The sequence below is a fragment of the Polaribacter sp. Asnod6-C07 genome (assembly GCF_045063625.1).
In the GTDB taxonomy this organism is placed as follows: domain Bacteria; phylum Bacteroidota; class Bacteroidia; order Flavobacteriales; family Flavobacteriaceae; genus Polaribacter; species Polaribacter vadi_A.
Window position 1 is genome coordinate 2,652,488 of record NZ_JBEFOF010000005.1, and the last position, 57,671, is coordinate 2,710,158.

The following is a 57,671-nucleotide window of genomic DNA, read 5'->3' on the forward strand; positions in this document are numbered from 1 at the left end:
AGATGTTTTGCCTCCACAAACTTTTGATGCTGTAAATTTGGTAATTGGTGATATTATTAACAATCAATATGGAGGTTTACTTTCCTTCGGATTTTTACTATCTATTTTTCTGATGACCAATGGAATTAACGCCATTTTTGGAGGTTTTGAACACTCTTATCATATAACAGAATTCAGGAGTGTTTTTAGCTCATATTTTGTGGCTTTAGGTGTCTCTTTGTTAATTTCAATTTTCTTAATATCAACTGTAATTTTGGTAATATTATACCAGTTTGCATTAACTAAGATTGATGAAATTGGTTGGCTAAATACCTCAGACTTAAACCTATTTTATTATGGAAGAGGTTTACTGTTTGTTTTGATGATTTTTATAATTGTTTCACTACTCTTTAGGTATGGAACAAAACAAGGAAAAGAAATTCGGTTTTTCTCTGCAGGCGCTGTTTTAACTACAGTTGTATCAATTTTTACTTTTTATTTATTCGGAATTTACGTTTTAAAATTTGCACAATACAATCAGTTATATGGTTCTATTGGTACACTTTTAATTTTGATGCTTTTTGTTTGGTTAAATTCCATTATTTTGTTGTTGGGTTTTGAGTTAAATGCCTCTTTACACAAGTTAAAAAGGATAAATAAAACCTTTATATCACGTAATAAATTATAAGTTTTTCACGATATTTGCGCTCTTAAATTTACAATTACAAAATCATAATTACGAATTTTTAGGTTTTAGTGATTTGCTCATTAATAAAAATACGTAATTCATAATTATTTATATGAAACCAAGCATTCCAAAAGGAACTAGAGATTTTTCGCCAACAGAAGTTGCCAATCGTACTTACATAATGAACACGATTAAAACTGCTTTTGAAACTTTCGGATTTCAACCAATTGAAACTCCAAGTTTTGAGAATTCATCAACTTTAATGGGGAAATATGGAGAAGAAGGAGATCGCCTGATTTTTAAAATTTTAAATTCTGGGGATTTTCTTAAAAAAGCAGATGAAAAATTATTGTCAGAAAAAGAAAGTACAAAAGTAACTGCGCAAATTTCTGAAAAAGCATTAAGATACGATCTTACTGTACCTTTTGCAAGATATGTTGTACAACATCAAAACGAAATTACATTTCCTTTTAAAAGATATCAAGTACAACCAGTTTGGAGAGCAGATAGACCACAAAAAGGACGTTTTAGAGAATTTTTTCAATGTGATGCAGATGTTGTTGGGAGTAAATCTTTATGGCAAGAAGTTGAGTTTATTAAGTTATATGATACTGTTTTTAGTAAGTTAGGTTTAGAAAAAACGACCATTAAAATCAATAATAGAAAAATACTTTCTGGTATTGCAGAAGTTATTGGCGCGCAAGATAAGTTAATCGATTTTACTGTAGCTTTAGACAAGTTAGATAAAATTGGTCAAGAAAAAGTAGAAACAGAAATGTTGGCTAAAGGTATTACTCAAGAAGCGATTCAAAAAGTGCAACCTTTATTTTCTTTTGATGGTACAAATGAAGAGAATTTAGATGCTTTAGCAGCAATGTTACAATCATCAGAAGAAGGAATAAAAGGAGTAGAAGAGTTATGTTTTGTTATAAATTCAGTTTCTGAATTAGGTTTAGCATCTGCTAATTTAGAAGTAGATGTAACTTTAGCAAGAGGATTAAATTATTACACAGGAGCAATTTTTGAAGTGTCTGCTCCAGAAGGTGTAAAAATGGGTTCTATTGGTGGTGGAGGAAGATATGATGATTTAACAGGAATATTTGGTTTAAAAGATGTTTCTGGAGTTGGTATATCTTTTGGATTGGATAGAATTTACCTAGTTTTAGAAGAGTTAGGTTTGTTTAAATCTGTTGATTTGCCAAAACCAAAAGTGTTGTTCATCAATTTTGGAGATGCAGAAGCTTTGTATTCTATGAAAGCAATTGCTGAGTTAAGAAAGCAAAATATAAAATCAGAATTATATCCTGATGCTGCAAAAATGAAAAAACAGATGAATTACGCTAACAAACGCGAAATTGAATTTGTTGTTTTGGTAGGTTCTCAAGAAGTAGAAAAACAAGAGTATACGTTAAAGAATATGGTTTCTGGTGAGCAAACAAAATGTTCTTTATCAGAATTAATAGAAAAAATAAAATAGCTTTTATAAGTTATAAGTGAGGTTTATAGCATCAATTTAACTTCTAATTTTTAAACTTAGTTTCTATCAGTTTAAGTTGTAGTTATCAAGAGTTATTATGTTATAACGATAATTGATGTAAAATTGATTAAAATACGTTGCAAACACGTAAATTTGCACTTTAATATAGATTGAAATGTTTGAATTAAGCAGCAAAATGAATGACGAAAGAATAAAAGAAATTGGTGAGAATCACATTGGTACATCAGCAAAAACGCCTTTAAGAGCAGATGCTTTTGATATTACTAATGAAGAAAAAATCAATAGAATTCAAGAAAGTGTTAAAGATATTTTAAACACTTTAGGTATGGATTTAACAGACGATAGTTTACAAGGTACACCAAAAAGAGTGGCAAAAGCTTTTGTAAATGAGATATTTATGGGCTTAGATCCTAAAAATATGCCAAAACCATCTACGTTTGATAATAACTACAATTATGGTGAAATGTTAGTAGAAAAAAACATTGTTGTGTATTCTACTTGCGAGCATCATTTATTACCAATTATTGGTAGAGCGCACGTTGCTTATATTTCTGATGGTAAAGTTATTGGTTTATCTAAAATGAATAGAATTGTAGAGTATTTTTCTAAAAGACCACAAGTACAAGAGCGTTTAACAATGCAAGTTGTACAAGCAATGCAAGAAGCATTAGGTACAGATAATGTAGCTTGTGTAATTGATGCAAAACATTTATGTGTAAATTCTAGAGGGATAAAAGATATAGAAAGCTCTACAGTTACTGCAGAATTTGGAGGTAAATTTAAAGAAAGTGAAACCAAAAGAGAATTTTTAGATTACCTAAAAATGAACACAGATTTCGATTGATTTATCAGTTATAAGAATTCATAAAATTATAAAATATAAAAATCCGTTTAGAATTTTCTAAACGGATTTTTTTTGCTCTATTTTATTACTTGTATGGCTATTGTATAGCTTTTTTTTATTACCCTTTATACTTGTATTTTTTGATTTTCATTAAAAAATACCTTTTAAATTAAGGTATCTACAATTTTATCCTTTCTTTTTTATAATTCATTTTATTTTATAGATAATTCATTTTTGTAGTGTTTTTGTATTGTTGTGTTTCTGTATTTGCAATCTTAATAAAGATAGTTTTACATAAAACTCAAAAATATGTATATAAAATTAAGAATTAAATTATTAAAGTTGTTTTTGTTTGTATTTACTACAACTTTATTTTCTCAAACCACACAAGTAGGTAGTGGTAGCTACACAACATCATTTCCAGGTACAGATATTGCTGGTAGAAATGGTTTTCCTTCTGGTTCTCCTCAATTAACTGGTAATGCTTTAGGCAAACCAGTACCCACAAATGATTGGTGGTCTAAGTTAGTAAAAGAAAACCATGCAGATAATTTGTTTAATTATCCTATGACAATGAAAACCATAAATACGGGTTTAATTGTTACATATATACCTTCTGGTGTTATTGGTGATTCTGCTCCTATAGAAGTTGGGTTACAAGGTTTATCAACAGACAAAGCAACTGTTTCAGACTATTCAGATTGGACAGTTACTATGAATTGGAAAGATGGTGATAACGAATTAAATGTTACTTCTGGTATTGGAATGCCATTTTTGTATTATGAAAAAGATGCTGATGACGTTGTTCAGATTAAAGTAAATTCTGGATCTACTACAATAAATAATGAACTTTTAATTATTGAAAATGCATCAGATGGTCAAGATTTTGTTTTCTATGCACCAACAGGTAGTTCTTGGTTGCAATCTGGTACTACTTTTACATCTACATTAAATGGAAAAACTTATTGGTCAATGGCTATGTTGCCACAAAACACAAGTAATGTAAGTGCAGTAGCTCAAGATTTAAAAAAATATGCTTTTGTTTTTCCAACAAATACAACTACTGCTTGGTCTTATAATGAAAGTAATTCAAAATTAGCAACTACATTTTCTGTAACTTCAGATGTTAAAGAAGGTACTGAAACTAATATGTTACTGGGTTTATTGCCTCATCAATGGTATAATACAAGTTCTAATTCGCCAGTACCAAGTACGTATTCGTACAATTCTGTTAGGGGAGAATTAAAAATGTTAGAAGGTAATAGTTTTACTGTAGAAAATACATTTAAAGGTATTTTGCCAACTATACCTTATTTGGCAAATTACAGTACAGGTTTTAGTCCTGCAGAATTAGATGCTAAAATTTCTCAAATAGAGAATGATGGTTTAGCAACTTGGACAGATTCTTATAATGAAGGTCAGATGTTAAATCGTTTGGTGCAGACTGCTAGAATTGCAGATCAAACAGGTAATATATCTGCAAGAGATAAAATGATTGCTACTGTTAAAGAGCGTTTAGAAGATTGGTTAAGTTTCGAATCTGGTGAAAAAGCATTTTTGTTTTATTATAATGATACTTGGTCTGCAATGTTAGGTTACCCTTCAGGTCATGGACAAGACACAAATATTAACGATCATCATTTTCATTGGGGTTATTTTATCCATGCAGCTGCATTTATGGAACAGTTTGAACCTGGTTGGTCTGTGAAATGGGGAGGAATGATAAATACATTAATAAGTGATGCTGCTTCTTTTGATAGAAATGATACAAAATTCCCTTTTTTAAGAAACTTAAGTCCTTATGCTGGTCATAGCTGGGCTAATGGGTTTGCTAGTTTTCCTCAAGGTAATGATCAAGAGTCTACATCAGAAAGTATGCAGTTTGCTTCTTCTTTAATTCACTGGGGAACAATTACTGAGAATGATGAAATTAGAGATTTAGGAATTTATATTTACACAACAGAACAAACAGCTGTAGAAGAATATTGGTTTGATGTTTATGATAGAAATTTTGCTAGTAATCAACAATTTAGTTTGGTTTCTAGAGTTTGGGGTAATTCTTATGATAATGGTACTTTTTGGACATCTGATATTGCAGCTTCTTATGGTATAGAATTGTACCCTATACATGGTGGCTCTTTTTACTTAGGTCACAATCAAGAATATGCACAAAAATTATGGACAGAGATTTCACAAAACACAGGTATTTTAAGTAAAGAAGACAATGATAATTTATGGCATGATACCTATTGGAAATATTTATCCATGTCTAATCCTCAAGAAGCAGTAAATCTTTATAATGCTTACCCAGAAAGAAATTTAAAATTTGGTATTTCTGATGCACAAACCTATCACTGGTTACATTCAGTAAATGCTTTAGGAGTAGTAGACGTATCAATTACAGCTGATTATCCTATTGCTTCTGCTTTTAAACAAAATGGAGAAAACACTTATGTAGCTCACAATTATTCTGATTCAGAAATAATAGTCACTTTTTCAGATGGTTTTCAATTAACTGTGCCTGCAAACCAGATGAGAACAAGTAAAGATGTTAATGTTTCTGGTGTTTTAACTTCAGATTTTAAACAAGCTTTCCCTAATGGAAGTGTAAACTTATCAGTAACAGTTTCTGAAAATTCGGTTACAAAAGTCGAGTTTTTTGATGGTGAAATTTCAATTGGTGAAGACACAACTGCTCCTTTTGAGTTTAAAGCACAAAACTTAACATTAGGGGTACATGGTTTTTATGCAAAAGTTTTTGTGGGGAATGAGTTTAATGTAACAAATAATGTAGAAGTTCAAGTTGGTGAACAAGTTTCTTATATTGGAAGTCCACATATAATTCCTGGTGAAATTGAGGCTGGTTTTTATGATAAATTTGAAGGGGGAATTGGGCAAAATATAGCCTATGTAGATACTTCTATTGGTAATAATGGAGATTTTAGAGCAGAAGAAAATATTGATGCTGCTATTGTAAATGGAGAAGGCGCAACTGTGGGTTGGAATGGAGCAGGAGAGTGGATGGAGTATACTGTAGACGTGCAAACTGCAGGAGTTTACGATTTAAGTTTTAGATATGCTTCTGGTAACGAAAATGGTGGTGGACCATTTTATTTTGAAGTTGATGGCAATAAAATAAGTCCTGATATTTCTGTTGATTATACATCAGATTGGGATGTTTGGCAAACCAAAAATGTAACAGATATTCAACTGACTAAAGGTGAAAATATTTTACGTTTGTTTATTGAAAATGGTGAGTTTAATTTAGGAAAAATGACCTTTACTTATAAAGAGGCTTTATCATTTGTGCCTCCAATTGCAGATGCAGGAGTAAATGTTTCTGTAGTATTACCAAGTACAACTGCAATTTTAGATGGTTCTGCCAGTAATGATTCTGAAGGAGAAATAATTACATATAATTGGGAGCAAATTTATGGACCATCTTCTATTTCTTTTAATGATAAAACAATAGCATCACCTAATATTTCTAATTTAGTTGAAGGTGTATATAAATGTAAATTAACAGTTAACGATGGCACTTATTCAGCAAATGATGAGGTATTAGTTTTGGTTTCAAGTGGAGGTAATATAAAACCTACAATATCAATAACTTCTCCTAGTAATAATACATCTTTTAAAGAAGGTGAAGATATTACAATCTCTGTAACTGCAACAGATTTAGATGGTACAGTTACTTTAGTCGAATTTTTTAATGGAACTACAAAATTAGGAGAAGACACTTCAGCTCCTTTTAGTTTTAGTTGGATGGAAGCAAGTATTGGAACTCATAAAATTACAGCAATTGCTACAGATAATTTAGGAGCACAAACAACATCCGAAGAAATTAGTGTTGATGTATCTGATGAAAAATCTTGTACAGAAATATCTACAGAAGCACAACAAGGAGCATTTTCTGAAGGTTATGAAGTTACTTTTGAAACAATTGGTACAAGTGTAACCATAACTTTTAAATTATTAGATACTGATAAAGTAGGTGTAGTTGCATATTTATGGCAGCAAACACCATTTATCGAATCTGAATTTGATCAAACAGATGGTTTAAGTTTTTCTAAAACAATTAGTGGTTTAACATTAGGAGAAACTATAACTTATGGATGTAAGTTTGCATATTCAGGTGGTTTGTCTGCAACAAAATATTTCGATTATGTTGTTGGTAACAGTTGTAATGGAAGCTCTTCTGATACTATTGCTCCTGAAAATTTTACAGCATCTTTAGGCGCAATCACTGGAAATTCTGTAGAAATTTTATTAAATGCAACCGACAATTCTGGTAAAGTTGTTTATGAAGTTACTTATAATAACAATACAGTTTCTGAAAATGGCGATTCTGGAGTTCAAAAATCTATTATTATTACAGGTTTAAATCCTGAAACTTTATATTCTTTTAGTATTGCAGCAAAAGACCTTTCAGGTAATGAAGCAGTAAATAATTCTATACAATTACAAGCTACAACTACCTCAGATACTAATTCAGAATGTGCAGGGACTTCTAATGAATCTGTAGAAGGTTCTTTTTCATTAGGTTATAATTATGAGTTTACTACAAACGGAACAGATGTAACTTTTACTTTTGAGTTATTAGATGATGAAAAAGTTGGGGTTGTAGCATTTTTGTGGCAACAATCTCCGTTTTCAGAAACTCAAATGGATTTAGTTTCTGGTAAAAAATTCACCAAAACATTAGGTGGGTTTTCAAATGGACAAACTATAAATTATGCCTGTAAGTTTGCATTTGCTGGTGGTTTAGCTGTTACTAAATATTTTTCTTACACAGTTGGTAATGTATGTACTTTAAATACAGAAAATAATGTGTTAGCAGAATCTTTAGAGTTTTATCCAAATCCGGTAAAAAGCATCTTAAATGTAAAAGCTATAAAACTGGATATTTCTAAGATCGAAATCTATTCAGTATTAGGTAAAAAAATGAAAGTGTTTACTACCAATCTTACTAAAATTGATGTAGAAGATTTGTCAAGTGGTTTGTATTTGATAAAAGTTTTTGCTGATGATTTAAGTTATACTACAAAATTTATTAAAGAATAAAGTTTAGTAATTATTTAATGAAAAAAACCGTTTAGAGATTCTCTAAACGGTTTTTTGTCTTTTATTATTTCTGTTTAATTTGGTATCAGTTTTTCTTTTAGTTAATGAAAATAATTACGTGTAAATAACTTTAAACCTATGTGTTTACATGAATTACAAATCAACTTTTAAAAAATAATTTTATTTTTTTGCGACACTTTTAAAATTTTTCCGTTCTTAAAGTGTAAACAAGCTTAACCAACCTTTTGAATACTAAACAACTCATAAAACAATGCCAACTGAATAATTATTCAGCACAATTACAAGTGTATAATGCTTATAAAAATATGATGTTTGGTGCTGCTGTTAGAATTTTAAAGAGTAAAGAAGAAGCAGAAGATGTTGTACAAGATTGTTTTATAAAAGGTTTTAAAAAGATACATCAACTTAAAGAAGATGCTAATTTAGGAGCTTGGTTAAAAAGAATTGTGGTTAACAAATCTTTAGATGTTATTAAAGAGAAAAAAAAGATTGTTTGGGTTGATGAAATTTTGACTTTAGAAAATGAAGTAGCAGAAGAAAATGAAGTTACAGATGCTGTTTCTATCGATTTTGTAAAGAATTGTATACATCAACTTAAAGAAAAATACAGTATTATTTTAACGCTCTATTTAATTGAAGATTATAACCATAGAGAAATTGGTGAGCTTTTAAATATTAAAGAAAGCACAGTCAGAAATCAATATAAAAGAGGAAAACAACAACTTTTATTATTGATAAAAAATAAAAAAGGATGAAACTTAAAGATTATATACAAGAACATAAAAATGATTTTACTAATGAAACAATGTCTAAAAATGCAGATGTTTCTTTTGAAAAATTATTAAAACAAGAATTGCATCAACCTAAAAAACAAAAAGTTATTTCTATAAAATTTATTTCTATAGCTGCTAGTGTTGTAATTGTTTTTTCTGTTGGATTTTGGTATTTAAATCAAGAAAAAATAGATATAGCACAACAACAGTTAATGGCAAGTTTAGATGCAGAATCTGCAGGAGAACGTTTAGAAGGCGTTTATGCTTTTAATGATGAGTATAAAAAAGAAGATAGAAGAATCATTAATAGATTGATAGAAATTATACATAAAGATGAAAATGCAAATGTAAAAATTGCAACAATAGATGCGCTTTTACAGTTTCCATCTAACGAAAAAATTAGAACAAATTTAATCCAGGCATTAGAAAAAGAAAACAAGCCTTTGGTACAAATAAAATTAATTAAAGCTTTAAGTATTTTAAGAGAAAATCGCGCAAATAAACCTCTTGAAAGAATTATAAATGATGAAAAAACTTACCCAATAGTTAAAAATAATGCAACATTAGCTATGGTAGAAATTAAAAAATAAAACAATGAAAACAATAAAAATAGTATTCATTTTCGCTTTGTCAATTCACTTTTTAAAGACAAATGCCCAAGAGAAAACAATAAAATTCAGCAAAGGAACTTTAAAAATTTGTTCTTCTAAAAATTTTCAAATTGAAGGTTATGATGGAACTGAAGTTGTTATAAAAAGTTTGCACATTAAAAGAAATTCTATAAATACTGTTAGTTATAATATTAGTAATTCTGGTTATCCAGGAACTTATGCTATGCAATCTAATAGTAAAGCGAATAACAGTCTTTCTATTTCTAGAAATAATGCTAGAAATTTAGCAAGGGTTAATGGGTTTCAATCCACAACTAGAAATTCAAATGATTCTGTTATAAAGAACAATATTTTCTTTTTTAATAATGATGGTAATAGAAAAAAAGGTTTGAAGAAGTTAGGTAAGAAAAATGAAAATTCAGACTTAGGTATTTATTTTATTATCGAAAAAAATGGTGATGAATTAGTTTTTAAAGACAATAATGAAGAGCAATTAGTTATGTTGAGTAATGAAAGTTATGTGATAAAAATTCCGAATTCTATTAAATTAAATTGGCAAACCAACAATTGCAAAGATGTAGATACTAATAGAGGACAGCATCGATTTTTTAACTCAAAACCATCTAGTTTATCAAATTTTAATGGAGAAGTAGAAATTTCATCAACCTTAAATAATACAAAGCTAAAAGATGTTACTGGGCCAGTTTCTATAAATACAATTGGAGGTAATGTTACTATTGAGTTTGATAAAAAGACACCTAAAAAACTGTATTCTATTTACACAAATAATGGTTTTATAGACATCACTTTGCCAGAGAATTCTGATATAATTGTGGACGCAGATGCAAATTCAATTTTTAGCGATATTGATTTTAACGTGTTAGAAGAATCTACTAAAGATAATATGCAACAAATGAAATTAAAACTCAAAAAAGGAAATGTAAAAATGAAATTGAATGCAGGGTTTGGAAACGTTTATTTAAGGAAAAAATAATTAAAAAAAAATAAAATATTTAAGACATGAAAAGAACTCTTATTTTATTGACGCTATTAATACTAATATTAGATTCTTGTTCAGAAAAATCAGCCTTAACTTTAAAAGATGTGATTACAAAGTTTAATGAGAAAGCAAAAACTATAGATATTATATCTTACCAAATAAGAAAGATAGACACATTTCCAAGTGGTATTTGGGATAAGAAAGGATTCGCACTAATAGAAAAAAAAGCCAATGATTCTATTTTTGGATTTTCTTATTATGCTAAAAATAAATTCCATAATGCTATTTCTATATATAATGAATATAATCATTTTAATATAAAAAGTGATAAAAATGAGTTTAGACAAGAAAAAGCTGGAAATTATATTTTAGGGAGTCCTGGAGGACAAATGGTTTACAAAGATATTTTTGAGTTAGATGATATTAAACCTAATCAAAAATTAAAAGAAACAGATAATTCTTATATCATAATATACAAATTAAAAGATATTGAAAAATATAATATTATTAATAGAAATAAAGAAATTGAAATTGATAAAAAAACTTTTACCATAAAACGAGTTCATAGTTATAGTTTTTCTGAAATCGATAATCATAAAAAAACTTCTACTTATTTATTTTCTGATATAGTAACTAATAATTCTGTTAATGATAATGTAGAAAATCATCTAGCAGAATTAGCTAGTTTAGATCAAGTTCTTCCTGAAAAAAAATCCCCCAATAAACTTTTAAAAAAAGACTTGCCAAGAATTGAGTTAACTAATTTGTTGTCAAATAAATTAGAAACTTTAAGTTCTAATAAATTAACTTTAATAGATTTTTGGGAGGTTTGGTGTGGCTATTGTATAAAATCTTTTCCAGAAGTAGAAAAGCTGAATAATAAATATAAAGATTTACAAGTTATTGGTATTGTTTCAGAAAATAAAAATCAAGCAAAAAGATTAATTGATAAAAAAGAGGTAACATTTACCAATCTTATAGGAACCAAAGATTTATTAAAACAATTTAGTGTAACAAGTTTTCCAAGATATTTTTTAATCGATAAAAACGGAATTATACAAAAAGAATATCATGGTTTTTCTGATGAAATTGAAAAAGATATTAAAGAAATGATTTAAGTAATAAATTTAAATAGAAATGAAATCCCGATTTGAAATTTCAAATCAGGATTTTTATTTTCTTATCACTTCGAGTTATTTTTTTTAAGAAGATTATTTATTCACCAAAACATATTCTCCTTTTTCAATTAAAGGAATTGCTTGCTTGTATTTTACTTCTTTTTGCTCACCATTCATTACATTTTTAATAGTAACTCTTTCGTTTCTACCAATTTTAGGTTGTTCTCTAACCACAGTTTCAACAGGTTCTTGTTGTTGCTGTCTAGAATTTTGAATAGCTTGTTCAGTTGTGTTTTGCACATCAGCTTTGCTGGTATTTAACTGCTCTCTTTTTTCTTGACGAGCTTCAGAAATCTGATTTGATTGTTGAGGTAATTCCCCTTTAAATAAGAATGATAAAACTTCTTTATTTATTTCATCTACAGTTCTTTTAAACAATTCAAAAGCCTCGAACTTATAAATTAATAAAGGATCTTTTTGTTCATAAGAAGCATTTTGCACAGATTGTTTTAACTCATCCATTTTGCGTAAATGCTCTTTCCAGTTTTCATCAATAATAGCTAATGTAATGTTTTTCTCAAAATCTGTAATTAAAGATTTACCATCACTTTCATAAGCTTCTTTTAAGTTGGTAACAACCTGTAAAGATTTAATTCCGTCTGTAAAAGGAACTACAATTCGCTCATATCTATCACCTTCATTTTCAAAAACATCTTTAATAACAGGAAAAGCTAAAACAGCATTTCTTTCAATTTTTGCTTTGTAATGTTCTGTAACAATGTCGTATAATTTGTCTGTTAATTCTTTTTCAGACAATTTATTAAACTCATCTTCAGAAAATGGAGAAGTCATAGAAGAGAATTTGATCAATTCAAACTCAAAATTCTGAAAATCTTTAGCGCCTTTATTTGCAAGTATAATAGATTCGCAAGTATCATAAATCATATTTGCAATATCTACTTGTAAGCGTTTACCATCTAAAGCATTTCTTCTTCTTTTGTAAACAAACTCACGCTGAGAGTTCATAATATCATCATATTCTAATAAACGTTTTCTGATACCAAAGTTGTTTTCTTCTACTTTTTTCTGAGCTCTTTCAATAGATTTTGTAATCATAGAATGTTGAATAACTTCACCTTCTTGTAAGCCCATTCTATCCATCATTTTGGCAATTCTTTCAGAACCAAAAAGACGCATTAAGTTATCATCTAAAGCTACATAAAACTGAGTAGAACCAACATCACCTTGTCTTCCTGCACGTCCTCTTAACTGTCTGTCTACTCTTCGTGAATCGTGTCTTTCTGTACCCACAATTGCTAAACCTCCAGCTTCTTTTACTTCTTTAGATAGTTTAATATCTGTTCCACGACCAGCCATATTTGTTGCAATAGTTACAACACCAGGTTTACCAGCTTCTGCAACAACATCAGCCTCACGTTTGTGTAATTTTGCATTTAATATATTATGAGGAATTTTACGCATTTGTAACATTCTACCTAATAATTCTGATATTTCTACGGATGTTGTACCAACTAAAACAGGTCTTTTTTGTTCTACTAATTTTACAACATCTTCTATAACTGCATTGTATTTTTCACGCGCAGTTTTGTAAACTAAATCTTCTTTATCATCTCTTTGAATAGGTCTGTTTGTAGGTATTTCTACAACATCTAATTTGTAGATTTCCCATAACTCACCTGCTTCTGTAATCGCAGTTCCTGTCATACCAGAAAGTTTACGATACATTCTAAAGTAATTCTGTAAAGTTACAGTTGCAAAAGTTTGTGTAGCATCTTCAATTTTACAATTTTCTTTTGCTTCAATTGCTTGGTGTAATCCGTCAGAATAACGACGACCGTCCATAATACGACCTGTTTGTTCATCAACAATCATTACTTTATTGTCCATAACAACATACTCAACATCTTTTTCAAAAACAGTGTATGCTTTTAAAAGTTGATTCATTGTATGAATACGCTCACTTTTTATGCTAAAGTCTTTATACAGTTCTTCTTTTTGCGAAGCTTTTTCTTCTTTAGTTATTTCAGAATTATCAATTTGACCAATTTCTACACCAATATCTGGTAATACAAAGAAAGTATCGTTGTTTGTTTTTTCTGATAAATGACCAATACCTTTATCAGTTAAATCAATTTGATTATTTTTTTCTTCTACAACAAACCATAAATCTTCATCTACTTCTGGCATCAACTTGTTGTTGTCTGCCATATATGTGTTTTCAGTTTTTTGTAAAATTTGTTTGATACCTTCTTGAGATAAAAACTTAATTAAGGCTTTATTTTTAGGTAAACCTCTGTAAACTCTTAATAATAAGAAACCACCTTCTTTTTCGTTACCTTCTGCTAACAATTTTTTAGCTTCTGCTAAAACACCAACTAAGTGCTTTTTTTGTAAAGCAACAATATCTGCAACTAATGGTTTTAAATCGTTAAATTCGTGTCTGTCTCCTTGTGGTACAGGTCCAGAAATAATTAAAGGAGTTCTTGCATCATCAATTAAAACAGAATCTACTTCATCAATAATAGCGTAATTTGGTGCTCTTTGTACTAAATCGTCTTTAGAGCTAGCCATATTATCACGTAAATAATCGAAACCAAATTCGTTATTTGTACCATAAGTAATGTCTGCATTGTAGGCTTTTCTACGTGCATCTGAGTTTGGCTGATGAAAATCTATACAATCTGTAGACAAACCATGGAATTCGAAAATAGGAGCCATCCAAGCTCTATCACGTTTTGCTAAATAATCATTTACTGTAACAACGTGAACTCCATTACCTGTTAAGGCATTTAAGTAAACTGGTAAAGTAGAAACTAGTGTTTTACCTTCTCCAGTCATCATTTCTGCAATTTTACCTTGGTGTAAAACAGAACCACCAATTAATTGTACATCATAATGAATCATATCCCAAGTAACAGGTTTACCTGCTGCATCCCAAGAATTTGCCCAGTAAGCTTTATCGTCTTCTAAAGTAATATGTTCGTTTGCTGCAGATAATTCTCTATCAAAAGGTGTTGCTGTAACTTCTACTTCTTCATTTTCTACAAAACGTTTTGCAGTTTCTTTAATTACTGCAAAAGCTTCTGGCATAATCTCAGCTAAAGTAGCTTCAGAAATAGTATAAGCTTCATCTTTTAAACTATCAATTTCTGTATAAATGTCTTCTTGTCTATCAATATCTGCGTCTTTAGCTTCTTGCTCTAATGCAGAAATTTTATCATCCAATTCTTTTGTAGCAGTCTTTAACTTATCTTTGAATTCTTGTGTTTTTGCACGTAATTCATCGTGTGAAAGTTTAGAAAGTGCTGCTTCAAATTTCTTTACATTTTCTACAATTGGTTGTAAAATTTTTAAATCTTTTTGCTGTTTATCACCTACAAAAAGTTTAATTACTGAATCTAAAATACCCATTTATTTATATGTTTTTTAGTTATTTAGCATAACTATGTTTGTTTTGTTAAATTTTAATTTTATCAATCAGAAAAGTATTTTCTTTTTTATAAGAAAACAAAAAAAAAGCCTCTTTAGAGACTTTTTATATTGTTTTGCATTATTTAGTATTCATCCTCATTCCAAAGATAATCATCTTCTGTGGGATAATCTGGCCAAATTTCTATGATAGAGTCATAAGCATCACCTTCATCTTCAATGTCCTGTAAGTTTTCTACAACTTCTAAAGGAGCTCCTGTTCTAATTGCGTAATCTATTAACTCATCTTTGGTTGCTGGCCAAGGTGCGTCTGCTAAATAAGATGCTAATTCTAATGTCCAATACATTTCTTACTGTTTAATTTTGTGCAAAAATAATTTTTTTGCGGAATTATGCAAGTCTTTTTTAAGAAATATACAATGAAGTTATTGTTAATTTTTATTTAACACTGTAAATCAATACTTTGTGTTTTTTATAAAAGTTAAAAATCCTTCAATAATCGATAAAAAAAGAACTTAGTTATTGTTTAGTAGGAATCCATTTAATTTCCTCTACTGCTAAGTCTAAAGACAATTTTCGTGCCAACACAAAAAGGTAGTCAGAAAGTCGGTTTAAGTATTTTAAGATGTCATTATTAATGTTTTCTTGGTCGTTTAACTCTACAGAAAGGCGTTCTGCACGTCTGCAAACACATCTTGCAACGTGACAGAATGACACAGCTTGATGACCACCAGGTAAAATAAAATGCGTCATTTGAGGAAGTACAGCATCCATCTTATCAATTTCATTTTCTAAAAACTGAATGGAATTTTCATTAACTTTAGGTATATTTAAGCGCTCTTTACCAGATTTTAAAGTTTCTTTTTCTGGTGGAGTAGCCAACATTGCACCTAAAGTAAATAACTCATTCTGTATTTTTAGCAAAGAATTTTTAATTTCTTCACTAATTTCTTGGTCTTTTATTAAGCCAATATAAGAGTTTAGTTCATCTACAGTACCATAACTTTCTATGCGCAAATTGTATTTTTTTACTCTAGAACCGCCAAAAAGAGCAGTGGTTCCTGCATCACCAGTTTTTGTATATATTTTCATTAAAAATGAGTTTCGAAATTGAAAAGTGTAAAGTTACAAAGTTTAAGCTTTAAAAAAATATTAAACTCTAATTCTAAAATCTTCTTTAGCTTGTTCTTTTCTGATGAATATTAACCCCCAATAAAATAGATTAATACTTACAGTTAAATCATTTTTTTTGATGATGTTTTGCCACTCTTGTTCTGTTTTTTTTGTTTGATAAATGCCATCAACAAGAATAATGTGTTTCGAGGTTAAATTTTTAAGGTCTATATTTTTTAAGTATGTTGAATTTTTGATATATAATATTTTATAATTTTCTGATTTTTCGATAAAACTAGAAATATCAAAAGAAATTTTATTAATTTTAAAATAAATCAGAATTTTAGAAAGTATTTTTCTTTGCTTTTTTGTTAGGCTTTTTAGTTCTGAATATTTATCAAAATTAATAGTTTTATTTATTTTTTGATATAAGCCTTTGGTAACAAAATCAAACACAAAAGGAGAATGAACTCCATGCTGATTTGTTGATTTTAATAAAAATTTGAGATAAGAATTTGATATAGAAAACATTTAAAAATTGAATCTTTTTTAAGAGTATATATTTTATATAAAATGATTAAATTCGTGAAACAAACATACATAATTCTATTTTAATGATTCCAGAAAATGAATACGCTCCTTACTACAAACAATACGTTAAAATGATTGAGAGTAATGGGAAATCTCTGTTAGATAATTTATATGATTCTCAAAAGGATTTTGAAAACACATTAAGATATATTAATAAAGAAAAAGGAGATTTTGCTTATGCAGAAGGTAAATGGACCTTGAAAGAATTGATACAACATGTTATAGATACTGAACGTGTTTTTTGTTATAGAGCCTTGTGTTTTGCAAGAAATGATAAAACAGAATTGCCAGGTTTTGATCAAGATTTATTTGCGGATCATTCTAAAGCGAATCAAAGAGAATATTATGATATTTTAGATGAGATGGATGCTTTAAGAATTAGTACTATTCATCTTTTTGAGAGTTTTTCTGATAAAGATTTACTGAAAATAGGTATTGGTTCTGGTAACAAGATGTCTGTTAGAGCATTAGGTTTTATTTTTTCTGGACATCAAACACATCATTTAAATATAGTTAAAGAAAGATATTTGTAAGTTTGCAGAAATAATTTGATATAATGACTTTACCAAAATTTTTATTGGCAGATAATAGTGAGTTTCCTGAAGATATTTTTGTTTTACATACAGAGTTTCCGCGTTTTATGATAAATCTTAAAGATGATGAAGTAGAATGGTTCGAAGATTTAACAGGAGAAAATGAAGAAGATATTGCTACTGAGTTAGCAGACTTAATGGATAAAGCTGGTGAGTTTTACGATGCTGAAATGAAGTTATACGAATAAAAAAATGCCTAAATTAGTATTTAAACTAATATTAGGCACCAACTAACCAACCAGTTGTTTTATTTTTAAGCTTTTAATTTTACAGGTATTCTGTAAATCTCACCTTTTTTTGTTCCTTTTACAGAGATTTTTTTATAGTTTAATTTATTTTTTACAAAAGAACTAAACTCAGTAACTTCAGAATCTACAGAAACAATAATAACTTCATTTTCGTTGTTTATCATAAAAGAGATTTCTGCAGATGTTGTGTCTTCAAGTTCTACTTGAATTTCATTACCTAACATAGAAACGATCTCTGTTCTTAATATGTTAGAAATTTTTGCTTTTTCTTTTGCTGTTTCAGTTTTTTTCTCAGTTGCTGTTGCAGAAAAAGTAGTTGCTAAAGTAATTGCAATAATGGCGATAATAGATTTTAAATTTTTCATTTTAAGTGTGTTAAGTTAAACGATATATTGAAAAGACGCTCAATCTTTAAAAACGTTTCACCAAAAAAATGACTTTAATAATTTCTTAACATATTTTAAATGTTCTTAACAGATTTTAACTAAAATATTATGGATTCTATTAAATTGATAAATGAATTGAAGTATGTTGTTTTAAATAGATGGTCTATTTATATTTCCAAATTTTCTTGATTTTGTTTTTATCTCTTGTTATTTTGGTACCTAATAAACTTTCCCATAAAAATAAACCTGATATCTTTTCAATTTTACTTGTAGGAACTTGAAAGGTTTCTAAATCTTCATCTGTGGCTTCATTAGGTATAATAAAAGACCAAATATGTAAAGTACCTCTATGGTTTTCTGTAAGTATAGATTTAAAGTAGGAGTGTGGTATAGGTAAAGTTACACCTTCTGCCTTTTTAGAATCTATTACTTTAACTTCTGTATCAAACAAAAATAGTGGACCAGAAATAACATAAGTTTCTAAAATGTTTTTTTGACTATCTAAAACTCTAACAGCATTTTCTAAACGTTTCCAGATACCTTTATTAAAAGAAGGTACTTGAGGTGTCATATTGGATAACAGAAAAGTTTCACTATTTTGAACCTGAGTTTCAAATTGATTAGCACTGGCTACTAAATGACCTCTGTTAAAACCAGAATTTAAATAGTCTGCTAAATCTGCCCTAAACATTTCAGGAATTCTGTAATCTGGTCTAAAATTATCTATTCTTTCAATATCAGTTCTGTCTTTATCTATAATTTCTAAAGCCCATTTTGCTTGCCTAAAATAATAGGAGTAACCTAAAACATAATGACGATTAAAGAGAATTTGATCTGCAGCAGGTAATCCATATCTAGTTTCGCGTTTTAAATTAGATTGTGTAATCATAGCTAAAGTTTTAATAATTAGTTAGATGACCAATATAATTTTAAAAATCGAAATTTAAAATAGGAAAAACCTTATTTCTTTGCTTTTTCTACCAATTCTAGTTTTTCAAGTGAAGTTTTGGTGGTAAAAATTCCGTAATTGATAGTTACACTTTTCTTATCAATCCTATCAATAGTACCCACAGAATTAGAATCTATAATTCTAACTCTATCATTTATTTTATAAATGTATTCAGATTTTTCTTTAGCAATTTTAGCGGCTTCAATCTTTTTTTCTTTTCTAACTTCAACAACTTTTTCTAAAACCTCTTTTTCTACCTTTTTTATAGTTTCTTGTATTTGTTTGGCAACAACTTTTGCTTTTTGCTTTTGCGCTTTTGTTTTAGGTTTAATAGGGTTTTTCTTTACATGCCTTACTTTTTCATCTGCCACCCACTTGTTAAAGTTGACATTCAATTCCTTTTTATTATTGGTTTGAAAGTATTTGTTTAACAATTCATTAGTTTTTCTACCCAATGAAAGCATTTTCTGATTTTGATCATAAAGTTCTTGAAAACCAGATAATTTATCTTGAATTCGTTGTTCTTTTTCTTGTAAGCTATCTAAATGCTCTTGACCTTTAGATTTTTGTTTCTCTAGATTATCAGAATTTTTTTGTAGTCTATTTCTTTCTTTTTGTAGTTTAGAGATGGTTTTGTCTAAACGCACTTTTTCAGTTTCTACTCTTTTTTTAGCTTTGTTAATTAAGCTATAAGGTATTCCGTTTTTCTGAGCTACTTCAAAAGTAAAAGAACTACCTGCTTGACCAATAAATAAACGATATAAAGGTTCTAAAGTACGTTCATCAAACTGCATATTTGCATTGGTAACATTCTCTAATTCGTTGGCTAAGACTTTTAAATTTGAATAGTGAGTTGTTATAATTCCGAATGCTTTTTTATGATAAAATTCTTCTAAGAAAATTTCTGCTAAAGCTCCACCCAATTCTGGGTCTGAACCTGTACCAAATTCATCAATTAAAAACAAAGTGTTCTCATTACACTTACGTAAAAAATAACGCATGTTTTTAAGTCGATAACTATAGGTGCTTAATTGGTTTTCAATGGATTGGTTGTCTCCAATATCAGTTAAAACAGTGTCAAAAATATAGGTTTCACTGCGTTCATCCACAGGAATTAAAATTCCACTTTGCACCATAATTTGCAACAAGCCAATAGTTTTTAAGGTGATACTTTTTCCACCAGCATTAGGACCCGAAATTACTATTATTTGTTGCTTTTTATCTAATTTTATAGTTTGTGCAACAGTGTTTATTTTTTGTTCTTTATTTTTTTTCCATAAAACAGGATGATAAGCATTCTTAAAAAATATCTTTTTATTGTTAGATATTTTTGGAAGAATTGCATCCATTTCTAGTGCATATTTTGCTTTTGCACCAATGGCATCAGTATGAATTAAAAACTGAATATATTCATTTAACAATGTAACACAAGGACGAATTGTAGTGGCTAAAGCACGCAATATTTTTACAACTTCTTGTTTTTCTTCGTAAACTAAATTCTGATATTCTCTACTATAAGAAAGTGTTGCTTGTGGTGCAATATAAACGATATTACCAGATTTAGAAGACCCTAATAAACTACCTGCAACTTTTCTTCTGTGCATTGCAGAAACAGCTAAAACCCTTTGATTATCTACAACTGTTTCTTTAATGTCATCTAAATGACCAGCAGCTATTGCTTTAGATAATGCTGATGTAAAACTAGCACCGATTTTACCACGAACATTATTAATATCTCTTCTAATTTGTTTTAAAGAAGGTGATGCATTGTTTTTAACTTCACCAGAAATATCTATAATTTTCTTTATTTCATCATCTACAAAAGTGGTGAATTCTATTTCTTGAGAAAGCTCGTAAAAGGTTGGGAACTGAATTTGAAATTTCTTAAAAAACTTAATCAATTCATTTACGGTAAGTGAAGTTGTAGCTATTTTTAAAAAAGCATCAGTTTCTATAAAGCTATTTTCTATGGCTAAACGCTTTACATTTTCTATAATATTATCAAATCCGTGATTAGGAACTCTGTTTTCACTTTCAAAAGAAGATAAATACTCATCTACTAAATGCAGTTCTTTAAAGAGTTCTTTACGATGCTGAATTGGTTTAGTTTCAAAGATCTTTTCTTTACCTAAACTAGAAATACAAAATTCTGAAATGTGTTGTAAAACCGTAGAAAATTCTAAATCTTGAAGTGTTTTCTCTGAAATGTTCGTTCTCAATATTGTATTTTTGAATTCTTTTTTGAGTGATTATTATCACTAATAACAACAAAAATAGGAACTATGGAAGTAAAAATAGCTGATTCTTGGAAAAATATCTTACAACCAGAATTTGATAAACCTTATTTTAAAGAATTGACCGATTTTGTGAAATCTGAATATGAAAATTATACTTGTTATCCGAAGGCAAAAGATATTTTTGCAGCTTTTGATTTTTGTTCGTTAAACGATTTAAAAGTTGTTATTATTGGTCAAGATCCTTATCATGGCCCAAATCAGGCAAATGGTTTGTGTTTTTCTGTTAAAGAGGATGTTAAACATCCCCCTTCTTTAGTAAATATTTTTAAAGAAATTTCTTCGGATTTGAATCAAGAATATCCACAAAGTGGAAATTTAGAAAAATGGGCAAAGCAAGGTGTTTTGTTACTAAATGCAACACTTACAGTTAGGGCGCATGAAGCTGGTAGTCATCAAAAAAAAGGATGGGAAACTTTTACAGATGTAGTTATCAAACAAATATCCGAAGAAAAAGAAAACATCGTTTTTTTACTTTGGGGTGGTTTTGCTAAGAAAAAAATGAAATTAATTAACAAAAAGAAACATCAAATATTAACATCAGGTCATCCATCACCATTAAGTGCAAATAGAGGTTATTGGTTTAGTAACCAGCATTTTTCTAAAACAAACGAAATTTTAGACAGTATAAATAAGTCTAAAATACAATGGTAGATATAAGTGTTTCGTTATAATAAGGCAATAAGATAGCTTCTAAAATATCTTCTGTTGTATCTTCGTAATTTACGTCTATTAGATTCTCTGCCTGAATCCACTTTGCAATTTTTGTAATTCTTTTTTTGCTTAATTTCTTTAAAACTGGTACACCCATTTCTTTTAAAGCAAGTGCATTGCATTTTTGCTCATACTGGTTTTTCATAGGTATTACCATCAATTTTTTTCTTAAAAATAAAGCTTCTGATGGTGTTTCGAATCCTGCACCACAAAGTACACCACTAGAAGAAGCCATACTTTTTATAAAATCGAATTCGTTAACAGGATAAATGGTTATGTTTTTTCTAAATATTAAACTCGTAGTTTCTTTAGAAAAAATGTGCCATTTTACAATTGGTATTTGAGATAATATTTTTACAATTTTATCATGATTATAAGATGGCAGATATACTGTAAAATGCCCTTTATCTGTAATTTTTTTGCTACGAATTTTTTTTCTTATTATGGGTGTAAATGTAGTATTACTATATGTTTTAAAATGAAAACCAAATTTTGAATTAGCAGGTGCATAATATTTTAAAATAAGTTTTTCTATAAAATGTTTACTGTATTTTGGTGCTGCTTTATCTGATACTGCATTTTGATGACTTAAAGAAACAATGTTTACATTATTAACTTTTGCAGCCCAAGCAGAAACTGGCTCAAAATCGTTTAAAACTAAATCGTATTGTTTAATTGGTAATTCTTTAATTTCTTTAAAAAAACGAGACAATTTCATTTTTTTATAACTAGCCCAAAAATCGATACCTCCTTTATTACCAAAAGTATAATTTAAACCATGTATTTTATATTTTATTGGGTGGCCTAATTCTAAATTATTCTCATTACCACTAATTAGAATATCTAAATCGCCTTTTTCTTGTAAAATAGGAATAATTTCTTTGGCTCTAGTTATATGTCCATTTCCTGTACCTTGTATTGCATATAGTATTTTCATAATAAAAATAATTTATGTTTTTCTAATATCAAATTCTCTTAACAACTCATTAAAAAGTATGTTGTGTTCTTTTTCTTTGTTTTTCTTTTTTTCTTTTTTGGTTTCGTTTACCTCAAAACCTTTTGCAACATCGTCTTTAGCATATTCGTATAAAGACCATTCTTTTTTATTGTATTCTAGAGCTGTTAAATTTTCTATCCAATCACCAGAATTTAAATAAATAGTTTTTCCTTTTTGATTTTTAATTTTTCTGATTTCTGGTTGATGTATGTGCCCACAAACCACATAATCGTAGTTGTTGTCAATAGCAATATCAGAAGCAGTTTTCTCAAAATCATTTATAAATTTTACAGCGCTTTTTACACTGTTTTTTATTTTTTTAGAGAGCGATAATTTTCCATAACCAAAAAGCTGACTAACCCAATTCATAAAAGTGTTTAAAACAATTAGCAAATCGTAACCTTTGCCACCTAATTTAGCCAACCATTTAGAGTGTTTCATTGTTACATCAAAAACATCACCATGAAAAATCCAAGCTTTTTTACCATCTAGATTTAAGATTATTTTATTTAAAATCTTAAAATTTCCTAGTTGAAAACCTTTGAATTTTCTTAGCATTTCATCATGATTACCTGTAATGTAATATACTTTGGTGTCTTTAGATAAAAGTGATGTTAGATGTTTTATAACATTCATATGCGATTTAGGAAAAAATCGTTTTTTAAATTGCCATATATCTATGATGTCTCCATTTAGAATTAGCGTTTCTGGCTGAATGGTTTTTAAGTAATTTAATACTTCTTTTGCTCTGCAACCATAGGTTCCTAAATGAATATCAGAAATTACAACTAGTTCTACTTTACGCTTTTTAGTTTTTTTCATTTTAAATAGTTAATTACAGAAGCTAGATCAACTATTTTTAGATTAGATAATAAGTTTGTAACTTGATATTTACTATACATAAAAATCTATTTTGCTCTTGTTTTAACAAAAATAGAAGTCCAATGTGTTTTTAGGGTAAATTTAAAATGAATAAAAAGTAAGTTTAACCTTATTAAAAAGTTTGTAGAATGTTAATAAAATATTAACTATTAAGGTTTTAGTAAGTGGTTAAGGAGGTGAATCCACTTTTAAAAGTGGATTTTATTGAATTTAAAAATTAAGAAACAAGTAAAATTTAACTTAAATCTACTTGTTGTAATGTTGTTGGATTTGTTGTGTTAAGCTCTGCTAATCCGCAAGAACTAGAAGTACTTCTACAAGATGAAAAACAAATAATTCCTAAAATACAAATTACAATAAATACTGCTTTTTTCATTTATTTACTTTTTATGATTTAAATGTACATATTTTTTATGAATTTTCCTGAATTTTTCTTCTTTTCAATAACGTTAAATTGAACCATTTTATTTTGAATGCGGGTAATTAAATTTTTTGTTATTGGTTTGCCTGCATTCCATTCAGTTATTTTTAACCACTGCTTAATGTCATTTAACTGCTGTTCGTATCTGTCTGCTAGAGTTTTATCTATGTCTTTAATCTTCTTAAAACCTTTAGTTTGGTTATTTATGATGTCTAAAACTTTTTTTACTTCGTTAAAGTTATTTTCTAAAACTTCGTTTCTAACAGCAACTACAAAACAAGGCCAAGGAGTAGGGCAATCGTCTATTCTTCTAAATGTGCCATTATCTACTAAAGGTTTTGTTGTAAAATGTTCCCACATAAAATAATCTGCTTCGCCATTTGTAAGTGAATCAATACCACCTTGTAAATTTTTAATTACTTTAAATTTTAATTTAGTAACATCCCAACCTTGGTTGTACGCATTTACAATTGCCATTAAATGTGATCCAGAACCAAACCTGCTAATTGCAATTGTGGCATGTTCTAAATCTTCTATTTTTTTAAATGATGATTTTGCGCCTACATGAATACCCCAAATTAAAGGAGTTTTTACAAATGTCTGTACAATTTTGGAAGGATTACCATCTGCAATATCTTTAATAATACCTTCTGTTAATACTATAGCAATATCTACAGAGCCATCTCTTAAAGCTTTGCACATTTGCCCTGTACCACCAGGATAATCTTGCCAACGTAAATTAATATTATGTTTATTGTATTCTTTATTTTTTAGAGTAATGTACCAAGGATAATTAAAATGCTCTGGTACACCACCAACTTTTAAGTTAGTCATTTAATCTACTAATTTTTCTAATGTATATTTTATTAAATCAGCAACAATTTCTTTTGGATTTGTACTAAACGTACCATTTGCTCTATTTGCAATAATTGCATTCATAGAAACTGCATTATGACCTAATAATTTCGATAATCCATAAATGGCAGAAGTTTCCATTTCTAGATTGGTTATTCTATTACCATTAAAAGAAAAGCTATCTATTTTGTTATTTAAATCTGCGTCTTGTAAAGCTAATCTTAACACTCTACCTTGTGGTGCGTAAAAACCACCTGCAGTAGCTGTAATACCATTATAAACTTTTTTTGATGCTATTTTTGATGCTAATTCACCAGCGTTAGCAATTAATAAAGGATACGATTTTTTAGAGCTCCAATTGGTGTGTTTTACAAAAGCGTCTTCAATTTCTGGGTGCGAAATCTCATCAATTTGGTAAGCATGTAGCATTCCATTTAAATCTAAAGCATAAGAGCTTAGTAAAAAAGAATCTACAGGAATGTCTTTTTGTAAAGAGCCAGAAGTACCAATTCTAATAATATTTAAGGCAGTATGTTCTTTTTTAATTTCTCTAGTTTCTAAATCAATATTTACTAAAGCATCTAATTCGTTTAGAACAATATCTATATTATCAGGACCAATTCCTGTAGAAATTACAGAAATTTTCTTGTTTTTATAGTAACCTGTTGTTGTTTTAAATTCTCTTTTTTGTGTGGTAAACTCTATAGAATCGAAATGTTGTGTTACTTTATCAACTCTATCTTGGTCACCAACAAAAATTATATTTTTTGCAATATGTTCTTTTCTTAAATTTAAATGATAAATACTCCCATCAGGATTTAAGATAAGTTCAGAAGGTTTAATAGGCATTTAAGATGTAATTTGTAACAGCTTGTTAGATTGATTATGGTATAAGAAGCTGTATTTTTTTGAACCCCCAAGATAAGAAATATCATTTCTTAATTGGCCATAATAATTAATTTCATTGTCTAATACTTCTTTTCCTTTTTTGGTTAATCGAACAGGATTAAAAGAATGAAATAGTTTTCTTAATTCATTAATTTTATTTTCGTATTGTAAATCACCAAAACCATAAACTTCACCATCATTTAAAAGTTGACTTATTAATTCTTTTTTAGATGTTGGTTTTTGATTTAATGCAGTTTCTAGAATTGTGTTTTCAACTTTGTTTAATCCATTTTCTATTGAAGGAAAACGTAATAAATGCGCTTCTATAGCAGAAGCTAAATATTGAAAAGGAGACATTGGGTTAAATTTATATACAGTTTCTAAACGAAGAGGGGAGTCTGAACAGTATAATTGCCAAATGTAATCTGCATATTCAACATCATCTTGTGTAAGTTCCATTCTATTTTTAAAATGGTTATGAATTTGTTTTTCATTTAATTCTGGTAAACCAAACATTTTTTTAGAATTACCAACTTTACCACTGCAAACTAAAGAAATATTGTATCCTTTTCTGTATCGTTTTAACCAACTGATTACAGCAATCATATTTATTTGACAAAATAAATCGTGCTCAAACCACAAAACAATTTCTTTTTGTTTTTTTTCGTTACAAAGGTTTCTATATTCTTTAATAGTATAATCAATAAACTTTTGTTTACTAACTTTATATGAAGATTTAAAAAAATCGTATCTATTTTTCCAGAAAGTTTCACTACCAACATCTGTAGTAGTTTTACCTTCGCACAACATCTCTCTCCAAGTAATAAATTCTCCTTTATATTTTAATTTTTTAAGATAGTTAGTTGTACTATCACCATTTGTAATGTGTAATATTGAGCCCCCCATAATTGAAAAAAAACGTTTTATATAGTTTAGTTAGTTGTGTTGATTAAAAAATTATCCGCCAACGCGTTTTACTTTAAATCCTTTTTCTTTTAGCATTTCCATTATTTTGTTTCTATAATCACCCTGTATAATGATTCTGTCATCCTTAAAACTACCTCCCACAGAAAGTTTTGTTTTAATTTCTTTTGCTAATATTTTAAAATCTGATGTTGCACCAGTATAACCTTCTAAAATTGTAATAGGTTTCCCTTTTCGTTTTTCGTATTTACAAATAATAGGGTCGTCTTGTAACCAAATATTCGATTTTTTTACTTCTGGTTCTTGAGTTTCTTTATGCTCAGGAAACAAATTTTTTAATTGATCTTTTAAATCCATTATTTTTTTAATCCTAATTCTCTTAAACGTTCATCTAAAAACTCACCAGCTGTAATATTATCAAACTGTTTTGGGTTTTTATCATCTATACAATTTTCTAAAACGTCTAATTTCATATCAGAAATTGGATGCATAAAAAATGGAATTGAATAACGAGAACTACCCCACATTTCTTTTGGCGGATTTGTAACTCTATGAATTGTAGATTTTAATTTGTTGTTACTATGTCTAGATAACATATCACCAACATTTATCATTAATTCATCTGGTTCAGCCATAGCATCAATCCATTCTCCTTTATGGTTTTGTACTTGTAACCCTTTTCCTTGAGCACCCATTAATAAGGTAATCAAGTTTATATCTCCATGAGCTGCTGCTCTTTCTGCACCTTTTGGTTCAGTTTTTATTGGTGGGTAGTGAATTGGTCTTAAAATACTATTACCATTCTTTATATAATTATCAAAATAAACTTCATCTAAACCTAAATGCAAAGCCAAAGAACGTAAAACATATTTTGCTGTTTTTTCTAGCATTTGATATGTTTTTTTACCAACTTCATTAAATTTAGGTAATTCTTCTACAGCAACATTTTCTGGATATTCTGTTGCATATTTAGAATCTTTATCTACATATTGCCCAAAATGCCAAAATTCTTTTAAATCTCCTTCTTTTTTACCTTTAGCAGATTCTTTACCAAAAGAAACATATCCTCTTTGACCACCAATTCCTGGAATCTCATATTTTTCTTTTATGTCTGTTGGTAAATCAAAAAAGTTTTTAATTTCTTCATATAAATTATCAACTAAATTATCATCTAAAAAATGACCTTTTAAGGCTACAAAACCTATGTTTTCATAGGCATGTCCAATTTCATTGATGAATTTTTGCTTTCTGTCTTTATCTTCGGATAAAAAATCCGCAAGATTTACGCTTGGTATTTTATTCATTCTTAATAAGCTTTATTAAAAGCGGGGTTTAAAGTTACAAAAAAAAGGTTTCGTTAATTCGTAAAAATATGAGAGCTATTTTTAATATTCAATTTTTTTATGTTAAAAAAATGTTGATTTCCAAATAATTATCTTTTTGAAAAAGGAATTAGATAAGTTAAAGTATAATTAAATCCAAAACCTGTACCACTTTCAAAGATTCTATTGAAACCTGGTGCATATAGAGTTTTAAAGTTGTCAGGTTCTTTAGCACTGACTAATATTTTGTAAGAAAAGCTAGCACTTACGTAAAAGTTTTTAAAAGTTTCTACTTTAAAACCTAACATAAATTCGGTCCAATGTGCATTTAAACTTGTAGTTGTACCTGTTGTAACTATACTTGAAGGAAAATAAGGAGAACCATTATCTTCGCCATTTACTACATTAGGTGTGTAACTATTTAAGGTTTGATCAAAAACACTAAACCCATACCTAAAACCTAGAAAAATTTCGTTATTCATGTCTAACCAATTTTCGTAAGCATTAAAATTGAATCCTAATCTAGCATAGCTTCCTTTTGCAGTTGAGTTTGTAAATTCTTCTGCATTTGTTTCTTCTTCATAGCCTAATTCTGCAGCTACAAAAAAACGTTTAGATATTCTGTAATCACCAACAATTTCAAATCCACTTTCATAATAACCATCTATTGCTGCTTTTATGGGTTTACTTATGTCTACACCTAAACGAAATCCGTAAGGAGATTTATATATAATTGTGTCTTTAGTTTCAGAAGGTTTATCTTTTTTTTGTTCTTGTGCAAATACATTAACAACAATAAAAAGCAAGAAAATATTAATGAAATACTTGTACATGAGCTGCAGTTTGATTGTCTATTGTTGTTTCTACTTGAGTAAAATCTGTAATCCAAGAATTGTCTGTAGTAAAACTAACATCATTAAAAATTATTTTATAACCACAAGAACGAGATACATATTCATTTGCTGGTGTATAATCTATGGTAAATTGTTCAACTATATCTCCTTTAGATAAATTATAAATGGTTTGATTTGTGTTACTATTTAAAGGTATAACTAAAGAATCTGTAGATACGTTTTCAAAAATACTATCTTTTGTACCAGACCAGACATAGAGTTCATCTGCTGTTTTTGTGTTGCTTATATCTGTGGCATCATAAAACCGTATAATTAATTTTGGAGTAACAGGGTTTTGAGTGCAAAAATCATCTTTTTCGCAAGCGGATATAATTGTTATTAACAAAAGAAAACCAAATATTTTTCTCATAAATTATTCTTCTACTTCTACAATTCTATTTATGGCTTTTGCCAATTTAAAATCTAATTCTGTAATACCACCAGCATCATGAGTTGTTAATGAAATGTCTAACGTATTATAAACATTAGTCCATTCTGGATGATGGTTTAAAGCTTCGCATTCAAATGCAATTCTATTCATTGCAGACATACAATCTTTAAAATTATCGAATTCAAAATCTGTATGTAAAGCATTATCATAAAAATCCCAATCAGTTAGGTTTTCTATTCTTTTTTCAATTTCTGAGGTTGTTAATTTTATCATGTTGGAGGTTTTAATGTCTTGCTGCTAAATTATAATCATTTTTGAAAATAACATTGTTTTTGATTTAGTTTTTTTTGAATTGTTTTTTTTTCAATATTTGTAAAAAAAAAATATGAAACTGAAACTTTTTCTAATACCATTATTTTTTACGTCTATCTTATATTCACAAGATATAATACTATCTTTTGATTCTAAAGATGAATTATCAAACACTCAAATCTTAGATAGTTTGTCTATTCAAAATTTAAGTAATGGGAATTTTTTAACTTTAAAAGATAATTTATCATTAAACATTTCTACAGCTGTTCTATATGTGAATGAAAATAACTTTTTTAACGTTATAAATAATCAAGTAACAGTTTATCCAAATCCGACCTTATCTGAAGCTACAATAAGTTTTTATAGTAGTAAAATAGAAGATTATAAAATTAATATTTATGATGCCTTAGGAAAAGAAATAATATCGTTTTCAGAAAAATCATATCAAGGAGAAAATAAAATTCAATTTCTACCAAGTAGTAGAGGTTTATTCTTTATTCAATTAATTCAAGGTTCTAAAACATCCAATTATAAATTATTTGTTGAGAATGTTACTTCTAAGGCACCTCAATTAAATAGGGTGATAGAAAATAGTAGCAAAAAAAATCAAAAAAGAACGCAAGATTTATTTTTTACTGTTGGAGATCAATTAAAATATACAGCATATTTTAAAGAATCCAAACATGTTATTATTGACTCTCCTTTAGAGACTAAAACTTATACTTTTAATCTTAACTCTGCCTTTTATTTTGATGATAATGGTGTAACTATCAAAACATATGATGATGTTGTTGTTGGAACACAAGCTGATTTTAATGGAGCAAATTATAAATTAGTAGATAGAGTAATTTTGTATGAAATGATTGCTAATGAAGAAGATGTAACTAAGGTTGTTACTACTGGTATTACAGACATGTCAAACCTTTTACAGTACAAAAATTTGTTCAATCAAGATATAAGCTCTTGGGATGTTAGTGCTGTTAAGTACATGAATGAAATGTTTAAAGGAGCATTATCTTTTAACCAAAATATAGGTTATTGGGATGTTAGTAATGTTACAGATATGAGAAGCATGTTTGATGATGCAAGCTCCTTTAATAAAGATATAGGTTCTTGGGATGTGGGTAATGTTCGAGATATGAGCAGAATGTTTTTTCTTGCATCTACATTTAACCAAGAAATTAATTCATGGAACATAGAAAATGTAACTGATGTAAGTGGAATGTTTGGTGGAGCTAGTTCCTTTAATCAAGAAATTGATTTATGGAATGTAAGCAATATTATTGATATGAGTTATATGTTTAATGGCGCAAGTTCTTTTAACAAAAAAATTAGTTTATGGAATGTAGAAAATGTTATTAATATGCAGGGAATGTTTTATGGAGCCACTTCTTTTAATGAAAACATTAGTTCGTGGAATGTAAGTAACGTAACTGATATGAGCTATATGTTTAGAGAAGCCTCAACATTTAATCAAGATATTAGTACTTGGGATATAAGAAAAGTGGCAACTTTACAAAGCATGTTTAGAGGAGCCTCTTCATTTAATCAAGATATAAGTTTATGGAACGTAAGTAATGTTACAAATACGAGTTTTATGTTTTTTGAAGCAATTATTTTCAATAAGGAATTAAACTCGTGGGATGTTGGTGAAATTACAACAATGCGAAGCATGTTTTATAAAGCGGCTTCTTTTAATCAAGATATTAGTTCTTGGAATGTAACTAACGTAACTGAAATGAGATATATGTTTTTTGGAGCCAATTCTTTCAATCAAGATATAGGCAATTGGAAAGTTGATAATGTTACAAATATGAGAAATATGTTCTCAAATGCAACTTCTTTTAATCAAAATATTAGTTTATGGAATGTAAGTAAAGTATTTGATATGGAACAAATGTTTTACGGAGCAAGTTCTTTTAATCAAGATATCAGTTTATGGACAATATGCAATGTTTTAGATTATAATGAATTTTCTAACCTTACTTCTGCAGAATGGAAGTTAGAAAATAAACCAGATTTTGCAAATATAAATACTTGTTTGGTTGATGATGCTTTTTATATAGATGAAAATGGTGTAACTATAAAGGCTAAAGAAGGAATAGAAATTGGTACTAAAAGCGTAGTTAATGGCTCTTTTTATTCATTAGTTAACAGAGAAATGCTAGAAAAGATGTTTGTTGATGGTAAAGATATCACAAAAGTGGTTACCACAGGAATAACAGACTTATCAGGACTTTTCTTAAATGAAAATTCATTTAATGAAGATATTAGTTCATGGGATGTAAGTTCTGTGACAAACATGAAAAGTTTATTTGCTAATGCACCTTCATTTAATCAAGATATAACTTTTTGGAATGTAAGTAATGTTACAGATATGAGCTATTTGTTTTACAATGCTTTTTCTTTCAATCAAAATATAAGTTCATGGGATGTTAGCAAGGTAAATAATATGCTCTACATGTTTAATAATGCAAAACTTTTTAATGGAAATATCTCTTCATGGAATGTAAGTAAAGTAGAATATATGAGTTATATGTTTAGTGGAGCAGAATTATTTAACCAAGATATAAGTTTATGGAATGTTAGTTCTTTAATACATATGAGAGAAATGTTCTTAGGAGCTACAGCTTTTAATCAAAATATAGGAAGTTGGAATGTAAGTAAGGTTGAGGATATGAATAGTATGTTTAAAGATGCTTCGTCTTTTAATCAAGATATAGGTTCTTGGAATACAAGTAGTGTTAATGATATTAGAGAAATATTTTCAGGTGCATCATCCTTTAATCAAGATTTAAATTCATGGGATGTAAGTAATATTACTGATATGTCTGATGTTTTTTATAATGCAACTTCTTTTAATGGAAATATTAGTTCTTGGAATGTAGGTAATGTAACTAACATGTGGTCAATGTTTGAAAATGCATCTTCATTTAATCAAGACATAGGCTCTTGGGATGTTAGTAATGTTACTATAATAAGAGAAATGTTTTCAGGAGCTTCATCATTCAATCAAAACCTAAATCTATGGGATGTCAGTAACGTTTCTTATATGTTTAAATTATTTTTTGGGGCTTCTTCTTTTAATGGCGAGATCAGTTCTTGGGATATAAGAAATGTTACTGATTTAAGTTCAATGTTTTTTAGTGCTTCTTCATTTAATCAAGATATTAGTTTATGGGACGTGAGTAATGTTACAGATATGTCTGCTATGTTTATACAAGCTACTTCTTTTAATCAAGATATCAGTTCATGGGACGTTAGTAATGTAATTTATATGAATAGTATGTTACAAGCTGCTCAAGCTTTCAATCAAGACCTTAGTTCTTGGGATGTAAGCAATACATTAGTTATGAATAATATGTTTGCAGGGGCATACTCTTTTAATCAAGATATTAGTAATTGGAATGTTAGTAACGTTACAAATATGAGAAATATGTTTAGAGAAGCCTCATCTTTTAACCAAGATATTAGTACATGGAATGTATGTAATGTTACAAATTATTCTGATTTTTCTTTAGAAGCTTCATCAGACTGGATAATTAGCCATAAACCCAATTTTGGAGACCCAGATAAATGTTCTGGAAACTAAAAAAAGCATAAAACCATTCTAACATTATAGAATGGTTTTATTGTTTTAAATTAATATTTTTCAAACAAAACCACAGTCTCAATATGACTTGTATGTGGAAATTGATCTACCAAACTAATTTTTTTAATGTTATAACCAGCTTCTCTTAAAAGTTCTGTATCTCTTGCTTGGGTTGCAGGGTTACAAGAAACATAAACCATTCTATCTGCGTTTAGATTTATGATTTTTTGTAGAGTTTTTGGTGCAATTCCTGCTCTTGCAGGGTCTAAAATTATTGTTTTTATTTTGTTTTTATATTCTGGGTGATGTGTTAAAAACTTACCCACATCTGCTGCATAAAACTTTAAACCTTCAATGTTATTTCTCTTTGCATTTTCTTTAGCATCTTCTATGGCAGATGCTACAATATCTACACCAACAATTTTTGCATTATCACTTTTTGATGCTACAATTTGCCCAATAGTTCCTGTACCACAAAATAAATCCATAACAACAGTATTGTCTACTTTAGATTTATCTTCTAAAACATAATCCACTACTTTAGAATATAGTTTTTCTGCAGATTTAGGATTCGTTTGAAAAAAGCTTTTCATACTAATTTCAAAGTTTAAACCTAGTAGTTCCTCAACAATTTTGTCTTTTCCATAAATTAATTCTATGCTTCCAGAAGTAGCAATTGTTCTATCTCCAACTTCATCGTTTATTGTGTGTAATAAACCAGCAACTCTATCACCAAAAAGATCCACTAAAAAACTAGCGAATTTATTTAGATTAAATTTTGGTAAATCGTAAGAGGTAGTTACTAAATTGAATAATAACTCATTAGTTTTAAACGATTTTCTAACTACAAAATACCTAAAAAAGCCTTCCTTTTTTGGTCCATGCCAAGGAGCTAAACCAGTATCGAAACAATATTTTCTGATGGTTTTTAAATGGTCTTCAAATTCTTTATCAAATAAACCAGAATCTTTTTCTAAATTATCTCCCATCCACCAAACTCCACGTCTTTTAAAACCTAGTGTAAATTCGTCTTTATCTCTTTTGGCAACTCTATCATAACCAATTGCAGAAAAACCATATTCCATTTTATTTCTATAATGAAACACGTTTGGTGATGTTAGAAATTCATCAAATAAATCTTCGATATTTTCTACTTTTCCAATTCTTTTAAAAAGAGATAAGGTACTTTCTTTTTTATATTGATGTTGTAACTCAATAGGTAATTGAATGTAAGGAGCTCCAGGAATATCTTGAAAAGGAACTTCAATTTCATCTTCTGAAGGTACTAAAACATCAATTAATTTGGCTTCAGCATATTTTTTACTCGATTTTTTTATCTGTGCTTTTACCAATTGCCCAGGCAAAGTATTAGGAACAAATACAACAAAACTACCTTCATCAGAATGGATTCTTGCAATTCCTTTTCCGCCAAAAGCGTAATCCTCAATCTTTAATTCTAAAATTTGATTTCTTTTTACAAATTTATTTCGTTCTCTACGTGGCATCTTCAATTATTTATAAGATTGCAAAATTAGACAAAATATAATTTCTTTAAACAAAAAAAGACTACTCAAATAAGTAGTCTTTAATATTAAAAATTAAAACTGTTATTGTTTTGCTTCTTGTTGCGCTTCTTTAATCATTTCTTCATTGGCTACAATAGCAAATTCTACACGTCTGTTTTTACTTCTACCTTCTGCAGTTTCGTTAGTAGCAATTGGGTCGTTTATACCCAAACCTTTAGTTTCAAAGCGAGCACTGTCTACACCTTTTGCCCCTAAATAATCTTTTACAGAATTGGCTCTTTTTTCTGATAACATTTGGTTATATTCAGCTCTACCTGTACTATCTGTATAACCATAAATTACAATGTTTGTATTTTCGTAATTATTTAAAACTGGTACTAATTTATCTAAATTAGCTTTGGCAGTTGCTGTTAAAGTAGATTTGTTGGTATCAAAACGAATAGCATTTTCACCTAAAGTTAACATAATCCCTTCACCAACTCTTTCTACTTCTGCACCAGGAATTGCTTCTTGAATTTCACGAGCTTGTTTATCCATTTTATTACCAATAACACCACCAGCAACACCACCAATAACACCACCTAAAACAGCACCTAATTCTGAGTTCTTCTTGTTACCAACATTGTTGCCAATTACAGCTCCTAAAATTGCACCTGCAGCAACTCCAATTCCAGCTCCTTTTTGAGTATTATTTGCGTTTTTTGTTGCTTCGCAAGATGTTAATGTACTTGCAGCTATTACTAAAACTGCTAAACTATATATGATTGTTTTTTTCATTGTGTTTTTAATTTAATTTTTTTGAAAAGTATAAGTTATTTTTTTAATGCTACCAGCAACATTAATTTTATCAACTAAATCGAAGCTAGTTTCTGTAACATTATTAATAGTTAAAACAAAACCATTACTTACTTCTTTAGCTTTATAATCGTTTGTGAACTTTAGTACAAATTGCCCTTCCTTATTTAAATACCAGGTAATTGGAGAACTATAATCTATACAAGCACTGCTTGAATTGTTTAGTTTCATATCTCCTTTATTATTATTCGAAATAAAGTTCCAGTTACTGTTAACGAAACATTTCGAATCTGCTAAATAAAAAGATTCAACTTTTATATAATCAGAACCAGGATAATTTACAGAGGTAATTGTCCAGTTTCCTTTTAAGATTCTTTCGGTTTTATTATCAACTTTAGTATTAACAACAGAAGTAGATTTACAACCAACGAATGTTGCTAAAAATAATAGCAGTATTAAGTGTTTTTTCATTAGTAAATTAATTTAAATTATTATTAGTTTTTAGGGGGTGCAAGTTATAATTTTTTAGACACATTATAATTTAAAGGGTCACTTATATTCTTAAAATACTATTTATTTTAAAATTAAATATTTAAAGAATAAAATTTATTATTTTTGTAAAACTTCGGGGATGATTTCTTTCCCACGCTGAATTTTCGGTACTCACTGAAAGGATAAAGGTAGAACAGGAATGGTTATTTACTCGTTTATCGAGTTTAATTATTTATTAATTTATTTGAAAACTAAAAATAATGTTTTCGAATATGGTTTTAGTGATATACTAAAACATTAAACTATTTTAAAATGGCTGTTTTAGACAAATTAACATCGCAAGAAGCGATTGAATTAGAAAACAAGTATGGTGCACACAACTATCATCCACTTCCTGTAGTATTAAGTAGAGGAGAAGGCGTATATGTTTGGGACGCAGAAGGTAAAAGGTATTACGATTTTTTATCAGCTTATTCAGCTGTAAATCAAGGGCATTGTCATCCTAAAATTGTTGATGCTATGATTAATCAAGCAAAAACATTAACCTTAACTTCTCGTGCTTTTTACAATGATATGTTAGGTAAATACGAGAAATTTGCCACAGATTTATTTGGTTTCGACAAATTATTACCAATGAATACTGGAGCAGAAGCTGTAGAAACTGCTTTAAAGTTAGCTAGAAAATGGGCATACGAAGTAAAAGGAATTGACGAAAACAAAGCAGAAATTATTGTTTGTGAAAATAATTTTCACGGAAGAACAACTACAATTATTTCTTTTTCTAATGATCCTGTAGCTAAGAAAAATTTTGGGCCTTACACAAAAGGATTTATCAAAATTGAATACGATAATTTACAGGAATTACAAGAAGCTTTAGAAAATAACCCAAATGTTGCCGCTTTTTTAGTGGAGCCAATTCAGGGTGAAGCAGGAGTTTATGTGCCTTCTGAAGGTTATTTAAAAGCAGCTAAGAAATTATGTGAAGACCATAATGTTTTATTTATTGCTGATGAAGTACAAACAGGAATTGCAAGAACTGGGCGTTTATTAGCTACTTGTGGTAATTGTTCTTGCGAAAAGAAAAATTGTTCTGGTACTCCAGAAGTAAAACCAGATGTTTTAATTTTAGGTAAAGCGTTAAGTGGAGGAGCTTATCCGGTTTCTGCTGTTTTAGCAAATGACAATATTATGAATGTAATTAGACCTGGTAATCACGGTTCTACGTTTGGTGGTAACCCAATTGCTGCTGCTGTTGCTATTGCTGCTTTAAATGTTGTTGCTGATGAAAAATTAGCAGAAAATGCTGATAAATTAGGTGAAATTTTTAGAGCAGAATTAACTGAATTTTGTAAAAACAATCATTTAGTTGAATCTGTTAGAGGTAAAGGTTTATTAAACGCAATTTTAATAAACGATTCTGAAGATAGTTCTACAGCTTGGGATATTTGTATAAAATTAAGAGATAATGGTTTATTAGCAAAACCAACGCATGGAAATATTATTCGTTTTGCACCACCTTTGGTAATGAATGAAGAACAATTAAAAGATTGTATTGAGATTATTAAAAAGACAATTACTGAGTTTAATTAATATTTTTTTTGTAATTCTTTAATATTTGTAATAAAATAAACGGCCATAAAATCACGAATAATTATTTGTGATTTTATGGCTTCTTTTTTTTACTTTTGATAAAAAGAATAAATAATTATGCAAAGTCCAATAACTCAATTAGAACAAATAGTTTTAACAACAAGGTCTAAAACTTTTTTAAGAGAAATTTCTAAATGGGCATTTTTCTTTTCTATTATTGGGTTTATAGGTATTGCTTTTTTATTGATTGGCGCAATTTTAATAGGTACTGTTTATGCACCTATGCTAAATATGATTGCTCAGCAACAAGGAGCACCTTCTATAAGTATGGGAATAATGATTACCTATTTAGTAATGGGGTTACTTTATTTTATGCCAGTATTTTATTTATTCAAATTTTCTAGAAAAATGAAATTAGCTTTGGCAAATAAGAATGATGAAATTTTAGCTGATGCTTTAGAGAGTTTAAAATCGCACTATAAATTTATTGGAGTACTAACAATTATAATGATTTCTTTATACGTACTTTTAATAGGTTTTTCTTTAGTGGCTGGTTCTTTAGTTTAAACTAGTAGTTAGCTCTGTTTTTACTTTTGTAGACTTTTATCCATTTAAAAAAACACCATATATATAGGCTTTCATATTCTTCTGATATTTCATTTTTTTTGAAATAACCATCGTAAGTAAAATTTACAAATGGAGATAATTGCTCTAATTTTAACCAATAGATAAAGTTGTTGTTATTCCAGAAATTACGCTCGTAATTTACTTTAACATCATTAAAACCTTTGTCTTTTAAAATGCTAATAATTTCTGTTTGATTTTTTAGATAATCATTTAAATCAAAAATATGAATTTGAATGGAATCTTGAGTCTTTACAAAAGTTTTGTTAGTAATTATTTGTAGTCCTAAAGTGTTTTTACCATAAAAAAAATATGAAAATAAATAAATTACAAACAATACTAAAACGATTTGTAATTTATTTTTCATACCCTAAAAATACAACTTTTACTGTTTATTGTTTTTTGTAGTATCAGTTTTCTTTTTACCAAAAATATTGCCTAAAACTCCTTTAATTTTATCGGAAGTATTTTCTTTTGTTTGTGTAGAGTCTTTATCGTTTTTGTTGCTATTTAACAAGCTATTTAATTTGTCTTTACCTTGATTTAGTAAACTTTGTTTTTGTTTTTCTACCAAATCATTTATTAAATTAGAAGTTGCATCTTTAATATTTGTAGTAAAATTAGGGCTTGTAAAATTACCTGTTAAATTCGCTTTTACAGGCACACTTTTTACTTCTGCAGCGTCTTTAGGTGATAATTTTGCAAGTAAACTAGTAACTTCAGATCCTAAATATTTAACAGGAACATCAAACATAATATTGTAATTTATAGATTGATCAAAACTATGATTTCCAGAAATTTCTATGCCTATATCTTTATATTTTAATGGAATTGGTTTTACGTTTACGGTTCCGTTTTCGAAGGATAAAAAAGCATTTATTCCGTCTAAATTTAATTTATCAGCATCTAAAAAAGAAACTTTATTACTCAATAAACTTAATACTTTAGAGTTGCTTGCATTTAATTTTGGGTCTAATAATTTACCAAATAAATCACCAGTTATGGTTTTTAAATTCGGAGTCATATCTTCATTTAAATTACCTGCAACTTTAATTGTAGAATTAAAATTACCCTGAATTGTATTTGCAATTGGCGCAATAGATTTTAGCATTTCTAAATTAGAGAAAGACTGAGCTACACTTAATTGATCTAGTTTTAAATCAACATCAAAAGTAGATGTATTTCCTTTTGTAGAAACTTTACCATCAAAACCAATTTTACCACCAAAAACATCCGTTTTTAAATTCTGAAGATTTACAGCTTCGTCTTTTACATAAATAGTACCAGAAACGTTTTTTAAAGTAATATCATCATAAACCACATTGTTAGCATTTGCTACAAATTTGCAATCTAAAAATGCAGGAATTTTAAGTTGTGCATTTTCATTGTTTGTAGTTTCTGTAGAAGTTGCACCAGTTAAAAAATCAGCAACTTTAAAGTTGTTAGAATTTAAACTGAAATTCCCTTTTAAAACTTCTTTATTAAAAAGAAATCCGTAGAAATTATCTAAATTTCCTTTTACAGAAATGTCAGAGTTCCCTGTTTTTGCATCAAACTCATTTAATTTTATAGTGTTGGTATTAAAACTCACTTCGGTTTTATTTATTAGAAATGCGTTTGCAACATCTTCTCCATCATATTTAAAGTTATTTACACTAATTGTACCTGTATTTTTAATGTTTTTATACAGCCCTTTTTCTACAGAATTCATATCGAAACTTGTAGAAACATCAGCATTTAAAATTCCAGCCAATTCTAAATCTGCTGGTGCAGGATAAACTTTACCTATGTTTTCTAAATTTATTTTTCCTTTTGCGCTTAAATTTATTTTTGGATTTGTAGTTAAGTTGGCAATATTTCCATTTGTTGCAAAAACATCTTCATCAATTTTAAAAGTAAGTTGATCGATGTTTACGTAAGTGTCTTTTGTAAAACCACTTTTGTTGATGACGTTAACATCAATATTTATATTTTTAACAGCTTTTGGTAAATCATCATATTTAAACATTGCATTTTTTGATGAAAAAGAAATATTAAAAGCAGGAATTTTATCTTCTGACAAAATACCTTTTACAGTACCATTTAAATCGAAATTACCTTCAGTTTTAATTGCATTTAAATTACCTGAATATTGTTTAGGTAAAAGTGCTAATAAGTTTTTAAATTCTGATGTTGGCGTTTTAAAGTTGATGTCATATAGCTGATTTTCATCAATCAATTGAATAAAACCATCAAAATTTAATGGCAATTGATTTATGTAACCTGTATTTTCTTTAAAGGTGTATTTGCTATTTTTTAAATCGATTCCTAAAACAGCATCTAAAGAAATGGCAACATCATGTAAATAATTCGTTTTTGCCATATCAAAAGAAAGAATTGCTTCTGTATTGGTATCTAAATCTAAAACATCTTCAGCAAAATTTCCATTTCCTTGATGATTGATGTTTTTTAATTGTAGCTTTAAATCAGAGCTTCTATCAATATAATTAAATTCCATATTTTCTAATTCATATTCTTGAATATCAAATGAAAAAGAATCGTTACTAGTTTTTGTAGCTGTATCTTCTGTTTTTATAGCAATATCATAATTACCAACATTTTGTTCATTAAAAATAATGTTTACTTGTCCGTTTTTGGTTGCAATACTATTTAGTTCTATAGTTTCATCTGCTTTTTTAAAGAGTTCAGTAATTTTCATACTAAAATCTAAACTTTCTGCTTTAAACAAAGTATCACCTTTAAATTCGGCTTTATTAGCAACTACAATATCATTTACATTAATACTTGCCAAAGGAAAATTTCTGAATAAACTTAAATCGGTTTCTTTAAAAGTTACAGTTGCATTTATGTTATTGTTAATGGTGTTAGAAACCATTTCTACAATTTTATCTTTAAATAAAAAAGGAACAGAAAAAAGTCCTATAATTAGCACTAATAAGGTAATTAAACTCCATTTTAATATTTTTTTTCCTAAAGGCTTTTTCTTATTCTCCATTATAAATTGTAGTTATTTAAATCAATTACAAAGTTAGTTGAATTACAAAATGATTTTTGTTTATATGATGTTAAATGTAACTCAAATAATAGTAAAAAAAATATCCAAATACTTTTAAAGTAAAGTATTTGGATATTATATAATGTGGTAAAATTTTAATTTTATTGATATTCTTCCATTCGTTTATTAAACTCTTCCATAAAAACATCCCAATCTGTAGTTGCAATACTATAAATGCTATACACAAAATAAAGTCCGTTAATACCTAAAGCAACTAAAGCAAAAGTTTTTGCAGTTGTCATTGCTTTAACTTCTGCTGCATCATATTCTTCAGGATACTCAGTAGCTTCTTTTAATTTTTTGTTAGCAATTAAAAAAGAAGGTAATGCTAATAAGATTCCTAGTCCTGCAAAACAGCAACAGATAAGGCTTACAGATGATAATACATAGATTAAGGTTGTGTTTAATTTTTTCATGTTTTATTTAAAAATTGAGTTTTATTAGATAATTAATTATCATAATTGATAAATTAAGGTAGGCTAATCTACTAATTATTTTTTTTGAATGTTTAAACTTGAGTTTAAAATTTAATAAAATGAATAAAAATAAGCCAATAAGCGTGTAAACTGCAGGATACATCTTAAAAGCATCAATAAAATTACCATTTATTAATAATAAAAAAGATCTCTGAAAACCACAGCCCAAGCATTCTAAACCAAAAAAGGTTTTACTTAAACAAGGTAACATATAATCTTCTAAATTTAGGTGCATTTTTTAACTAAGTTTATCTCATTCCTGGTATGTTTGGCATTCCGCTTTTAGCAGCAGCAGCCATTTCAGTTTCGTTAATTTTAGAAGCCTTTTCAATGGCTTTATTTAAAGTGATAATTAAAAAATCTTCTAATTCTTCAGCATCAGAAAGTAAAGAATCATCAATGGCAATAGATTTAATGTTTCTATTGGCAGTTAATGTTACTTTTATTTTACCATCCGCAGAAGTTTCATCAATTAAAACAGAATCTAACCTAACTTTGGTTTTTTCTACTTCTTCTTGCGCTTTTTTTAGTTTATCCATCATTCCTGATAAGTCTCCAAACATAATTTTTCTTTTTTTCAGTTATTTTAAAAACAAATTTACAAATTCGTGGAGAAATGTAATTACTCAAAAACTAGAAATAATAGTTTTAACTTTAATATTAAGTCTTACTTTTGCTTTCGCTTTTAAAATATGATAAAATGATGAAAAGTTCAGATGCAAAACAACCCATTGCAGAAAAACAACCCGCAAAATTAGAGAAACATAATGATGTAAGAATAGATAATTATTTTTGGATGCGTTTGTCTGATGAACAAAAATTATCGGAAGTAAAAGATGAACAAACTCAAAAAGTAATTGAGTATTTAGAAGCAGAAAATACCTATTATGATAAAATAACCGATTTTTCTAAAACTTTTCAAGAAGAATTATTTGAAGAGATGAAAGGCAGAATTAAAGAAGACGATTCTTCTGTGCCTTATAAAAAGAACGGTTATTATTATATAACACGTTTTGAAATTGGGAGTCAATACCCAATTTACTCAAGAAAAAAAGGAGATTTAAATGCAGAGGAGCAAGTTATTTTTAATGTAAATGAATTTGCAAAAGGTTTCGATTATTATCAATTAGGTGGTTTAAATATTTCTTCGGATAATAAATTGGCTGTTTTTGCAACAGATACAGTAAGTAGAAGACAATATTTTTTAAGAATTAAAAACCTAGAAACAGGTGAGATTTATAAAGATATTATAGACAATACTACAGGTGGTTCTGTTTGGGCAAATGATAATAAAACGTTTTTTTACACTAAGAAGAATCCTGTAACTTTAAGAAGTGAGAAGATTTTTAGACACGTTTTAGGTACACCAACATCAGAGGATGTAGAGGTTTATCATGAAAAAGACGAAACTTTTGGTACTTATGTTACCAAATCTAAATCAGAAAAATACATTATAATTGGTTCTTACAGTACACTTTCTACTGAAGCACAATATCTGGATGCAGATAATCCTACAGGAGAATTTACAATGCTACAGGAAAGAGAAAAAGATTTAGAATATAATGTAGCGCATTACAAAGATCATTTTTACTTATTAACGAATAAAGACAATGCTACCAATTTTAAATTGATGAAAACTTCGGTTGCTAAAACATCAAAAGAAAATTGGGTAGATGTAATTCCTCATAGAGAAGATACTTTATTAGAAGATTTTTCAATTTTTAAAGACTATTTGGTTCTTGAAGAACGTACCAATGGTTTAAATAAAATAAGAATAAAACGTTGGGACGAAACCGAAGATTATTATTTGCCTTTTGATGAAGAAACCTATTCTGCAAATGTGTATGGTAATCCAGAATTTGATACAGATGTAATTCGTTATTCATACAATTCGTTTACAACTCCTAGCTCTGTAATCGATTTTAATATGGATGATAAATCTAAAAATATTAAAAAAGAGCAAGAAGTTTTAGGAGGTAAGTTTAAAAAAGAAAACTACAAAAGTGAAAGAATTTGGGCAACAGCCAGAGATGGAAAAAAAGTAGCTATTTCATTAGTTTATCATAAAGATACCAAGCTAAACGAAAATACACCACTTTTACAATATGCTTATGGTTCTTATGGCTATACAATTCCTGATAGTTTTTCTACAACACGTTTAAGTTTATTAGATAGAGGTTTTGTGTATGCATTAGCACATATTAGAGGTAGCGAATATTTAGGACGAAATTGGTATGATGATGGTAAAATGTTAAACAAGAAAAATACTTTTTACGATTTTATAGATTGTTCTAAATTTTTAATCGACCAAAAATACACATCAGCCAAGCATCTATATGCAATGGGTGGCTCTGCAGGAGGATTATTAATGGGAGCAATTGTAAACATGAATCCAGAATTGTATAATGGAATTATTGCAGCTGTACCTTTTGTTGATGTAATTTCTACAATGTTAGATGATAGTATACCTTTAACAACAGGTGAGTATGATGAATGGGGAAACCCAAATGAAAAGGAATATTACGATTATATAAAATCGTATTCTCCTTATGACCAAGTAGAAGCTAAAGATTACCCAAATATGCTAATTACCACAGGTTTTCACGATTCTCAAGTACAATATTGGGAGCCAGCAAAATGGATTGCAAAATTAAGAGAGTTAAAAACCGATAATAATTTATTGATGTTACATACTAATTTGGAAGCAGGTCATGGAGGTGCATCTGGTAGGTTCGAAGCTTTAAAAGAAACCGCAAAAGATTACACTTTCTTTTTAGCTTTAGAAAATAAATTAGAAATCTAAGTAATTAAGGTTTAAAATCAATTTTATAATTCAATAAGGTTGCGTATTTTTGTGGCTTATTAAAAATTAAACATCAACTAACGAAAAGTAACAATCTAATAATTACTAAAAGATATGTTTTTCGTTTAAATTCTAAGGATGTTTTACTTTTTTAAATGTTAAAATGATTAGAAATCAAGGAATTAGCAATACTATTTTAGAATTAGTTGGAGAAACACCTATGGTAAAACTTCAAAGAATAACTAAAAAATTAAAAGGTAGTTACTATGCTAAATTAGAGGCATTTAATCCTGGATTATCCCAAAAAGACAGAATTGCGCTTCACATCGTAGAAAATGCAGAAAAAAAGGGAATACTAAAAAAAGGAGCAACTATTGTTGAGACGACTTCTGGTAATACTGGTTATAGTTTAGCAATGATTGGTTTGGTAAAAGGCTATAAATGTATTTTAGCAGTATCAGATAAATCATCTCAAGATAAAATAGATTTACTTAAAACAATGGGAGCAGAGGTACATGTTTGCCCAGCAAATGTTCCTGCAGCAGACCCAAGATCTTATTATGAAGTTGCTAAAAGTATTCATAAAAAAACACCAAACTCTGTATATATTAATCAATATTTTAATGAATTAAATATTGATGCACATTACAGAACTACAGGTCCAGAAATTTGGAAACAAACAGAAGGTAAAATAACACACTTAGTAGTAGCAAGTGGAACAGGAGGTACAATTTCTGGAACAGGTAAATATTTAAAAGAGCAAAACCCTAATATAAAGGTGTTAGGTGTAGATGCAATTGGTTCTGTTTTAAAGAAATACCATGAAACAGGTCAGTTAGATTTAAATGAAGTGTCTCCTTATAAAATTGAAGGTTTAGGTAAAAATCTAATTCCGACTGCAACGAATTTTGATGTTATCGATATTTACGAAAAAGTAAGTGACAAAGAAGCCGCTTTTGCAGCAAGAGAAATTGTAAAAAAAGAAGGTATTTTTTGTGGCTATACTTGTGGAGCAGTTTTACAAGCTGCTAGACAATATGAAAAACAAGATTATTTTAATAAAGATAGTGTTGTAGTATTAATATTCCCAGATCATGGTTCTAGATATATGAACAAAATTTACAATGATTCTTGGATGAAAGAACAAGGATTTATATAAAAACATAGATTTTCTTAACAATTTGATAAACTGCGAAAAAAGCGGTTAATTTGCACTACGTAAGAAAATCAAAAATACAGAAAATGACGAAAGATTTATTTGATAGAATTGTACAAGATAAAGGACCTTTAGGAAAATGGGCAGACCAAGCAGAAGGATATTATGTTTTTCCTAAATTAGAAGGACCAATCTCTAATAGAATGTCTTTTAATGGTAAAAAAGTTGTTACATGGAGTATTAATGATTACTTAGGTTTAGCAAATCATCCAGAAGTTTTAAAAGTTGATGGAGAAGCAGCTTTAGAACATGGAATGGCTTATCCAATGGGAGCAAGAATGATGTCTGGACATACACCTTTACATGAACAATTAGAACGTGAATGTGCTGAGTTTGTAGATAAAGAAAAAGCATATTTATTAAATTTCGGTTATCAAGGTATAATGTCTGCAATAGACGCTTTGGTTACAAAAAATGATGTTATTGTTTATGATATGGATACACATGCATGTATCATAGATGGTGTTCGTTTGCATGCTGGTAAACGTTTTGTATACAGGCACAATGACATGGAAAGTTTTGAGAAAAACATTAAACGTGCAGCAAGAGTTGCAGAAAAATCTGGAGGAGGAATTTTAGTGATTTCTGAAGGAGTTTTTGGTATGCGTGGAGAACAAGGACGTTTAAAAGAAATTATAGCATTTAAAAAAGAATATAATTTTAGACTTTTAGTAGATGATGCTCATGGTTTTGGAACTCTTGGAGATGGAGGTAGAGGAACTGGTTTTGAACAAGGAGTACAAGATGATATAGATGTTTATTTTGCGACGTTTGCAAAATCTATGGCTGGTATTGGTGCATTTTTAGCAGGTGATAAAGATGTAATACAGTTTTTACAATATAATTTACGTTCTCAAATGTTTGCTAAATCTTTACCAATGGCAATGGTTAAAGGTGCATTAAAACGTTTGGATATGATTAGAACAATGCCAGAATTAAAGGATAAATTGTGGGAAAACACAAATGCCTTACAAACTGGTTTACGAAATGCAGGTTTCGATTTAGGAACTACTCAAACTTGTATAACACCTGTATTCTTAAAAGGAGATATACCAGAAGCTATGGCTATGGTTAATGATTTAAGAGAAAATCATGGAATCTTTTGTTCTATAGTTGTGTATCCTGTAATTCCTAAAGGGTTAATTATTTTAAGATTAATACCAACAGCAACACATACTCAAGAAGATATAGACGAAACTATTATTGCATTTTCTGCAATTAGAGAAAACTTAGAAAACGGAACTTATAAAAAGATAGCTGCTTCAATGATGTAGTAGCTACTTTTTTATAGCTTCTTGAATTTGATCTAACAAATCTTGTGGATCAAAAGGTTTAAAGATAAAACCATTCATACCACATTCATCAATTTTGTCCTTCACTTCCATAAATACGGAAGCTGAAAGGGCTAGAATTGGTATTATTTTATTAAATTTTCTGATTTCTATAGTTGAGGTATAACCATCCATAACAGGCATCTGTATATCCATTAAAACAACATCGTAACTATTATTTCTTAATTTTTGAACAGCAATTAAACCATCATTAGCTACTTCTACATTTAAATTAGCTTTTTCAAGAATCTGCTTACCAACCATAACATTAATCAGGTTGTCTTCTACAAGTAAAACTTTTTTACCTTTAAAGTTGTAAGTTTTCTTTTCAGTGGTTTTTTTAAGTTCTTTTTGCGATGCAATATCTAAATCTACTTCAAAATAGAAACGACTTCCTTTACCAATAATACTATCTATTTTTACTTCTGAATCCATAGTATTAACTATGCTTTTTACAATTGGTAACCCAAGTCCTGTACCTCCATATAAACGATTTGTATTTGTAGAAGCTTGTGTAAAAGCTTCCCAAATAGTTTCTTGTTTATCTTTTGGTATTCCAATTCCTGTATCAATAATTTCTGTAAGTAGTGTAATTTTACCTTTTAGATTTTTGTCTAATTTTTTAATTCTTAAAGAAACACTCCCTTTATCTGTAAATTTTATAGCATTAGTAACTAAGTTGTTAATAACCTGATTAAAACGAACAATATCTAACCAAACTACAGGTATATTTTCATCAACTTCTAAGTTCATGGTAATTCCCTTTTTTAAACAAGAAGCTTCATGAATTTTTTTAATTTGTTTTGTTGCTGTAACTAAATTAGTAGGAATATTGTCTAACTCAATAGTTGTAGACTGCATCTTACTGAAATCTAATACATTATTTAATAAGTTTAATAATATTTTACCAGAATAATTAAGTGCTTCAATATTTTGGATTTGATCTTTTCTGGGATCGTTATCACCTAAAATATGCGAAAGACCAATAACAGCATTTAAAGGTGTTCTAATTTCATGACTCATTGTACTTAAAAAATCAGATTTTGCATTTGATGCTTCAATGGCTTCGATTTTTTTATTATCTATCCTTTTGAAATATTTGGTATTTAGAATTAAAAAATAAATTAATTGAAAAATAACTAAACTAATAGCGCTAGCAACAGAAATTGGATAAATAAATTCCTTGGCAATTGTTGGGTCTAATTTTCTAATTGCAAAAAGATTAAAATCAGTGATAAAAAGCAATGTCCAAAGTATAAGAGGTATTAATGTAAATATTAAAACCAATATGCGCTCTCTTCTAAATGAAAAAATGATAAATGGTAAGCCAATATTAAACATGTAAATAAACTCTATACTACCATATTTACCTACATGAGATGCAATAATTCCTATACCAAAATTACTAGCTATTAAGTAAATGATTCTAGCATATTTAAATAACCCTTTTTTAGAATAATAAGCTACTACTAAATAAAGTATTATATTAAAAATATTATAATTTCTTAACCATGAAAAGTCGAAAGCGTTTGCAATAAAAACAGTAAGCAAGGAAAGACCAGCATGTATTAATGCTAGTGTAAATAATAGATTTATTCTTCTTTGAGAATATGTTTTTTGCATATTAAAATTAACTATTTATTTTGTCTTCTATTTGATTTAAAAGGTCTTGAGGTTCAAAAGGTTTAAAAATAAAACCGTTCATTCCGCTTTCATTTATTTTGTCTTTAACTTCCATAAATACAGAAGCAGATAGGGCTAAAATAGGTATATCACTATTAAATTTTCTAATTTCTATAGATGCTGTATAACCATCCATAATTGGCATTTGAATGTCCATTAGAATAGTATCATAATGGTTTTCTTTTACTTTATTAACTGCAGTTAAACCATCATTAGCAACATCTACTTTTAGTTTCGCTTTTTCTAATATTTGTTTGGCAACCATAACATTAATTAAGTTGTCTTCAACTAATAAAATTCTTTTACCATCAAAATTATGTTCTTTTTTTTCTGTAGTTTTTAAAAATTCTTTTTCTGATGCAATTTTTAAATCCAAATTAAAATAAAAGCGGCTTCCTTTGCCTATTAAACTATCAATCTTAACATCAGAATTCATTGATTGTATAATGCTTTTTACAATAGGCAAACCTAAACCAGTACCTCCATATAAACGATTTGTAGAGCTTGATGCTTGGGTAAAAGCTTCCCAAATTGTATCTTGTTTATCTTTTGGTATTCCTATACCTGTGTCTATAACTTCTGTTAGTAATGTTAAATTATCTTCTGTCTCTTGCTGTTTTTTTATCCTTAAAGTAACACTACCTTTATCTGTAAATTTTATAGCATTAGTTACTAAGTTGTTTATTACTTGGTTAAAACGAACAATATCTAACCAAACATTGGGTATGTTATCATCAACCTCTAAATTCATAGTAATTCCTTTTTTTAGACAAGAGGTTTCATGAATTTTTTTTATTTGTTTTGTTGCAGAAGAAAGATTGGTAGGAATGTTATCTAGTTGAATTTTTGTGGATTGCATTTTACTGAAATCTAAAACATTATTTAGAAGGTTTAATAAAATTTTACCAGAATAATTAAGTGCTTCTATGTTTTGTACTTGATCTTTTCTAGGGTTATTATCACCTAAAATATGAGAAAGACCAATTACCGCATTTAGAGGTGTTCTAATTTCATGACTCATTGTACTTAAAAAGTTAGACTTGGCATTAGAAGCTTCAATAGCATCTTCTCTATAATTATGAATAGAAGAAAAGTTTTTAAAATTTAAATGAGAGTAATAGAATAATTGAAAAGTTACCAAAAATAAAGTCATTATTATTGATACTGGATAAATAAATTTTGTTGCTTTTTCTATATCAATTTTAGAGTTTACAATTATATTAAAATCTGTAATGTAAAGAGAGGCCCAAAGAATTATAGCTAATAATGAGAAAAGAAATATGAAAATTTTTTCTCTGTTAAAAGAAAAGATCATAAAAGGTAAACACATAGAATACATAAACATAAATTCCATACCACCTTCTTGACCAACGTAAGAAGAAGAGGTAACAATACCAATATTAATAATAATAAGGTAAATTATTCTAGATTCTATTAAGTTTCCTTTTTTAGAGAAGTATGCACATAATAAATAAAAGGAAATGCAAATTAAATGTAGAGATACTAAATTGTCTAATTTAAGACTTATTGCAATAAAAATATACACTAAGCTAATTACAGAAGTAATTAAGGATAATGTAAATATCATTTGAGTACGCCTTAGGGAGAAATCGGCCATTGTTTATTTTCTAAAGTCTAAATATACAAAAAACTTAAGATAAATTAATGAATTGTGGTAACTTCTTGAATTTGATTAAGTAAATCATCTGGATCAAAAGGTTTGTAGATAAAACCATTCATTCCACACTCTTTAATTTTATCTTTTGCTTTCATAAAAACAGATGCAGAAAGTGCTAAAATTGGTGTTTTACTATTAAATTTTCTAATTTCTTTAGAGGCAGTGTAACCATCCATAATTGGCATTTGAATATCCATCAGAATGATATCAAAATGTGTTTCTTTAGCTAAATTTACTGCTGTTAATCCATCTCTTGCAATTTGAACTTGTAAATTTACTTTTTCTAATATTTGTTTACCAACTAACACATTAAAATCATTGTCTTCAACTAGCAAAGCTTTTTTTCCTTTAAAATTATAAGCTTTTTTCTTATTCGTTTTTTCTAATTCTTTATCTGATGCTTTTTTTAGAGTAATTTCAAAATAAAATCGACTCCCTTTATTTAAATTACTATCAATTTTTACTTTAGCTCCCATAGCTTTTACTATACTCTTTACAATGGGTAAACCCAGTCCTGTACCACCATATAAACGATTTGTTTGGCTAGAAGCTTGCGTAAATGCTTCCCAAATTGTTTCTTGTTTATCTTTAGGTATTCCTATACCTGTGTCTATTATTTCTGTTAATAAATTTATCGTTTTTTTTGTTTGGTTAATGTTTTTAATTTTAAGAGTTATGCTTCCTTTTTCTGTAAATTTAATGGCATTAGCTACTAAATTATTTATTACTTGATTAAAACGTACTATATCTAACCAGACAATGGGTATTTCTTTATCAATTTCTAAATTCATAGTTAAGCCTTTTTTAAAGCAAGAGGCTTCATGAACTTTTTTTATTTGTTTTATAGCTTCATATAGATTAACAGGGATATTGTCTAATTCGATGTTTGTAGATTCCATTTTGCTAAAATCTAATACATTGTTAAGTAAATTGAGTAGAATTTTACCAGAATAATTAAGTGCTTCTATATTTTGAACCTGATCTTTTCTGGGATTATTATCACCTAATATATGAGATAAGCCAATTACTGCGTTTAATGGAGTTCTAATTTCATGACTCATTGTGCTTAAAAATTGAGATTTAGCATTAGAAGCATCAATAGCTTTTTGTTTTTTAGAATGCGCTTGTTTGTTTATTCTTGCATTTCCATAAGAATAAAATATTAGCTGAAAAACAACTAAAAGTAGGCCTATTGTTATTGAAAAATAATACACAATATTTCTAACTTTTAGAGCATTTTTTAACTTTACATCAACAAAAAGATTAAAATCTGTTAGGAAAAGAAGTAACCAAAATAAAATTGGAACTAAAGAAAATATAAAGATTTTAATTTTATCTCTGTTGTGAGAAAATATAATAAAAGGAACACCAACAGCAAACATTAAAAAGAACTCTACACTTGCTCCTTTACCTAAATAAGACGAAACATAAGAAATTGATATGTTAAAAAGTAAAATAAAAAGAATTCGTGCAAATCCTGGAAATCCTTTTTTAGAAAGAAGAGCTGCTGTAACAAATAATAAAGAGACTGTAATTAGAAAATAACTTAAATCATAAATATTAAAGAAAAATACCATAACTGCCCATAGAAAAGATAAAGCAGCACAAACTAAAGAAAGAGTAAAAATTATTTTTATTCTTTTAGTTGAAAATTTTAATTTAACTGTTTCAGACATCTTAATTACTTAAAAATTCTTCTAATTGGTTTAATAACTCTTCAGGAGTAAATGGTTTAAATATAAAACCATTCATCCCAGAATCTTCTATTTTATCTTTTATTTCACTAAAAACATTTGCAGAAAGAGCTATAATTGGTGTACTTTTATTAAATTCTCTTATTTCTTTTGTTGCTGTATATCCATCCATTACAGGCATTTGAATATCCATTAAAATAATATCAAATTCTTCTTGTTTTAATTTATTTACAGCTACCAATCCATTATTTGCAACTTCTACTTTTAATTTAGAACGCTCCAATATTTGCTTGCCAACCATAATATTAATTAAGTTATCATCAACTAATAAAACTTTTTTATTTTCAAAAAAGCGAATATTATTTTTGGTAATGTCATTAGTTTTAATTTTTTCTGAAACTTTTAATTTCAAATCAAAAATAAATCTACTTCCTTTTTTTTCTGAACTAATGATTTCTACTTTAGAGCCCATAACTTCAACTATACTTTTTACAATAGGTAGCCCTAAACCTGTACCCCCATATATTCGATTTGTTGTATTTGATGCTTGAGCAAAAGCTTCCCAAATTGTTTCTTGCTTGTTTTTCGGAATTCCAATACCAGTGTCTTTAACTTCTATATTAAGGGTAATATTATTTTTATTTTGATAAACCTTTTTTATGATTAATGTTACACTACCTTCATCAGTAAACTTTATGGCATTAGATATTAAATTATTTATTACCTGATTAAAACGAACAATATCTAAACAAACATCTGGTATATTATCATCAATTTCTAAATTCAATAAAATACCTTTTTTAGTGCAAACAGGTTTATGAATTTTTATAATCTGTTTAAGGTCATTATAAAGATTAGTATGTATTGTATCTAGCTCTATAGTTGTAGATTGCATTTTACTAAAGTCCAAAACATTGTTAAGTAAATTAAGTAAGGTTTTACCAGAGAAATTTAAAGCTTCAATATTTTGAATTTGATTTTTTTTAGGATTATTGTTTCCAAGAATATGAGAAAGACCAATAATCGCATTTAAAGGAGTTCTAATTTCATGACTCATGGTGCTTAGAAATTTTGATTTTGATTGAGATGCTTCTAAAGCTTCTTGTTTTTTATTATCTATTCTGCTATAATATCTTGCTCCTAAAATAGAAAAGTAAATTAACTGTAAAATAATCATTAGAAAAGTACCAATTACAGAAATAGGGTATATAAAACTGTTAACAATATCAATATCTAATTGAGTATTTGAAATTAGTTTAAAATCTGTAATAGCAAGAAGTATCCATAATATTCCAGATAAAGAAGAAAATAAATATACATATATTTTTTCTGTTCTAAAAGAAAACATAGAAAAGGGCATTGCTATAGCATATAGAAACATATATTCTATACTAGCTGCTCTACCCATATAAGAAGCAGTAATTGTTATTCCTAAATTAAGTAGTATTAGGATTAGTATTCTTGCAAAAAATAATTTACCATTTCTAGAAAGATAAGCACAGTAAACATATAAAAAAATAGTAAAAAAACTATAATAAGCTAAATTGTTGAGGTCAAAAAAAAGCGCAATAAGCGTAGTAAATAATGTCATGCAAGCTGTGCCAATGCTTACATAGAATGAAAGTAGTTTAAGTCTATTAGAAGTTTTTTTAATATTACCTTCTGGCATAATTTTTATAAAATTATAAAAAGTACCCCAGTAAATATTAGAATCTGGGGGGAGATTTTTATATTAGGTATGTAATTTAATAAAAATAATGATATAAAAAAAATAAGCTTTCGATTATCGAAAGCTTATTTTTTTATATGTAATGAATTGTTATTTAACATCCATTAATTCAACATCAAAAATTAGGGTTGCATCTGGTGGAATAACTCCTCCAGCTCCTGCAGATCCATATGCTAAATTAGAAGGAATTACAAAACGAGCTTTGTCCCCAACTTGTAATAATTGAATACCTTCATCCCAACCAGAAATTACTTGTCCAACACCTACATTAAAATCTATAGGTTGTTTTCTCTTATAAGAAGAATCGAAAACAGTACCATCTAACAATTGTCCTTTATAGTGTACAGAAACACCAGCTCCTTTCGTTGCTTTTTTTCCTTCACCTTTTTGTAAAATTTGATAACGTAAACCACTTGCAGTTTCATCATAACCTGCAGCAACTTTATCTAACATTTCTTTTTGAGCAGCTTTCGCATCAGCTTCGCGTTTTTCTCTAGCACCTTCAAAAGTTCTGAATGCTTCTACAGCGTTAAAATTTTCTGCTTCATCACCTACTTTTATAATTTCTACAGACATTTCATCACCTTGTGCAACAGCATCTACAATTTCTTGTCCTTCAATTACAGAACCAAAAACAGTGTGTTTACCATCTAACCATGGAGTAGGAACGTGGGTAATGTAAAATTGACTACCATTTGTAGCTGGCCCAGAGTTAGCCATTGCTAATTTTCCAGGAGCATCGTGTTTTAAATCTGGATGAAATTCATCATCAAATTTATAACCTGGGTTTCCTGTTCCTGTTCCTTGTGGGCAACCACCTTGAATCATAAAATCTGGAATTACTCTGTGGAATTTTAATCCATCATAATAAGGAGTTCCTTGAGCTTTTGAAGAATTTTCTAAATTACCTTCTGCCAAAGCAATAAAGTTACCAACAGTTCCAGGCGTTTTTTCGTGTTCTAATTGTACTAAAATATCACCTTTAGGTGTTTTAAATTTTGCGTAAATTCCGTTGTTCATTATTTAAAATTTTAATCGTTTTTATTGATGTTTTGCCGAAATTAAATCAGCATAAAATTATTTTTTAGCATTTAAAATTGATAAACTATAAGTTAAACCAATGTTTAAATTTGTTGAGTTTACATTTCCGTATGCAGATATATATTGCCCTCCAGAAACTTGAAAAGATAAATCACTATTGTAATGATAATTAATACCTGCTGTTGGTCTTATTAAAATTCCTTCTCCTGTATCAACTCCAGCACCACCTGCAACTCCAACTGAAGTTTCTGCAAATACAGAAAATTTATTATTTAAAAATTTATTACTGCGAATTCCCAATCCAAAAATTCCATGTGCATAACCACCAGACTCACCTTCATAAGCAAATGAAGCTTCACCAGAAATATAAAATCTTTTATTAATATCGTACATTACTTTTAGGGCAATTAGTTGTAAATCTAATGGTTCTCCAAAAGTTTTAGCGACTTTAAAATAAGATTGATTTTGCACACCTATATGAACACCTTTTGTTTTAATTATTGATGTTTTTTTATTGGTAAAAGGATCAGTAGTTCCCCCACTTAAACCATAATATTTTAAACTAAAACCAGCTGTATAAGCTTCGAAAGTTCCTCCAACAGCTCTATGATATCCTCCATGAGCACTTATTCCAAAATTTTTGGTTAGTTTAATATCAAAACCAGTACTTGGATAAACTGTTAATCCATTTTCTGGGTAAATTCTACCACCTGCAGCACCAACTCCCATTTTGGCAAAAAAGTTAATGTATTTTGTTTCAATAAAGTTTTTACCAATACCAAAAAATACATCCATAAAACCAGCTTCTAAACCACTATACATAGCGTCTACATGTGCATAAATAAAAGTGTCTTGTGTTAAATATCTTTGATATTCGAAACCTAAAAGGCTTAATGTTTGTGTTAAAGGTGTTGCATTGTTAAAAACTGCAATACCATCATTTCTTGAAGAACCTATTGGAAAAAAATAATCAAAAGTAACTTGTTGAACATTTTTTACGGCAGGTTTTTTCCAGAATTCATCTTTATTATCATTATTAACAATAAAGGATTTTTGAGCATTTGCATAAGAACTGGTTCTTAAAGTAGTTGGTATTTCTACAAAAAACGAAACATTATCTCCACCTTGTATTCCTGTAAAAAAATCTACTTTACCATATTGAGCTCCAAAAGAAAAGCCTTTTGCATTGTATTTTAAACCTGCATTTGTGTATAATAATCCACCACCATTTACCAGACTTCTAAATCCTCCACCACCACCAAAATGAACATTGGCATCAAAAGATAAGTTTTTATAAATAGGAAAATTTACACCCAAATTTACACCTAATGTAAATAAACCTCCTTGATCTCCATAAGCTGCTCCATGAAAACCAGCTCCTGTATACAGCCAATCGTTTAATGGTATATTGTAGTTTAATCCCCAAAAGCCCATATTAGGATCTAAAGTATATGTACTACCATCACCATAAGTATAAACTAAGTCTGGTTGATCTATTAAAATATAATTTAAACGAATTGAATTGTGAAGTTCTTTTCCTTTAATATCATTCAAATTATATTCTTGAGCTATGTTATTTAAACTTAAAAAAACAATACATACAAAAAAGAATTTCTTCATGCCTTTAATTTTTAAATTCACTTGTAAAATGTAATTTAACTGATGGGTATTTACTTTGTGTCATTTGAATAGTAAAAGCAGAATCTGCCAAAAATACTAGCTGCCCTTGTTTGTCTTTTGCTAAATAACGTTGTTTTACTCTTTTAAATTCTTTGAATTCTTCACTTTTTATGTCTTCTGGTTCTACCCAACAAGCTTTATGAACACTTAAGTTTTCGTAATTACATTTTGCACCATATTCGTGCTCTAATCTATATTGAATAACTTCAAATTGTAAAGCACCAACAGTACCAATTACTCTTCGTCCATTCATTTCTAAGATAAATAATTGTGCAACACCTTCATCCATTAATTGATCTAAACCTTTGTAAAGCTGTTTAGATTTCATTGGGTCTGCATTGTTTACATATCTAAAATGTTCTGGAGAAAAACTTGGAATTCCTCTAAAATTTAAATCTTCACCTTCAGTAAGAGTGTCACCTATTTTAAAATTTCCAGTATCGTGAATACCAACAATATCACCAGGAAAAGATTCGTCTACAATTTCTTTTTTCTCTGCAAAAAATGCATTCGGGCTAGAGAATTTTACTTTTTTACCATTTCTAACGTGTAAATAAGGTGAGTTTCTTTTAAAAGTACCAGAAACCACTTTTATAAAAGCCAATCTATCTCTGTGTTTAGGATCCATATTTGCATGGATTTTAAACACAAAACCTGTCATTTTTTTCTCTTTAGAATCTACTAAACGTTCTTCTGCTTTTTTAGGCTGTGGAGAAGGTGCAATTTCTATAAATGCATCTAATAATTCTTTAACTCCAAAATTATTTAAAGCCGAACCAAAAAATACAGGTTGTAATTCTCCTTTTAAATATTCTTCTTGATTAAAAGGTGGGTAAACTTCATCAAT

At 28.4% G+C, this 57,671-nt stretch carries 50 protein-coding genes (2 of these 50 running past the window's edge); 17 read left to right on the forward strand and 33 right to left on the reverse strand.

Features of this window, described 5'->3' with window-relative positions; translation table 11 throughout:
• The 8 genes from ACJJVK_RS11385 to ACJJVK_RS11420 form a co-directional block, all read left to right on the forward strand.
• Positions 1 to 667: the 3' portion of a YihY/virulence factor BrkB family protein gene (locus ACJJVK_RS11385; RefSeq protein ID WP_215994942.1), read on the forward strand. The gene continues 281 nt to the left of window position 1, outside the view; 667 of the gene's 948 nt are visible here — the last part of the coding sequence; its start codon lies off the left edge, out of view; it ends in the stop codon at positions 665 to 667.
• 112 nt (positions 668 to 779) lie between these two features.
• The gene (gene hisS, locus ACJJVK_RS11390; RefSeq protein ID WP_405566083.1) at positions 780 to 2,144 is read left to right on the forward strand and encodes a histidine--tRNA ligase; all 1,365 of its coding nucleotides are present in this window, start codon (positions 780 to 782) and stop codon (positions 2,142 to 2,144) included.
• Between the two features lie 175 nt (positions 2,145 to 2,319).
• Positions 2,320 to 3,009: a GTP cyclohydrolase I FolE gene (gene folE / locus ACJJVK_RS11395; RefSeq protein ID WP_215994944.1), complete on the forward strand. Its 690-nt coding sequence runs from the start codon at positions 2,320 to 2,322 to the stop codon at positions 3,007 to 3,009.
• Between the two features lie 309 nt (positions 3,010 to 3,318).
• On the forward strand, positions 3,319 to 8,073 hold the full coding sequence (locus ACJJVK_RS11400; protein ID WP_405566085.1) for a glycosyl hydrolase: 4,755 nt from the start codon (positions 3,319 to 3,321) through the stop codon (positions 8,071 to 8,073).
• Between the two features lie 245 nt (positions 8,074 to 8,318).
• A complete protein-coding gene (locus ACJJVK_RS11405; protein WP_405566087.1) occupies positions 8,319 to 8,849 on the forward strand; it encodes an RNA polymerase sigma factor in 531 nt (176 codons plus the stop codon).
• Positions 8,846 to 9,457: a HEAT repeat domain-containing protein gene (locus ACJJVK_RS11410; RefSeq protein WP_405566089.1), complete on the forward strand. Its 612-nt coding sequence runs from the start codon at positions 8,846 to 8,848 to the stop codon at positions 9,455 to 9,457. Before ACJJVK_RS11405 ends, ACJJVK_RS11410 begins: the two co-directional genes overlap by 4 nt.
• A gap of 4 nt (positions 9,458 to 9,461) precedes the next feature.
• The gene (locus tag ACJJVK_RS11415) at positions 9,462 to 10,472 is read left to right on the forward strand and encodes a hypothetical protein (RefSeq protein WP_405566091.1); all 1,011 of its coding nucleotides are present in this window, start codon (positions 9,462 to 9,464) and stop codon (positions 10,470 to 10,472) included.
• A gap of 26 nt (positions 10,473 to 10,498) precedes the next feature.
• A complete protein-coding gene (locus ACJJVK_RS11420) occupies positions 10,499 to 11,596 on the forward strand; it encodes a TlpA family protein disulfide reductase (protein WP_405566093.1) in 1,098 nt (365 codons plus the stop codon).
• Between the two features lie 93 nt (positions 11,597 to 11,689).
• Here the strand turns inward: ACJJVK_RS11420 and secA are convergent, their stop codons facing one another.
• From secA to ACJJVK_RS11440, 4 genes are all read right to left on the reverse strand, one after another.
• Positions 11,690 to 15,028 (reverse strand): preprotein translocase subunit SecA, encoded by a 3,339-nt coding sequence (gene secA, locus ACJJVK_RS11425; protein ID WP_405566095.1) that lies wholly within the window; start codon positions 15,026 to 15,028, stop codon positions 11,690 to 11,692.
• A gap of 143 nt (positions 15,029 to 15,171) precedes the next feature.
• The gene (locus ACJJVK_RS11430) at positions 15,172 to 15,393 is read right to left on the reverse strand and encodes a DUF2795 domain-containing protein (RefSeq protein WP_015479930.1); all 222 of its coding nucleotides are present in this window, start codon (positions 15,391 to 15,393) and stop codon (positions 15,172 to 15,174) included.
• Positions 15,394 to 15,565: 172 nt separating this feature from the next.
• A complete protein-coding gene (locus ACJJVK_RS11435; RefSeq protein WP_215994950.1) occupies positions 15,566 to 16,138 on the reverse strand; it encodes a cob(I)yrinic acid a,c-diamide adenosyltransferase in 573 nt (190 codons plus the stop codon).
• 60 nt (positions 16,139 to 16,198) lie between these two features.
• Positions 16,199 to 16,690 (reverse strand): hypothetical protein, encoded by a 492-nt coding sequence (locus ACJJVK_RS11440; protein WP_405566099.1) that lies wholly within the window; start codon positions 16,688 to 16,690, stop codon positions 16,199 to 16,201.
• An 83-nt stretch (positions 16,691 to 16,773) separates the two neighbouring features.
• Here ACJJVK_RS11440 and ACJJVK_RS11445 point away from each other — a divergent pair, with 83 nt between their 5' ends.
• Positions 16,774 to 17,283 carry a DinB family protein gene (locus tag ACJJVK_RS11445; RefSeq protein WP_405566100.1) on the forward strand — a complete coding sequence of 170 codons (510 nt, stop codon included), beginning with the start codon at positions 16,774 to 16,776 and terminating at the stop codon, positions 17,281 to 17,283.
• 23 nt (positions 17,284 to 17,306) lie between these two features.
• Positions 17,307 to 17,531, forward strand: coding sequence for a hypothetical protein (locus tag ACJJVK_RS11450; RefSeq protein ID WP_215994953.1), 225 nt, complete (start codon positions 17,307 to 17,309; stop codon positions 17,529 to 17,531).
• Positions 17,532 to 17,596: 65 nt separating this feature from the next.
• Here the strand turns inward: ACJJVK_RS11450 and ACJJVK_RS11455 are convergent, their stop codons facing one another.
• From ACJJVK_RS11455 to ACJJVK_RS11465, 3 genes are all read right to left on the reverse strand, one after another.
• The gene (locus ACJJVK_RS11455; RefSeq protein ID WP_215994954.1) at positions 17,597 to 17,956 is read right to left on the reverse strand and encodes a hypothetical protein; all 360 of its coding nucleotides are present in this window, start codon (positions 17,954 to 17,956) and stop codon (positions 17,597 to 17,599) included.
• Between the two features lie 184 nt (positions 17,957 to 18,140).
• Positions 18,141 to 18,866 carry a DNA/RNA non-specific endonuclease gene (locus tag ACJJVK_RS11460; RefSeq protein WP_405566102.1) on the reverse strand — a complete coding sequence of 242 codons (726 nt, stop codon included), beginning with the start codon at positions 18,864 to 18,866 and terminating at the stop codon, positions 18,141 to 18,143.
• 71 nt (positions 18,867 to 18,937) lie between these two features.
• Positions 18,938 to 21,145: an endonuclease MutS2 gene (locus tag ACJJVK_RS11465; protein ID WP_405566104.1), complete on the reverse strand. Its 2,208-nt coding sequence runs from the start codon at positions 21,143 to 21,145 to the stop codon at positions 18,938 to 18,940.
• A gap of 63 nt (positions 21,146 to 21,208) precedes the next feature.
• Between ACJJVK_RS11465 and ACJJVK_RS11470 the strand changes: the two genes are divergently transcribed.
• Positions 21,209 to 21,874: a uracil-DNA glycosylase gene (locus tag ACJJVK_RS11470; protein WP_405566106.1), complete on the forward strand. Its 666-nt coding sequence runs from the start codon at positions 21,209 to 21,211 to the stop codon at positions 21,872 to 21,874.
• Here the strand turns inward: ACJJVK_RS11470 and ACJJVK_RS11475 are convergent.
• From ACJJVK_RS11475 to ACJJVK_RS11525, 11 genes are all read right to left on the reverse strand, one after another.
• Positions 21,858 to 22,871 carry a glycosyltransferase family protein gene (locus tag ACJJVK_RS11475; RefSeq protein WP_405566108.1) on the reverse strand — a complete coding sequence of 338 codons (1,014 nt, stop codon included), beginning with the start codon at positions 22,869 to 22,871 and terminating at the stop codon, positions 21,858 to 21,860. The two genes, ACJJVK_RS11470 and ACJJVK_RS11475, sit on opposite strands and share 17 nt — an antisense overlap.
• 12 nt (positions 22,872 to 22,883) lie before the next feature.
• Positions 22,884 to 23,753 carry a UDP-2,3-diacylglucosamine diphosphatase gene (locus tag ACJJVK_RS11480; protein WP_405566109.1) on the reverse strand — a complete coding sequence of 290 codons (870 nt, stop codon included), beginning with the start codon at positions 23,751 to 23,753 and terminating at the stop codon, positions 22,884 to 22,886.
• Between the two features lie 295 nt (positions 23,754 to 24,048).
• Positions 24,049 to 24,189 carry a hypothetical protein gene (locus ACJJVK_RS11485; RefSeq protein WP_215994960.1) on the reverse strand — a complete coding sequence of 47 codons (141 nt, stop codon included), beginning with the start codon at positions 24,187 to 24,189 and terminating at the stop codon, positions 24,049 to 24,051.
• Between the two features lie 18 nt (positions 24,190 to 24,207).
• Positions 24,208 to 25,068 carry a substrate-binding domain-containing protein gene (locus tag ACJJVK_RS11490; RefSeq protein ID WP_405566112.1) on the reverse strand — a complete coding sequence of 287 codons (861 nt, stop codon included), beginning with the start codon at positions 25,066 to 25,068 and terminating at the stop codon, positions 24,208 to 24,210.
• A complete protein-coding gene (locus ACJJVK_RS11495) occupies positions 25,069 to 25,938 on the reverse strand; it encodes a nucleoside phosphorylase (RefSeq protein WP_405566114.1) in 870 nt (289 codons plus the stop codon).
• Positions 25,939 to 26,883, reverse strand: a complete 945-nt coding sequence (locus tag ACJJVK_RS11500; RefSeq protein ID WP_405566116.1) for a DUF1835 domain-containing protein — start codon at positions 26,881 to 26,883, stop codon at positions 25,939 to 25,941.
• Between the two features lie 51 nt (positions 26,884 to 26,934).
• On the reverse strand, positions 26,935 to 27,258 hold the full coding sequence (locus ACJJVK_RS11505; RefSeq protein WP_215994964.1) for a translation initiation factor: 324 nt from the start codon (positions 27,256 to 27,258) through the stop codon (positions 26,935 to 26,937).
• Positions 27,258 to 28,205: an isopenicillin N synthase family dioxygenase gene (locus tag ACJJVK_RS11510; RefSeq protein WP_405566118.1), complete on the reverse strand. Its 948-nt coding sequence runs from the start codon at positions 28,203 to 28,205 to the stop codon at positions 27,258 to 27,260. Before ACJJVK_RS11510 ends, ACJJVK_RS11505 begins: the two co-directional genes overlap by 1 nt.
• A 128-nt stretch (positions 28,206 to 28,333) precedes the next feature.
• Positions 28,334 to 29,056, reverse strand: a complete 723-nt coding sequence (locus tag ACJJVK_RS11515) for a DUF6048 family protein (RefSeq protein ID WP_405566120.1) — start codon at positions 29,054 to 29,056, stop codon at positions 28,334 to 28,336.
• A complete protein-coding gene (locus tag ACJJVK_RS11520; protein WP_215994967.1) occupies positions 29,037 to 29,486 on the reverse strand; it encodes a DUF6452 family protein in 450 nt (149 codons plus the stop codon). Before ACJJVK_RS11520 ends, ACJJVK_RS11515 begins: the two co-directional genes overlap by 20 nt.
• A gap of 3 nt (positions 29,487 to 29,489) precedes the next feature.
• Positions 29,490 to 29,780: a 4a-hydroxytetrahydrobiopterin dehydratase gene (locus ACJJVK_RS11525; protein ID WP_405566122.1), complete on the reverse strand. Its 291-nt coding sequence runs from the start codon at positions 29,778 to 29,780 to the stop codon at positions 29,490 to 29,492.
• 112 nt (positions 29,781 to 29,892) lie between these two features.
• Between ACJJVK_RS11525 and ACJJVK_RS11530 the strand changes: the two genes are divergently transcribed.
• Positions 29,893 to 33,411 (forward strand): BspA family leucine-rich repeat surface protein, encoded by a 3,519-nt coding sequence (locus ACJJVK_RS11530; RefSeq protein ID WP_405566124.1) that lies wholly within the window; start codon positions 29,893 to 29,895, stop codon positions 33,409 to 33,411.
• A gap of 50 nt (positions 33,412 to 33,461) precedes the next feature.
• Here ACJJVK_RS11530 and rlmD read toward each other — a convergent pair whose 3' ends face one another.
• The 3 genes from rlmD to ACJJVK_RS11545 all read right to left on the reverse strand — a co-directional run bounded on the left by rlmD (position 33,462) and on the right by ACJJVK_RS11545 (position 36,203).
• Positions 33,462 to 34,916, reverse strand: coding sequence for a 23S rRNA (uracil(1939)-C(5))-methyltransferase RlmD (rlmD, locus tag ACJJVK_RS11535; RefSeq protein ID WP_405566126.1), 1,455 nt, complete (start codon positions 34,914 to 34,916; stop codon positions 33,462 to 33,464).
• Positions 34,917 to 35,018: 102 nt separating this feature from the next.
• Positions 35,019 to 35,714, reverse strand: coding sequence for an OmpA family protein (locus tag ACJJVK_RS11540; RefSeq protein WP_405566128.1), 696 nt, complete (start codon positions 35,712 to 35,714; stop codon positions 35,019 to 35,021).
• Between the two features lie 12 nt (positions 35,715 to 35,726).
• Positions 35,727 to 36,203, reverse strand: coding sequence for a lipocalin family protein (locus tag ACJJVK_RS11545; RefSeq protein WP_405566130.1), 477 nt, complete (start codon positions 36,201 to 36,203; stop codon positions 35,727 to 35,729).
• Positions 36,204 to 36,536: 333 nt separating this feature from the next.
• Between ACJJVK_RS11545 and rocD the strand changes: the two genes are divergently transcribed.
• Entirely contained in the window at positions 36,537 to 37,814 is a 1,278-nt protein-coding gene (gene rocD, locus ACJJVK_RS11550) for an ornithine--oxo-acid transaminase (protein WP_405566132.1), read from the forward strand.
• Between the two features lie 117 nt (positions 37,815 to 37,931).
• Complete coding sequence (locus ACJJVK_RS11555; protein WP_405566133.1) at positions 37,932 to 38,381, forward strand: DUF5362 family protein; 450 nt, start codon at positions 37,932 to 37,934, stop codon at positions 38,379 to 38,381.
• Position 38,382: 1 nt separating this feature from the next.
• Here the strand turns inward: ACJJVK_RS11555 and ACJJVK_RS11560 are convergent, their stop codons facing one another.
• From ACJJVK_RS11560 to ACJJVK_RS11580, 5 genes are all read right to left on the reverse strand, one after another.
• Positions 38,383 to 38,805, reverse strand: a complete 423-nt coding sequence (locus ACJJVK_RS11560; RefSeq protein ID WP_405566135.1) for a hypothetical protein — start codon at positions 38,803 to 38,805, stop codon at positions 38,383 to 38,385.
• A gap of 18 nt (positions 38,806 to 38,823) precedes the next feature.
• Positions 38,824 to 41,433 carry an AsmA-like C-terminal region-containing protein gene (locus tag ACJJVK_RS11565; RefSeq protein WP_405566137.1) on the reverse strand — a complete coding sequence of 870 codons (2,610 nt, stop codon included), beginning with the start codon at positions 41,431 to 41,433 and terminating at the stop codon, positions 38,824 to 38,826.
• Between the two features lie 161 nt (positions 41,434 to 41,594).
• Positions 41,595 to 41,909 (reverse strand): CCC motif membrane protein, encoded by a 315-nt coding sequence (locus ACJJVK_RS11570; protein WP_215994977.1) that lies wholly within the window; start codon positions 41,907 to 41,909, stop codon positions 41,595 to 41,597.
• 7 nt (positions 41,910 to 41,916) lie between these two features.
• A complete protein-coding gene (locus ACJJVK_RS11575; RefSeq protein WP_215994978.1) occupies positions 41,917 to 42,204 on the reverse strand; it encodes a DUF2752 domain-containing protein in 288 nt (95 codons plus the stop codon).
• A 13-nt stretch (positions 42,205 to 42,217) separates the two neighbouring features.
• The gene (locus ACJJVK_RS11580) at positions 42,218 to 42,532 is read right to left on the reverse strand and encodes a YbaB/EbfC family nucleoid-associated protein (protein ID WP_215994979.1); all 315 of its coding nucleotides are present in this window, start codon (positions 42,530 to 42,532) and stop codon (positions 42,218 to 42,220) included.
• A gap of 140 nt (positions 42,533 to 42,672) precedes the next feature.
• On the opposite strand from ACJJVK_RS11580, the gene ACJJVK_RS11585 reads away from it, so the two are divergent.
• The 3 genes from ACJJVK_RS11585 to ACJJVK_RS11595 all read left to right on the forward strand — a co-directional run bounded on the left by ACJJVK_RS11585 (position 42,673) and on the right by ACJJVK_RS11595 (position 47,262).
• Entirely contained in the window at positions 42,673 to 44,772 is a 2,100-nt protein-coding gene (locus tag ACJJVK_RS11585; protein WP_405568363.1) for a S9 family peptidase, read from the forward strand.
• 163 nt (positions 44,773 to 44,935) lie between these two features.
• Entirely contained in the window at positions 44,936 to 45,931 is a 996-nt protein-coding gene (locus tag ACJJVK_RS11590; protein WP_405566140.1) for a PLP-dependent cysteine synthase family protein, read from the forward strand.
• Positions 45,932 to 46,014: 83 nt separating this feature from the next.
• On the forward strand, positions 46,015 to 47,262 hold the full coding sequence (locus ACJJVK_RS11595; protein ID WP_405566142.1) for an aminotransferase class I/II-fold pyridoxal phosphate-dependent enzyme: 1,248 nt from the start codon (positions 46,015 to 46,017) through the stop codon (positions 47,260 to 47,262).
• A 3-nt stretch (positions 47,263 to 47,265) separates the two neighbouring features.
• On the opposite strand, the gene ACJJVK_RS11600 is transcribed toward ACJJVK_RS11595, so the two are convergent.
• The 7 genes from ACJJVK_RS11600 to ACJJVK_RS11630 all read right to left on the reverse strand — a co-directional run.
• Positions 47,266 to 48,942 carry an ATP-binding protein gene (locus ACJJVK_RS11600; RefSeq protein ID WP_405566143.1) on the reverse strand — a complete coding sequence of 559 codons (1,677 nt, stop codon included), beginning with the start codon at positions 48,940 to 48,942 and terminating at the stop codon, positions 47,266 to 47,268.
• A 7-nt stretch (positions 48,943 to 48,949) separates the two neighbouring features.
• On the reverse strand, positions 48,950 to 50,590 hold the full coding sequence (locus tag ACJJVK_RS11605; protein ID WP_405566144.1) for an ATP-binding protein: 1,641 nt from the start codon (positions 50,588 to 50,590) through the stop codon (positions 48,950 to 48,952).
• A 74-nt stretch (positions 50,591 to 50,664) separates the two neighbouring features.
• Positions 50,665 to 52,356: an ATP-binding protein gene (locus ACJJVK_RS11610; RefSeq protein ID WP_405566145.1), complete on the reverse strand. Its 1,692-nt coding sequence runs from the start codon at positions 52,354 to 52,356 to the stop codon at positions 50,665 to 50,667.
• A gap of 1 nt (position 52,357) precedes the next feature.
• The gene (locus ACJJVK_RS11615; protein WP_405566147.1) at positions 52,358 to 54,043 is read right to left on the reverse strand and encodes a response regulator; all 1,686 of its coding nucleotides are present in this window, start codon (positions 54,041 to 54,043) and stop codon (positions 52,358 to 52,360) included.
• 150 nt (positions 54,044 to 54,193) lie between these two features.
• Positions 54,194 to 55,123, reverse strand: a complete 930-nt coding sequence (locus ACJJVK_RS11620; RefSeq protein ID WP_405566148.1) for a peptidylprolyl isomerase — start codon at positions 55,121 to 55,123, stop codon at positions 54,194 to 54,196.
• Positions 55,124 to 55,180: 57 nt separating this feature from the next.
• The gene (locus tag ACJJVK_RS11625; protein WP_405566150.1) at positions 55,181 to 56,764 is read right to left on the reverse strand and encodes a hypothetical protein; all 1,584 of its coding nucleotides are present in this window, start codon (positions 56,762 to 56,764) and stop codon (positions 55,181 to 55,183) included.
• 4 nt (positions 56,765 to 56,768) lie between these two features.
• Positions 56,769 to 57,671, reverse strand: the 3' portion of a protein-coding gene (locus ACJJVK_RS11630; protein WP_215994987.1) for a peptide chain release factor 3. It continues 690 nt past the right edge of the window; 903 of the gene's 1,593 nt are visible here — the last part of the coding sequence; its start codon lies beyond the right edge, outside the window; the stop codon is at positions 56,769 to 56,771.

Excerpts from the sequence above, each read along its gene's own strand:
- ACJJVK_RS11610 (WP_405566145.1), bottom strand. The coding sequence starts at position 52,356 with ATGTCTGAAACAGTTAAATTAAAATTTTCAACTAAAAGAATAAAAATA.
- ACJJVK_RS11505 (WP_215994964.1), bottom strand. The coding sequence starts at position 27,258 with ATGGATTTAAAAGATCAATTAAAAAATTTGTTTCCTGAGCATAAAGAA.
- folE (WP_215994944.1), top strand. The coding sequence starts at position 2,320 with ATGTTTGAATTAAGCAGCAAAATGAATGACGAAAGAATAAAAGAAATT.
- rlmD (WP_405566126.1), bottom strand. The coding sequence starts at position 34,916 with ATGCCACGTAGAGAACGAAATAAATTTGTAAAAAGAAATCAAATTTTA.
- ACJJVK_RS11420 (WP_405566093.1), top strand. The coding sequence starts at position 10,499 with ATGAAAAGAACTCTTATTTTATTGACGCTATTAATACTAATATTAGAT.
- ACJJVK_RS11450 (WP_215994953.1), top strand. The coding sequence starts at position 17,307 with ATGACTTTACCAAAATTTTTATTGGCAGATAATAGTGAGTTTCCTGAA.
- ACJJVK_RS11605 (WP_405566144.1), bottom strand. The coding sequence starts at position 50,590 with ATGATATTTACATTATCCTTAATTACTTCTGTAATTAGCTTAGTGTAT.
- ACJJVK_RS11510 (WP_405566118.1), bottom strand. The coding sequence starts at position 28,205 with ATGAATAAAATACCAAGCGTAAATCTTGCGGATTTTTTATCCGAAGAT.
- ACJJVK_RS11590 (WP_405566140.1), top strand. The coding sequence starts at position 44,936 with ATGATTAGAAATCAAGGAATTAGCAATACTATTTTAGAATTAGTTGGA.
- ACJJVK_RS11415 (WP_405566091.1), top strand. The coding sequence starts at position 9,462 with ATGAAAACAATAAAAATAGTATTCATTTTCGCTTTGTCAATTCACTTT.
- ACJJVK_RS11620 (WP_405566148.1), bottom strand. The coding sequence starts at position 55,123 with ATGAACAACGGAATTTACGCAAAATTTAAAACACCTAAAGGTGATATT.
- ACJJVK_RS11500 (WP_405566116.1), bottom strand. The coding sequence starts at position 26,883 with ATGGGGGGCTCAATATTACACATTACAAATGGTGATAGTACAACTAAC.
- ACJJVK_RS11525 (WP_405566122.1), bottom strand. The coding sequence starts at position 29,780 with ATGATAAAATTAACAACCTCAGAAATTGAAAAAAGAATAGAAAACCTA.
- ACJJVK_RS11555 (WP_405566133.1), top strand. The coding sequence starts at position 37,932 with ATGCAAAGTCCAATAACTCAATTAGAACAAATAGTTTTAACAACAAGG.
- ACJJVK_RS11585 (WP_405568363.1), top strand. The coding sequence starts at position 42,673 with ATGAAAAGTTCAGATGCAAAACAACCCATTGCAGAAAAACAACCCGCA.
- ACJJVK_RS11475 (WP_405566108.1), bottom strand. The coding sequence starts at position 22,871 with ATGAAAATACTATATGCAATACAAGGTACAGGAAATGGACATATAACT.
- ACJJVK_RS11565 (WP_405566137.1), bottom strand. The coding sequence starts at position 41,433 with ATGGAGAATAAGAAAAAGCCTTTAGGAAAAAAAATATTAAAATGGAGT.
- ACJJVK_RS11440 (WP_405566099.1), bottom strand. The coding sequence starts at position 16,690 with ATGTTTTCTATATCAAATTCTTATCTCAAATTTTTATTAAAATCAACA.
- ACJJVK_RS11625 (WP_405566150.1), bottom strand. The coding sequence starts at position 56,764 with ATGAAGAAATTCTTTTTTGTATGTATTGTTTTTTTAAGTTTAAATAAC.
- ACJJVK_RS11615 (WP_405566147.1), bottom strand. The coding sequence starts at position 54,043 with ATGCCAGAAGGTAATATTAAAAAAACTTCTAATAGACTTAAACTACTT.
- secA (WP_405566095.1), bottom strand. The coding sequence starts at position 15,028 with ATGGGTATTTTAGATTCAGTAATTAAACTTTTTGTAGGTGATAAACAG.
- ACJJVK_RS11530 (WP_405566124.1), top strand. The coding sequence starts at position 29,893 with ATGAAACTGAAACTTTTTCTAATACCATTATTTTTTACGTCTATCTTA.
- ACJJVK_RS11435 (WP_215994950.1), bottom strand. The coding sequence starts at position 16,138 with ATGAAAATATATACAAAAACTGGTGATGCAGGAACCACTGCTCTTTTT.
- hisS (WP_405566083.1), top strand. The coding sequence starts at position 780 with ATGAAACCAAGCATTCCAAAAGGAACTAGAGATTTTTCGCCAACAGAA.
- rocD (WP_405566132.1), top strand. The coding sequence starts at position 36,537 with ATGGCTGTTTTAGACAAATTAACATCGCAAGAAGCGATTGAATTAGAA.
- ACJJVK_RS11470 (WP_405566106.1), top strand. The coding sequence starts at position 21,209 with ATGGAAGTAAAAATAGCTGATTCTTGGAAAAATATCTTACAACCAGAA.
- ACJJVK_RS11595 (WP_405566142.1), top strand. The coding sequence starts at position 46,015 with ATGACGAAAGATTTATTTGATAGAATTGTACAAGATAAAGGACCTTTA.
- ACJJVK_RS11495 (WP_405566114.1), bottom strand. The coding sequence starts at position 25,938 with ATGCCTATTAAACCTTCTGAACTTATCTTAAATCCTGATGGGAGTATT.
- ACJJVK_RS11580 (WP_215994979.1), bottom strand. The coding sequence starts at position 42,532 with ATGTTTGGAGACTTATCAGGAATGATGGATAAACTAAAAAAAGCGCAA.
- ACJJVK_RS11430 (WP_015479930.1), bottom strand. The coding sequence starts at position 15,393 with ATGTATTGGACATTAGAATTAGCATCTTATTTAGCAGACGCACCTTGG.
- ACJJVK_RS11400 (WP_405566085.1), top strand. The coding sequence starts at position 3,319 with ATGTATATAAAATTAAGAATTAAATTATTAAAGTTGTTTTTGTTTGTA.
- ACJJVK_RS11520 (WP_215994967.1), bottom strand. The coding sequence starts at position 29,486 with ATGAGAAAAATATTTGGTTTTCTTTTGTTAATAACAATTATATCCGCT.
- ACJJVK_RS11545 (WP_405566130.1), bottom strand. The coding sequence starts at position 36,203 with ATGAAAAAACACTTAATACTGCTATTATTTTTAGCAACATTCGTTGGT.
- ACJJVK_RS11410 (WP_405566089.1), top strand. The coding sequence starts at position 8,846 with ATGAAACTTAAAGATTATATACAAGAACATAAAAATGATTTTACTAAT.
- ACJJVK_RS11445 (WP_405566100.1), top strand. The coding sequence starts at position 16,774 with ATGATTCCAGAAAATGAATACGCTCCTTACTACAAACAATACGTTAAA.
- ACJJVK_RS11600 (WP_405566143.1), bottom strand. The coding sequence starts at position 48,942 with ATGCAAAAAACATATTCTCAAAGAAGAATAAATCTATTATTTACACTA.
- ACJJVK_RS11560 (WP_405566135.1), bottom strand. The coding sequence starts at position 38,805 with ATGAAAAATAAATTACAAATCGTTTTAGTATTGTTTGTAATTTATTTA.
- ACJJVK_RS11490 (WP_405566112.1), bottom strand. The coding sequence starts at position 25,068 with ATGACTAACTTAAAAGTTGGTGGTGTACCAGAGCATTTTAATTATCCT.
- ACJJVK_RS11485 (WP_215994960.1), bottom strand. The coding sequence starts at position 24,189 with ATGAAAAAAGCAGTATTTATTGTAATTTGTATTTTAGGAATTATTTGT.
- ACJJVK_RS11480 (WP_405566109.1), bottom strand. The coding sequence starts at position 23,753 with ATGAAAAAAACTAAAAAGCGTAAAGTAGAACTAGTTGTAATTTCTGAT.
- ACJJVK_RS11570 (WP_215994977.1), bottom strand. The coding sequence starts at position 41,909 with ATGAAAAAATTAAACACAACCTTAATCTATGTATTATCATCTGTAAGC.
- ACJJVK_RS11460 (WP_405566102.1), bottom strand. The coding sequence starts at position 18,866 with ATGATTACACAATCTAATTTAAAACGCGAAACTAGATATGGATTACCT.
- ACJJVK_RS11515 (WP_405566120.1), bottom strand. The coding sequence starts at position 29,056 with ATGTACAAGTATTTCATTAATATTTTCTTGCTTTTTATTGTTGTTAAT.
- ACJJVK_RS11540 (WP_405566128.1), bottom strand. The coding sequence starts at position 35,714 with ATGAAAAAAACAATCATATATAGTTTAGCAGTTTTAGTAATAGCTGCA.
- ACJJVK_RS11455 (WP_215994954.1), bottom strand. The coding sequence starts at position 17,956 with ATGAAAAATTTAAAATCTATTATCGCCATTATTGCAATTACTTTAGCA.
- ACJJVK_RS11575 (WP_215994978.1), bottom strand. The coding sequence starts at position 42,204 with ATGCACCTAAATTTAGAAGATTATATGTTACCTTGTTTAAGTAAAACC.